This window comes from Actinoallomurus rhizosphaericola, from assembly GCF_024055675.1.
Taxonomy (GTDB): Bacteria; Actinomycetota; Actinomycetes; order Streptosporangiales; family Streptosporangiaceae; genus Actinoallomurus; species Actinoallomurus soli.
Genome location: NZ_JAMXMW010000014.1, coordinates 115,344 through 172,222, shown reverse-complemented (window position 1 = coordinate 172,222; position 56,879 = coordinate 115,344). Strand labels below are relative to the sequence as shown.

Here is a 56,879-nt window from a genome sequence, read left to right as displayed (position 1 = left end):
CGGGAGTACGGCGTGGACGACCGGTTCGTCACGGCCGTTCCCGGGCTGCCCACCCCGCTGGCCTTCTGTGAGATCTTCCCGCCGGACGACTTCCCGCTGTACTTCTACCGGTATCCCAAGGCCCCGGACCTGCAGATCGAGGCCGACGAGCTGGACCTGCCGTCGATCCGCGCGGCCCGGATGTTCTGGGCCACCGTCACGGGCCTGTGCGACGAGCCGAGCCGTACGGCGACCCTCGCCGCGCTGGCGGCCCGGTCCCGGCGGCGGGACACCGTGCTCGACCTGGACTACCGGCCGATGTTCTGGCCGTCGCCGGAGGAGGCGGGCGGCCGGATCCGCGAGGCCCTGGAGCACGTCACCGTCGCGGTCGGCAACGTCGAGGAGTGCGCGGTCGCCGTGGGCGAGCGGGAGCCGTACGCGGCGGCCGAGGCGCTGCTGGCCCGCGGCGTGCGCCTGGCGATCGTCAAGCGCGGGCCGAAGGGCGTGCTGGCGGCGACCCGTTCCGCGTCCGGGGGCGTGGACGCGGTCGAGGTGCCACCGGTGGAGGTCGAGGTCGTCAACGGCCTCGGCGCCGGGGACGCGTTCGGCGGGGCGCTGTGCCACGGCCTGCTCGCCGGCTGGGACGTCGAGCGGACCGTGCGGTTCGCGAACGCCGCGGGCGCGATCGTCGCCTCCCGCCTCGCCTGCTCGCCCGCGATGCCGGCCACCGCCGAGGTCGAGGAGCTCGTGGCGGCGGCGCGGGGAGGCGGCGAGTGATCACTGAGGCGTTCGCCGAACGGGTCGCGGCACTGACCGAGATCCGGGCCTCGCGGCCCCTGGCGGTCGCCGAGGCGGCGGCGCGGCGCGTACGGCGCGGGACGCTCCTCGGCCCGAACGGCCGCCTGATGATCGTGGCCGCCGACCACCCGGCGCGCGGGTCCCTCGGGGCGGGCGACCGGCCGCTGGCCATGGCGGACCGACCGGACCTGCTCGAACGCCTCTGCCTCGCGCTCAGCCGGCCCGGCGTCGACGGCGTGCTCGCCGCCCCCGACGTCATCGAGGACCTGCTGCTGCTCGGCGCGCTCGACGAGAAGATCGTGCTCGGCTCGATGAACCGCGGCGGCCTGGCCGGGTCGGCGTTCGAGATCGACGACCGGTTCACCGCGTACGACGCGCGCGCCATCGCCGCCCGGCGCCTCGACGGCGGCAAGATGCTGCTGCGCATCGATGAGACCGATCCCGCGACCGCCCGCACGCTGGAGTCCTGCGCGCGAGCCGTCTCGGAGCTGGCCGGCGGCGGCCTGATGGCGCTGGTCGAGCCGTTCGTCTCCCGCCGGGTCGACGGCCGGGTGCGCAACGTCCTGACGCCCGAGGCCATGACCCGGGCGATCGCGATCGCCTCGGGGCTCGGGACGACCTCCGCGTACACCTGGCTCAAGGTCCCGGTCGTCGAGGACATGGAGCGCGTGCTGGCCGCCTCGACGCTGCCCGCGCTGCTGCTCGGCGGTGAGGTGCCCGACGACCCCGGCGCCGCGCTGGCCCGCTGGGAGCGCGCCCTGCGGCTGCCGACCGTGAAGGGCCTGGTCGCCGGCCGCAGCCTGCTGTATCCGGCCGGCGACGACGTCGCCGGCGCCGTCGACGCCGCGGTGGAGGTTCTCCGATGAAGCACTACCTGCCCGCGGGCGGTACGGGCTCCGGGCCGTACGCCTTGGAGGTCACCCCGGAGGCCGCCGGCTGGACCTACTCCGCGCTGCGCGTCCTGGAACTCGACGGCGCGCACACCTTCGAGACCGGTCCGTACGAGACGCTCGTGCTGCCGCTGTCCGGGTCCTGCCGCGTCTCCTGCGACGGCGAGACGTTCGAGCTGCGCGGGCGGCGGAGCGTCTTCACCCGGGTCACCGACTTCGCCTACGCGCCCCGCGACGCCACGGTGACGGTGACCGGGCGCGGCCGGTTCGCGCTGCCCGCCGCACGGTGCGAGAACCGCCTCACCGCGCGGTACGGCCCGGCCGAGGACGTTCCGGTCGAACTGCGCGGGGCGGGGCAGGCGTCGCGGCAGGTGAACAACTTCTGCACGCCGGAGGCGTTCGAGGCCGACCGGCTGATCGCGTGCGAGGTGCTCACGCCCGGCGGCAACTGGTCGTCCTACCCGCCGCACAAGCACGACGAGGACCGCCCCGGCGAGAGCGTGCTGGAGGAGATCTACTACTTCGAGGTGCGTGCCGCCGCCGGGAGGTCGGCCGGGGTGGGTTGGTCGGGTGAGACGCAGTCGGCCGGGGTGGGTTGGTCGGGTGAGACGCAGTCGGCCGGGGCGGGTTGGTCGGGGGAGACTCGGCCCGATGCGATGGCGTACCAGCGGGTGTACGGGACCGCCGACCGGCCGATCGACGTGCTGGAAGAGGTGCGGACCGGCGACACGGTGCTGATCCCGCACGGCTGGCACGGCCCGTCGATGGCGGTGCCCGGTTACGACCTGTACTACCTGAACGTGATGGCCGGGCCCTCGCCGGAGCGCGCGTGGCGGATCTGTGACGACCCCGCCCATGCCTGGGTGCGCGGCACGTGGGAGGGCCAGGAGATCGACCCCCGGCTTCCCCTCACCTCGACCACCGAGGAGGCGACATGAGGCTCACCGTCGGACAGGCGGTCGTCCGGTTCCTGGCGGCCCAGTGGTCGGAGCGGGACGGGCGGGAGCAGCGGTTCTTCGCGGGCTGCTTCGGGATCTTCGGGCACGGCAACGTCGCGGGCCTCGGGCAGGCACTTCTGGAGGTGCACCGTACGGGCGAGGCGGACCTGCCGTACCACATGGCGCGCAACGAGCAGGCGATGGTGCACGCCGCCGTCGGCTACGCCCGCCTGCGCGACCGGCTCGCCACGTTCGCGTGCACGTCCTCGATCGGGCCCGGTGCGACCAACATGGTGACCGGCGCGGCGCTCGCCACCATCAACCGGATCCCGGTGCTGCTGCTGCCCGGTGACGTCTTCGCCACCCGGGTCGCCGACCCGGTGCTGCAGCAGCTGGAGGACCCCGGGTCCGCCGACGTGTCGGTCAACGACGCGTTCCGGCCGGTGTCGCGGTACTGGGACCGGATCGATCGCCCCGAGCAGCTCCCGTCCGCGCTGCTCGCCGCGATGCGCGTGCTCACCGACCCGGCCGAGACCGGCGCGGTCACCCTCGCGCTGCCGCAGGACGTGCAGGCCGAGGCGTACGACTGGCCGGAGGAGCTGTTCGCGCGGCGGGTGTGGCACGTGCCCCGGCCGGTTCCCGAGCCCGCGCAGCTGGCGCGGGCGGTCGCGCTGCTGCGCGGGGCGGAGCGGCCGCTGGTCGTCGCGGGCGGCGGCGTGACCTACTCCGACGCCGCCGACGACCTGCTCGCCTTCGCCGACGCGACCGGCGTCCCGGTCGCCGAGACCCACGCGGGCAAGGGCTCGCTGCCGTGGGACCACCCCTGCGCGGTCGGCGGCGTCGGCGCCACCGGCACGGCCGCCGCGAACGCCCTCGCCCGCGAGGCCGACGTGGTCCTCGGCGTCGGCACCCGCTACAGCGACTTCACCACCGCGTCCCGTACCGTCTTCGCCCACCCCGACGTGCGCTTCGTCAACCTGAACGTCGCGTCGTTCGACGCCGCGAAGCACTCCGCCGTCCCCCTGGTCGCCGACGCGCGGGCGGGGCTGCGGGCGCTCACCGAGGCCCTGGCGGGTCACCGCGTCGACGAGGCGTACGCCGGCCGTGTGCGGCGGCTCGCCGAGGACTGGGGGCGGGTCGTCGACCGGGCCTACCACCTCGGGCACGGGCCGCTGCCCGCGCAGACCGAGATCCTCGGCGTCGTCAACGAGGTCGCCGGCCCGCGCGACGTCGTCGTGAACGCCGCCGGCAGCATGCCCGGCGACCTGCACAAGCTCTGGCGGGCCCGGGACCCGCGGCAGTACCACGTCGAGTACGGCTACTCCTGCATGGGCTATGAGATCGCCGGCGGGCTGGGGATCAAGATGGCCGCCCCCGACCGGGAGGTCTACGTCCTCGTCGGGGACGGGTCCTACCTCATGATGGCCCAGGAGATCGTGACGGCGGTCGCCGAGGGGATCAAGCTCACGATCGTGCTCGTCCAGAACCACGGCTTCGCCTCGATCGGCGGGCTGTCGGAGTCGCTGGGGTCCCAGCGGTTCGGCACCAGCTACCGCTACCGGAACCCCGCGACCGGCCTGCTCGACGGCGACCTCCTCCCCGTCGACCTCGCGGCGAACGCCGCGAGCCTCGGCGCTCACGTGCTGCGCGCGACGACCGTCGCGGAGTTCCGCGCCGCGCTCGAACGCGCGCGGGAGGCGAAGGTCACGACCGTCGTCCACGTCGAGACCGACCCGCTGGCGCCCGCGCCGTCCTCGGACGCCTGGTGGGACGTTCCGGTGGCCGAGGTCTCCGCGCTCGACAGCACCCGCAAGGCCCGTGCCGAGTACGAGGCCGCCAAGGCCGCGCAACGCCCCCACCTCGGCCCGACACAGTGAGGACGGAAAGACACGATGCTTCGAACAGGTAGGCGTGCCGGCATCCTCCTGGCCGCCCTGGCCCTCGCCGTGACCGCGTGCAGCAGTCACGGCGGCAAGAAGGCCCAGGAGTCGGCCGCCGACACGGGCGCCGGCAAGGCGAACACCCCCCGGATGAAGATCGCCATGGTCACGCACCAGGCGCCCGGCGACACGTTCTGGGACATCGTCCGCAAGGGGGCCGAGGCCGCCGCCGCCAAGGACAACGTGCAGCTCGTCTACTCCAACGACCCGGACGGCGACAAGCAGGCCACCCTCGTGCAGAACGCCATCGACAGCAAGGTCGACGGCATCGCGGTCACCCTCTCGCACCCGGACGCGATGGCGGGCACCGTCAAGAAGGCCTCCGGCGGCGGGATCCCGGTCGTCGTCCTGAACGCCGGTGTGGACGACTGGCAGAAGGTCGGCGCGCTGGAGTTCTTCGGCTCCGACGAGAGCCTCGCGGGGGAGAGCGCCGGCAAGCGGCTGAGCGCCGAAGGGGCCAAGCACGTGCTGTGCGTCCTGCACGAACAGGGCTCGGTCTCGCTGGAGGCGCGCTGCGGCGGCCTGGCCAAGACGTTCTCCGGAAAGACCGACAAGGTGTACGTCCAGGGGACGAACATGCCGTCCGTGCGGTCCACCATCGCGGCCAAGCTCAAGCAGGACAAGAGCATCGACCGGGTCGTCGCGCTCGGGGCGCCGTTCGCGCTGACCGCGCTGCAGTCGGTCAAGGACGCGGGCAGCCCGGCCAAGGTCGCGGCGTTCGACATGAACCCGGCCATGGTCAAGGCGGTCCAGGACGGCACGGTGGAGTGGGCCGTCGACCAGCAGCCGTACCTGCAGGGCTACCTCGCGGTCGACTCGCTGTGGCTGTACAAGACCAACGGCAACGTCCTCGGCGGCGGCAGGGCGACGCCGACCGGCCCGTACTTCGTCGACAAGACGAACGTGGCCGCGGTCGCGAAGTACGCCTCGCGCGGCACCCGCTAGCGATGGCCCCGGAGGTCTCGATGAGCCAGGCGGTGGACGCGGGCGCCGCGCCCGCCGCGGCGGACGAGCGGTTCGCCCGGCGGTCCGCGCTCGCCAGGCTGCTGGCGCGGCCCGAGGCCGGCTCGCTGGCCGGCGCGGTCGTCATCTACGTGTTCTTCTTCGCCGTCGCCCCGCCGTTCCGCGGGCTCGACGCCCTGGCGACGATCCTGTACGCCAGCTCGACCATCGGCATCCCGGCGGTGGCGGTGGCGCTGCTGATGATCGGCGGTGAGTTCGACCTGTCGGCGGGCGTGGCCGTGACGAGCTCGGCGCTGGTCGCGTCGATGCTGAGCTTCCAGCTCACGCTGAACCTGTGGGTCGGGATCGCGGTCGGCCTGCTGCTGGCCCTGGGCGTGGGGGCACTGAACGGCTACCTCGTCATGCGGACCGGGATCCCGAGCTTCCTCGTGACGCTGGCGACGTTCCTCATGCTGCAGGGCCTGAACCTGGCCATCACCAAGGTGATCACCGGCAACGTCGCCAGCCCCGACATCGCCGACATGGACGGCTTCGGAACGGCACGGAAGGTCTTCGCCGCCGAGTGGGACCTCGGCGGCCTGTCCCTGCGGATCAGCGTGGTGTGGTGGCTGCTGTTCACCGCGGTCGCCACGTGGGTGCTGCTGCGGACGCGCGTCGGCAACTGGATCTTCGCGGTCGGGGGAGCGCAGGCGAGCGCGCGGGCGGTCGGCGTGCCGGTCCGGCGCGTGAAGATCGGCCTGTTCATGACCGTCGGGTTCCTCGCCTGGTTCACCGGCATGAACCTGCTGTTCTCCTTCACCACCGTCCAGTCCGGCGAGGGCGTCGGCAACGAGTTCCTGTACATCATCGCGGCGGTCATCGGCGGCTGCCTGCTCACCGGCGGGTACGGCTCGGCCATCGGCGCCGCGACCGGGGCGTTCATCTTCGGGATGACCACCCAGGGCATCGTGTACGCGGGCTGGAACGCCGACTGGTTCAAGTTCTTCCTCGGCGCGATGCTGCTCCTCGCCACCCTCCTCAACCTCTGGGTCCGCCGGCGAACGGAGGCCGCCCGATGAGCGAAGTGACCACGCGGGCGCCGCTCGTACGCCTCACCGGCTGTGAGAAGCGGTACGGGACCATCGTCGCGCTGACCGGCGTGTCGCTGGAGGTGGGGGCGGGCGAGGTGACCTGCGTGCTCGGCGACAACGGCGCGGGCAAGTCCACCCTCATCAAGATCATCTCTGGGATGCACCAGGCCGACGCCGGCACGTACGAGGTCGAGGGCGAGCCCGTACGCTTCGGGTCCCCGCGCGAGGCCCTCGAACGCGGCATCGCGACGGTGTACCAGGACCTCGCCGTCGTCCCGCTCATGCCGGTCTGGCGCAACTTCTTCCTCGGCTCGGAGGTCCGCAAGGGCGCCGGGCCGCTCAGCCGGCTCGACATCCGGTTCATGCGGGACACGACGCGCACCGAACTGCGCAACATGGGCATCGACCTGCGCGACGTCGACCAGCCGATCGGCACCCTGTCCGGCGGCGAACGCCAGTGCGTCGCCATCGCCCGCGCCGTCTACTTCGGCGCGAAGGTGCTCATCCTCGACGAGCCCACCGCCGCGCTCGGCGTCAAGCAGGCCGGCGTCGTGCTGCGCTACATCATGCGGGCCAGGGAACGGGGCCTCGGCGTCGTGTTCATCACCCACAACCCGCACCACGCGTACCCGGTCGGCGACCGGTTCCTGCTGCTCAACCGGGGGCGCCCGCTCGGCACCTACGCCAAGGGCGAGATCACCCGCGAGCGGCTCACGACCCTGATGGCCGGCGGCGAGGAGCTCGAACAGCTCAGCCACGAGCTCGAAGGGACGGCCGCCGCCGACGCCGGCCTCGGCCGCGTCGCGGAGGAGCTCGGACAGGACGTCACCGGGCCGCCGGGCGGGGCCGCCCCGCCCGAGCAGGGCTCCTGAACGCGGGGGAGGAACGTTGGAGGAACGCGTGCTCGGCGTCGGGGTCATCGGCGCCGGGTGGATGGGGCACGTCCACGCCCGCGCGTACGCCCGGCTGCCCCACCACTATCCGGAGCTGCGGATCCGGACGCGCCTGGTGGCGGTGGCGGACTCCGTCCCGGCGCAGGCGGAGGACTTCGCCGCCCGTTACGCCCCGGACCGCGTGTACGCCGACTGGGCGGCCCTGCTCGCGGACCCCGAGGTCGAGGCGGTCAGCATCACCGTGCCGAACACCCTGCACCGGGACGTCGCGGTGGCCGCGGCCCGGGCGGGCAGGCACCTGTGGATCGAGAAGCCGGTGGGCCTGACCGCCGACGACGCCCGGGCGGTGGCCGAGGCCGTGGCCGGGGCGGGCGTCCAGGCGACCGTGGGGTTCAACTACCGCAACCTCCCCGCCGTCGCCCGCGCCCGGCGCCTGATCGCCGACGGCGCCATCGGCACGCCGACCCACGCCCGCGTCCACTTCCTCACCGACTACGCCGCGCATCCCGCCGGCGCGCTCAGCTGGCGGTTCCTGCGGGCGCAGGGCGGCTCCGGGGTGCTCGGGGACCTGGGCTCGCACGGGGTCGACCTCGTACGCTTCCTCCTCGGCGACCTCGAACGGGTCGTCGCCGACACGGCCGTCTTCGTGCTCCGCCGGCCCCTCACGGCGCCCGGCGGCAGCCACTACGCGGTGGTGGACACGCCGGACGGGCCGACGGGCGCGGTCGAGAACGAGGACTACGTCTGCGCCCTGCTGCGGACGCGCGGCGGGGTCCGCGTCACCTTCGAGGCGGGGCGCACCGAGGTCGGGTCGCAGAACGCCTACGGATTCGCCGTGCAGGGGAGCGAGGGACTGGTCGCCTGGGACTTCCGGCGCGCCGGGGAGCTGACGGTCTCCGCGGGCGGGGACTACCTGAACCAGCCCGCGCAGACCGTGTTCCCCGGCCCCGGGGACGGCGAGTACGCGCGGTTCCAGCCCGGACCCGGCATCGTGATGGGCTACGACGACACCAAGGTCATAGAGGCCGCCGCCTTCCTCCGAGGCGTCGAGGAGGGCGTGCCGCACGGGCCGACCCCGGAGGACGCCGTACGCGGCGCCGAGGCCCTGGAGGCCATGGCCCGCTCCGCCGCCACCGGGGCCTGGATCGACCTGTGACGACCCGCCATCGTCAGGCGTGGTCGGCGCAGCACGGGGTGGGGTCGGCGACCTCGAAGGGGACCAGCACGTCCCCGCCGCCGGGCATGGCGGCCAGGGTCAGGCGACCGGACCGCCACTCGGGCCGTACGTGCCCGCGCGCGTCGAACCGGTCCGCCGGGCCGGGCGGGCCGCCGCCGAGCACGACGACCTCGTCGATGGCCGACGCGGCCAGCACCTCTCCGACGTTGAGCGACCCGGTGACGCGTTCGGCGCCGGGGAAGAACACCGCGCGCCCGGCGGAACGCCCGGCGTGCTCACGGGCGGCCTGCGCGGCGGCCTCGGCCAGGTCCGCCGGACCCCAGCGGCGCTCCTCGCACGCGGCTCCGAGCCCGGCCAGGACCTCTTCGGGGACGGCCGACACGGTGAGGGAGACCGCGACGTGCGGCCGCCCCAGCCGGACCAGATGGGTGCAGCCGATGGCGCCGGCCGGGCGGCCGAACTCCTCGAACAGACGATGAAGGAGGTGTTCGGCCGCCGCGAGGGTGGGCGAGCCGTCGCTGGCGCCCACGATGAACGGAGCGGTCATCGCCGGGGGAGCACCCACATCGGGTTCGTGTAGAACCACAGGTCCTTCCACGGGTCGGCGTCGCCGAGCGCGTCGATCGCCGGGCCGTGCGGGTCGACCGCGGCGCCGCGCAGGCCGACCGCGCTCCGGTTCCCGTCGGTGCCGCGCAGCCGCAGGTAGACCGGCTTGTCCACGGCGCCCAGCGCGTACGTGAACGTCACCGAGCCCGAGTTCTTGCCGACCTCGTAGGACTTGACGACCTTCGTGTTCGGCGCGACGAAGGCGTCCCTGTCCGACGCCGGGCCGGTCACGTCGCCCTGGATGACGTCGACCCGCGCGAGGGTCGGCGTGAACTGCGCCCAGTTCGGGTGCCCGGCCAGGTCGACGGTCACCGTCAGCTCGACCCGGCTGCCGTTCCGGATGTGCAGCACACCGCCGAGCGGGACGCCTCGCTGCCCGCTCCCCGCGACACGGACCCGTACGTCCAGGCCACTGATCAGCCCGCCGTGGTCGACCCAGACACGGCCCTCCCGCAGCGCCTGCATGACCGCCGCGTACGAGAAGGACGTGGCGCCCACGTGCGTGCGGCTGTAGAAGCCCGGCCAGAAGTCGGTCTGGCCGAGGTTGAGGCCGCCGCCGTACACCGGGTCCTCGTAGTGGCCGTTCGTGTTGAAGTCGCTGTTCGGCCCGCGCGTGGCCGTGTCGGCGTAGACGGTGTGGGAGTCGGAGTTCGCCGTGATCCACCACGGCTTGCCCTCGGCGAGCAGGCTGTCCCACAGCCCGCCGACGGTCGCGGTCATCCAGTCGAAGCCGCCGTAGGTCCGGTAGCTCTCCAGCGGGTAGCCGGCGAAGGAGTCCGCGCTCGGGCTGTTGTCGTACAGGCCGCGCGCCGAGCCGGGCCCGTTCGGCTTGGGGATGCCGCCGGCCTGGTGACCGGGGGCGCCCTCCATGCCCACGGCGATCTGCGGCTGCGCGTCCCGCCAGCCGCGGATCTCGTGCGGCGAGTCGATGCCCTTGCGGGCCGGGTGGTTGGCCAGGAACAGCGCGTCCCCGATCTTGCGGCGGCGTACGGCGTCGGCCAGGAAGTTCACCCCTGCGATCGCGAGCGCCTCGTTGGCGGACGTGCCGGCGGTCGCGTTCTTGACGACGCCGTCGAAGGAGTTCTCGAACTCCTTGAGCACGGCGACCTCGTTCTTGCCCGGGTGGACGAACACCGTGCCGTGCTCGGCGGCCGGGATGTTCCACTCCAGCCCCTGGAAGACCAGGGTGTCCTTGATCTGCGACCGGGCCGCGACGATGTCGGGGTTGACCTTCTCCACCCCGATCTTCGCGTGCTGGACGCTGCCGTGGTCGGTGATGACCATCCAGTCCAGCCCGAAGGCGTTCGCGTGCCGGACGTGGTCGATCACCCGGTACATGCCGTCGGAGCTGTACCGGGTGTGGATGTGGTGGTCGCCGGCGAGCCAGAGGTAGCCGCCGCGCGGCTGGTGCGACGACGACGCGACCTGGGTCGCGCTCGCGGGCGTGGCCGCGGCGGCGGCCGAGGAGCCCAGGACGGTCGTGGCGGCCGCGCCGGCGCCCAGGACGCCCGCGCCGCGCAGGAGCTTGCGCCGGGAGACCTCCGACGGCGAGAGCTCCTTGTCCGGGATCGAGGTGTCCAGCAGCGGCGGAAGCTCGCCCGGCTCGCCATCGTGGTGATCGTGATGGTGGTGGTGACCGTGGCCCATGTCAGTCCCTCGCGTCCCGCCGACCTCGGTGATCGGCTACGCGACGCACCCTGACGTGGGCCGATGAACGGTTACGGAACGCGGAGCATCCGCTTTGCCATCCTTTTACCACTGAACGGTGATCCTGATCTCCCTTTCTCACGACCTGACGAGGAGCCGATGTCCGTCAGTCGCCGTGCCGTCCTGGCAGGCGCGGTCGCCGCCGCGCTCGCCGGATGCACACGTTCACCGGCCGGTGGCCCCGCGAGCCCCGGCACGCCCCGCCGCGCGTCCGGGGACGGCACGCCGCACCCGCTGCCGCGCACCACCACGGCGACGCCGCCCGCGGTGACCCGCGCGGAGATCGTGGCCCGGTACGGCCACCGCAAGCCGCACGTCTGGAGCCTGGAGACGCCTGGGATCATCCGCGCGCTGCCCACCACCGACCGCGTGCTCGCGCTGACCTTCGACGCCTGCGGCGGGCCGGGCGGCGCCGGCTACGACCGGCGCCTCATCGACTTCCTCCGCAAGCGGGAGGTGCCGGCGACGCTCTTCCTGAACTCGCGCTGGATCGACGCCAACCGGGCGGTCTTCCGCGAGCTGGCCCGCGAGCCGCTGTTCGAGATCGCCAACCACGGCACCCGCCACCGCCCGCTCTCGGTCACCGGGCGCTCCGCCTACGGCATCGCCGGTACGCGCAACGCCGGCGAGGTGTACGACGAGGTCGCCGGGAACCACGCCAAGCTCACGCGGTCCCTGGGCGCCCCGCCGCGCTTCTTCCGGCCGGGAACGGCCTACTGCGACGACGTCGCGGTCCGTATCGTCACCGACCTGGGGGAACGCGTCGTGGGCTTCACCGTCAACGGGGACGGCGGTGCGACCTTCAGCCCCGAAGAGGTCCGCCGCACCGTCACCGCGGCCCGCGCCGGCTCCATCGTCATCTGCCACATGAACCACCCGGAACACGGCACGGCCCAGGGGATCATCGCCGCCGTACCGCACCTCCTGGCCTCGGGACACCGCTTCGTGCGCCTCTCCGACCAGCTGCACTGACCACCGGAGACCCCGGCGCGGCCACCGGCGAGATCGCCCGCCGCTTCCCACGATGCGCGAAGAGGTCGCCGTCTGCGCTAGAGTTGTTCCGCTCGCTCGCGGCGGGCACCGGGACGTGGCCTAGCTTGGTAAGGCGTCTGACTGGGGGTCAGAAGATCGTGGGTTCAAATCCCGCCGTCCCGACACAGTGCGGCTAGTTCAGCCGCAGGTCAGGGCCCTGGATCACTTCGGTGAGACGGGGCCCTGATGTCGTTCCGGGGCCGTTCGTGGAGCGCCATGGGAAGTGGAACGCGCCTGCGGCGGAACAGGCGGCGGCCCGGTGAGCCACAAGGTCCGCAACAAGGGGCACCGTAACGATCAAGAGCGCGACTCGGGCGCGTTATCCGGTACATGCGGCCAATTAGGCGATCCCCTCGGCAGGACTACTGAGACGCCCTTGAGTACCCGGCGTTGGGGTTATCCCTTATGAGGCTGAGCTGCCGGGCTTTGTTGACCGCCTGGAGACGGTCGTTGCAGCCGAGCTTGCGGTAAAGGTGTTCGAGGTGTTTGCTGACCGTGCGCACGCCGATCCTGCGCAGAGTGGCGATCTGCCGCGCGGTCAGTCCCTGCGCGAGCAGCGTTAGTACGTCCAGTTCCCGGGGGGTCAGTCCGGCCTGCTCGCGCGCTTGCTCACGGTCGATGATCGGTGCCGAGTAAACCCTGTTGAGCACGGCGAGCACGGGCACCAGGGAGCGGGCAAGCGCCACATGGTCCTCAGTGAAGTCGATATTGGACCGGTTGAGGTACCACCCGGTTCCGCGGGTGGTGGTACGCGGCGGGAGGCTCACCGCTAGTTGGTGATGAAGTCCCAGCGGCCGGTAGTGCTCGCAGTAGGCGAGGTTGGACCGCCATTCCCGCTCGGACACCAGGTCGCTGACCCGGTAGGGCTCGAATGAGGTCGGATGCCGGCGGTAGTGCCGGACGGTGGGGCATTCCGGCATGACCTGGGCGAACACCTCCTTCTCCAGCTCATCTGCGGGAGGGTCGGTCCAGATCTCCGCCGACCGGGCTGTGAGATCGATGTCCGTCCAGCCGACCCTGTCGCACCCGATCGCCTCGTGCAGGCTCGCGCAAGCCGCGGCTAGGTAGGTCGCGCGATCCGGCAGGTCACTGAGCTGGTAGCTCAGTTCTAACGCGGTGAGTTGTCGCCGCATCTAGTTCTCCCCGTCGAGTCAATACGCATTCTTCCCCATACTACCGACCTGTGCTGGCTTCTTACGGTCGAGAGGACCACCAGGAGATTGGTGGCGAACCACCCCCGAAGATCGCCGACTGAGGGGGTCGAGTGACGGATGCGAAGGAGATCGAAGTGAGAAGTCACGCCCAGCGTTCGGAGTCGGTGGACCGCTCTTCCGGAAAAAGGCGCCGAATCGCTCTCGGTAGTGCGGTTGGTGCCACCCTCATGACCGCGATGACCTTCGCCGCCACGCCGAGTCCCGCCTCCGCCTCCATCACGCCTTTCGGATGCGGGGCGACCTACGCGAAGCTCTACAACGGCAGCCAGGTCGTCTGGCAGAATCACTGCAGCAGCACCGGAAACCAATACTCGGTCCCGAACTTGTGGGCGACGAAGCTCGTCGCCAATGGATGGTCTGGCGCCGTGTACGGCACCGACAACCGAATCTTCTATTTTTGTTATTTCCAAACCATCACGGTGAACGACTACGTCCGCCAGGTCTTCCTCAACCCGACGAAACCGGCTCGCTGCGGCTGAGCCGTGAAGGCCCCCGGCTAGGCGCTTGGGTTCGGGGGCGCAAGGCCCGGCCTCGCCGAAGGCCTTCCGTCCCGGAACGGCGGAACGAACGAACAGCAGGGCCCCGTCCTCGTCCGGACGGGGCCCTGCTGTCGCGCTGGTCAGAGGGCCGATCGAAGGTCCGCGTGGGACTGTCACATCAGGCCGCGTGGCGAGCGAAGGGCGTGGGCGGGGTCAGATCACCGCGACCAGGGCGCGCCTATGTTGGGTGGGCCGCACGCGGAGGGCCGGAGTCCGTCCATCAGGAGGTCCAGCAGGCGAGCCGCCATCGCTGCGTGCTCGGGCGAGCCGGCCACGGTGAAGATGCCGATGAGGGCGGCGGCGATGTCTTCGGCGGGGACGTCGGCGCGGAGTGTCGCGCTGGTCCGGCCGGCTTCGAGGATGTCGTCGATGGCTCCGAGCAGCTCGGTTCGGGTGTGGGCATGGGCGATCTCGCCTGATTCGACCATCGCGAGCATCGTGTCGAGCATCCCGTTCTTGGTCGCGATCCACTTCCCGAACAGGTCCATCCAGCGTCGTAGCGCCGCGGGCGGGTCGAGTTGGGCGAGTAGCTCACGGGCACCGGTGGTGAGCCGCGAGACCTGGTCGCGGTAGACGGCGTCGACCAGCGCCTCGCGGGTGGGGAAGTGCCGGTAGAGAGTGGCGATGCCGACCCCGGCTTCGTTGGCGATCGCGCGCATCGACGGCTCGGCCTCGGCCGAAGCGAACAACCGGGTCGCCACGGCCAGCAGCTGTTCGCGGTTGCGGGTCGCGTCCGCCCGGGGTCTACGGATCTCTGGGGCGGTCAAAACGGATCACGCTCCACTTATGCTAGGTTGGGCCACGTAAACGGAGCATAGTCCGTTTACCGTGCTTCACGAGCCGCTCCAGGAGACAGGTGAACATGAAGGAACCGAGCCTCAGCACGTCGGCGACCACGAGCCGGGCGGTCCAGTTCGAGTCGTTCGGCGGACCGGAGGCCCTCAGGGTCCGCGAGGTACCCGTGCCGCACGCTGGCCCGGGGCAGCTCCGCGTGCGGGTCACCGCGGCCGGCCTGAACCCGATGGACTGGTTCATGACCTCCGACGCGGAGACCGCCGCGCGATTCGGCCTGAGCCTGCCGTGCGGGTTCGGCACCGACTACGCCGGGGTGGTGGACGAGGTCGGTGACGGCGTGAGCGAGTTCGCGGTCGGTGACCGGGTGTTCGGCGGCGCCATGTCCCGCGCGGTCGCCGACTATGTCGTCGTGGACGAGGCGGGGGCCATCGCGGTGGGCGGCGACGCACACCGTACCCCTGACGGCGTCGACGACCGCACCGCCGCGACCCTCACCATCGCGGGCTGCACGGCGGCCGCGGCTCTGGCCGTGGTCGACCCGGGCCCGGGCGACACGGTGCTCATCGGCGGCGCGGGAGGCGGGGTGGGCGTGTTCGCCGTCCAGCTCGCGCTTCTCGCGGGCGCGCGAGTGATCGGGACGGGGTCGCCGACCTCGGCCGATGCCCTGCGAGCCCTGGGGGCCGAGCCGGTCGCCTATGGCGATGGTCTGGTCGACCGGGTCCGTGCGCTGGCTCCCGCCGGCGTCACCGCGGCCATGGACCTGCACGGGACGGACACGGCGCAGGCGGCACGCGAACTCGGCGTGCCTGACAAGCGCATCACCACGATCGCCGCCCAGATCGACGGGATCACGCCCGCGAACGGCGCCAACGCGGCCCCGGGCGCCATCGAGGAGATCGCCGGCCTGGTCGCGGCGGGTCGGCTCTGGGTGCCGATCGCGGCGAGCTTTCCGGTCGAGCAGATCCGCGCTGCGGTCGAGCTTCAGGCGGGGCGGCACGTGCATGGGAAGGTCGTCATCGACCTCTAGGAGAGGTCGGGAGCACGACAATCACTCGTGTCACGCAGCAGGTCGGTGGCTCCATGGGCACCGCGGTCCTCGCGGTCGTCCTTCAGCACACCGCGGCGAGCAGTCACAGCCTCACCGATGTCTCCGGCGGCTTTAGGAACGCATTCTGGTGGGCGATCGGCTTCACCGCGGCAGCCGTTCCGCTGTGCCTGCTCCTGCCCAGGCCCCGTCCGACGTCGGTGGATCCCACGGTCAAGGTCCCGGCCGAGACGACCGTCGAACTCTGACGCATGCTCGGCCCCGGTCGCCGTTCTGATCGGTGGCGCTCGACCCGGCCGGGTGCGTGGCGGTCTCCGGTCAGTCGTCGCGCAGGCGGGCGAGGCGGGTGCGGATGCCCGCGAAGTGGGCGACCATCGCCGCCTCGACGGCGTCCCGGTCCTCCGCGATCACCGCGGCGTAGATGTCGCGATGCTTGCGGGCGACGTACTCCGGAGTCTCGTCCGGGGTGCCGAGCTCGTCCCTGAGCTGGTGGAAGACCTGCCAGAACGCGCCGAGGAGCCGGCCGACCAGCGGGTTGCCCAACGGCCGGTGGAGCGCGTCGTGGAAGAGCCGGTCGGTCTCCGGTGAGACGGCGCCGACGAGCGCCTCGGCCTCCATCTGCTCGAGCGCCTCACGGGCGGGGGAGAGCAGGTCGGCGAGGTCCGCGCCGCCGTGCCGGTCGATCAGGCGCGCGGCCAGGCCGTTCTCCAGGAGCTCGCGAATCTCGATCAGGTGGGCGAGGTGGCTCTGCTCGTCCTGCGGCGTGATCCGGCTGTGAAAGGCCAGCTCGTCGACCAGGCCGTTCAGCGACATCTGGCCGACGAACATGCCGAAGCCGTGACGGATGTCGACGATGCCGACCGCTTGGAGGGCCTTTAGCGCCTCTCGTACCGAGTTGCGCCCGATGTCCAGTTCCCGCATAAGCTCGGTCTCTGTCGGCATCGGATCACCGGCGGTCAGCCCGCGCCGGACGATCAGTTCTTTGACCGCTTCCTGCACTTCGAGCGCCCGGCTCAGCCGACGGCCTCGGGCGGGGGCCGGCCTACCGGGCTCGGCGAGGGGGCGATCGTCGCGCAACGTCACGGACATCTCCTGGTCATCTGCTCTTGACGCCAAACGTAACCGACTTCTAGTCTCCGACGCTATCAGATGGACATGGGACGTCCCACGTCCTCTCTCGAATCTCGTGCCTGCCTGACAGCCCCCACCGGGAGACACCGTGAGCGCTCCTCGATCCGCCTTCAACCGCCGCGACTTCCTGCGCTACAGCGGGATAATGAGCGCTGCGGCCGCCCTCTCCACCACGATCTCCGCGTGCGGGGGCCCCGCCTCGACCGGCTCGGCCGGCTCCGGCGGCGACAAGGACCTCGTCACCGTGGTCATCGGCTACGGCAACGACCAGAGCTGGGACCCGACCATGAGCGCCTCGGCGTTCGCCATGGCCGGCAACAACCACATCTACGAGGGCCTGGTCGACACCGACCCGATCACCCGCGCGCCGTACCCGGCACTGGCCACGGCCCTCCCGGCGGACCCCTCGGCGACCACCTGGAAGTTCACGCTGCGACCCGGTGCCAAGTGGCACGACGGGCAGCCGGTCACCGTCGACGACGTGCTGTTCACCTTCGACCGCGTGCAGGACGGCTCCACCCTGGTGTCCTCCTTCTTCACCACCTGGCTGAAGGAGGTCCGCAAGGTCGATGAGACCTCGGTCGAGCTCGTCTTCACGTTCTCCTTCCCGGACGCGCTGCAGCGGCTGACGATCGCCAAGATCATGCCCAAGCACGTCTTCGGCCAGCCGGGCGGCTGGGACGCCGCCAAGAACGGCAAGGCCGTCGGCTCCGGCCCGTACAAGATGACCGCGCACCACCCGAAGTCCAACACCACCTTCGAGGCGTTCGCCGACTACAACGGCCCCCGCAAGCCGGCGATCAAGAAGATGAACTGGCTGTCGATCGTGGACGCCTCGGCCCGGGTCGCGAAGATCTCCGGAGGCGGCGCGGAGGCGCAGATCGCCGACAACGTGCCGTACGCCAACATCGACCAGCTCCGCAAGCAGGGGCTGACCGTCGAGGGCGGCAAGGGCATGAACCACATGTTCCTGATGTTCAACACCGCCCAGAAGCCGTTCGACGACGTGCGGGTGCGCCAGGCGCTGCTCTACGCCATCGACACCAAGAAGATGATCGACGTGGCGCTCAAGGGCCACGGCACGCCGGCCAGCAGCTTCCTCAACAAGGAGAACCCGGCGTACGCCCCGGCCAAGACGGTCTACGACTACAACCCGGACAAGGCCAAGTCGCTGCTCGCCGCCGCCGGCGTGAAGAACCTGTCGATCAACCTGATGGCGGTCAACGTCAGCTGGATCGCCGACTGCCTGCCGACCATCGCCAACTCCTGGAACGCCATCGGGGTCAAGACCTCGCTCGAGCCGCAGGACACCAGCGCGCTGTTCACCAAGATGGACCAGTCGCAGAACTACCAGGTCGTCGCGGCCGCCTCGAACCCCAACCAGTTCGGTCTCGACGCCGACCTGATCCTCCGCTACAACTACACGTCCGGCGGCACCTGGATGAAGTACACCAAGTGGGACAAGAGCTCAGACGCCAAGTCCCTGTTCGCGCTGATGGACCGGGCGACCCGGGAGCCGGACAAGACCAAGAAGCTCGAGCTGCTGCACCAGTACCTCGACGTCATCGCCGAGCAGGCCGTGCTCTACCCGGTCCTGCACACCGAGCTGATGACCGCGTGGAACCCCAAGAAGCTCACCGGCGTCCGGGCGCAGGCGTACCCCGGCGTCAACCTGCTGCAGGCCAAGCGCGTCTGACCGCCCGCCTCCGTCCCCCGATCCGAATCCTCAGGAGGCACCCGTGGCAGCGATCGCCAGAATGCTGGTGCGCCGCGTCCTCATCCTGATCCCCCTGTTGCTGGGCGTGGTCCTGTTCGTCTTCATCGTCATGCGGTTCTCCGACAACAAGCCGGAGTACGCCTACTTCCAGGGCGCCAACCCGACCGCGGAGCAGATCCACCAGTTTCAGGTGGAGAACGGCCTGCTCGACCCCCTGCCCGTGCGGTACGTGCGGTTCGTCGGCCGGCTGCTGCACGGCGACATGGGGACGAGCGCGCTCACCAAGGCGCCGGTGCGCAGCTCCATCGCCACCGCCCTGCCGCTGACCCTCCAGCTGACCCTGTTCGGCGTCGTCATCGCGATCGTGCTGTCGGTGCTGTTCGGCGTCATCGCGGCGATCTTCCGGGACCGCTGGCCGGATCAGGTCATCCGGCTCGTGTCGCTGATCGGGGTGGCCTCACCGGCCTTCTGGCTGGCGCTGCTGATGATCCAGTACCTGGCGGTCGACCGCGGCTGGTTCCCGACCGGCGGGTACATCAACCCGGCCGACTCGGTCAGCGGCTGGCTGCGGTCGCTGACGCTGCCGGCGCTCGCCCTGTCGCTGCCCATCGCTGCCTACCTCACCCGGATCATCCGCACGTCGATGGTCGAGGAGCTCGACAAGGACTATGTGCGGACCGCCATCGGCAGCGGCCTGCCGCCGGTCGTCGTGGTCGGTCGCAACGTGCTGCGCAACGCGCTGATCAACCCGCTGACCGTGCTCGGCCTGCGGGTCGGCTACCTGCTCGGCGGCGCGGTCGTCATTGAGACGATCTTCGCGCTGCCCGGCATGGGCCAGCTCATGATCACCGCGGTGCGCAACGGCGACCCGGCGGTCGTGCAGGGCGTCGTGATCACCATCGCGGTCGGCTTCGTGGTCGTCAACCTCCTGATCGACGTCCTGTACATGCTGGTCAACCCCCGACTGAGGAGCGCCGCCTGATGCGCAGTGGACTGGCGACGCGACTGTCGCGTGCGGGCATCGGCTTCCGGCGCCTCGGCCCGGCGTCCTGGGTCTCCCTGGGCGTCGTGGTCGTCATCATCCTCGCCGCGCTGCTCGCCCCGGTGCTCGCGCCGCACTCGCCGTACGTCCAGGAGGCCGCCGGCGGCGGCCCGAGCGCGTCCCACTGGATGGGCCTGGACAGCGCCAACCGCGACATCTTCTCGCGCCTTCTGTACGGCGCGCGCTGGTCGCTGGTGATCGGGCTCGGCGCGACCGCGATCGCCCTCGTCTGCGGGGCCGTCATCGGCGCCGTCGCCGCGACCTCGCGGAGGTCCGTCGACGAGGCGATCATGCGCACGCTCGACGTCATCATGGCCTTCCCCGGCATCGCGCTCGCCGCCGTGCTGGTGGCCGTCTTCGGCGGGAGCATCCCCGTCCTGGTCCTGGCCATCGCCTTCCTCTACATGCCGTCGGTGGCCCGCGTCGTCCGGGCGAACGTCCTGGCCCAGTACGGCGAGGACTACGTCGCGGCCGAGCGGGTCATCGGCGCCCGTGCCCCGCACATCCTGCTCCGGCACGTGGCCATCAACTGCGCCGCGCCGGTCCTGGTGTTCTGCACGGTGATGGTGGCCGACGCGATCGTGTTCGAGGCGTCCCTGTCGTTCGTCGGCGCGGGCGTGCGCCCGCCGGACCCCTCGTGGGGAAGCGTCATCGCCGACGGCCGGAACATGGTGCTCACCGGCGGATGGTGGGCGACCGTCTTTCCCGGCCTGCTCATCCTGATCACGGTGCTCGCCCTGAACGTCCTCGCCGAGGGCGTCTCCGACGCCTGGGCCGCGCCGGCCGCGCGCCAGGCGGAGACGACGCGGACCGGCACCACGCGGCGGGCCGCGCCCGGCCCGGTGATCGAGCTGAAGGGCCTCGCGGAGGCCGGCCGGCGCCTGGCCGAACGCGCCCGGCCGCTGCCGGACGGCGAGCCCATCATCCGGGTGAAGGATCTGAGGATCGGCTTCGAAGGCCGCCACGACGGCGTCGACATCGTGGACGGCATCTCCTTCGACGTACGGCCGGGGGAGGTGCTCGGCCTGGTCGGCGAGTCCGGCTGCGGCAAGTCCCTGACCGCACTGACGATCATGGGCCTGCAGCCGCGCGGCGCGCGGGTGCGCGGCGAGATCGTCTTCGACGGCCGCGACCTGCTGTCGATGTCCGCACGGGACCGGCGGCGGCTGCTCGGTCACGACATGGCGATGATCTACCAGGACGCGCTGTCGTCGCTGAACCCGGCGATGACCGTACGGACCCAGCTCAAACAGGTCGTCCGGCGCGGCGGCCGGCGCACGCCGGAGGAGTTGCTGGAACTCGTCGGCCTGGACCCCGCGCGCACGCTGTCGTCGTATCCGCACGAGCTGTCCGGCGGGCAGCGCCAGCGGGTGCTCATCGCGATGGCGCTGTCCCGCGACCCGAAACTGATCATCGCGGACGAGCCCACGACGGCGCTGGACGTGACCGTCCAGGCCCAGGTGATCGAGCTGCTGCTGCGGCTGCGCGAGGAGCTGGACTTCGCACTCATCCTCGTCTCCCACGACCTCGCGCTGGTCGCCGACGTCACCGACCGGGTGGTCGTGATGTACGGCGGGCAGATCGTCGAGAAGGGCGCGACACCGGCCGTCGTCGGCAACCCCGCCCACCACTACGCGCGCGGCCTGCTGGGCTCGGTGCTGTCGCTGGAGTCCGGCGCGGAGCGCCTCACCCAGATCCCGGGCGTCGTGCCCTCGCCGGCGGACTTCCCGGCCGGCTGCCGGTTCGCCGACCGGTGTCCCGCCGCCACCGAGGTCTGCCACGTGGAGACTCCACGCCTGGAGGGACGGGGCCGCCTGCACGTGGTGGCCTGTCACCACCCGGCGGCCGACGTCTCCGCCTCCCTGTCCGCCGCCGGCGCGGCCGCCGCGCCTGCCGACCCGCCGGAGGGGTCATGACTTCCGCGTCGATCGTCGAACTGACCGACGTCCACGTCGTTCACAAGGCGCGCTCCGGCGGCCTGTTCGGCCGCGACCGCGTGTACGCGCTGACCGGCGCGGACCTGACCGTCCACCCCGGCGAGACGATCGGCGTCGTCGGCGAGTCCGGGTGCGGGAAGTCGACCCTCGCCCGGGTGCTGGTCGGCCTGCAGCGGCCGACCGCCGGCACCGTCGCCTTCGACGGACGCGACGTCTGGTCCCTGTCCGGCGCCGCCCGCCGCGAGGCCATCGGGTCGAACATCGGCCTGGTCTTCCAGGACCCGTCCACGGCCCTGAACCGCCGCCTGACGGTCCGCCGGATCCTGCGCGACCCGCTCGACGTGCAGCGCGCCGGCACCCCGGACGAGCGTGAGGAACGCGTCCGCGAGCTCATCGACCTGGTCGGCCTGCCCGCGAGCGCCGCGGACCGGCTGCCGGCCCAGCTGTCCGGCGGACAGCGGCAGCGGGTAGCGATCGCCCGCGCGCTCGCGCTGCAGCCACGGCTGCTGGTCGCCGACGAGCCCACCAGCGCGCTCGACGTCTCGGTCCGCGCGCAGATCCTCAACCTGCTGCAGGACCTGAAGGAGAGGTTGGGCCTCGCCATGGTCTTCGTCTCCCACGACATCCAGACCGTACGGCGGATGAGCGACCGCGTCGTGACGATGTACCTCGGGCGGATCGTCGAGCAGGCGCCCGCCGGGGCGATGCCGGGCGCGGCCCGGCACCCGTACACGCGCGCCCTGTTCTCCGCCACGCCCGGACTGCTGTCCCCGATCGACCCGATTCCGCTGACCGGCCCGGTGCCATCGGCGACCCGGCCGCCCTCCGGCTGCCCCTTCCGTACGCGGTGCTGGAAGGCCGACGAGACCTGCGCCGCCGAGATGCCCGCGCCGGCGGAGAACGCCGGCGGCTTCTTCCGCTGCCATCACCCGGTCCTCGCCGGCGCGACCGACCGCGAACTCATCACCCAAGCACAGGAGCGTCCATGATCAACGCCGCACCGTTGTCCGGCGTCATTCCGCCCGTCTGCACCCCGCTGACCCCGGAGCGCGAGGTGGACACCGCATCGCTGACCCGGCTGGTGGACCACCTCCTCGACGGCGGCGTGCACGGGCTGTTCGTCCTCGGCTCGTCGTCGGAGGCGGCGTTCCTGCCCGACGGGCACCGCCGGACCGTGCTGGACACCGTGATCGGCCACGTCGCGGGGCAGGTGCCGGTGCTGGCGGGCGTGATCGACATGACCGCGCCCCGCGTGGCCGACCACGCGCGCGTGGCCGTCGAGGCCGGCGCCGACGCCCTGGTGGCGACCGCGCCCTTCTACGCGCGCACCCACCCGGTGGAGATCGCCACGCACTTCCGGACGATCGCCGCCGTGGCGGACGTCCCGGTGTACGCCTACGACCTTCCGGTGTCCGTTCACAGCAAGCTCACCGCGAACGTGCTACTGGAGCTTGCCGCCGAGGGCGTGCTCGCCGGGCTCAAGGACTCCAGCGGCGACGAGGCCGGGCTGCGTGAGGTCATCCTGGGCCGCCGCGACCGCGGCCTGGAGTCGTTCGCCGTGTTCACCGGCTCGGAGCTGACCGTCGACTCCGCGCTGTGGATGGGCGCCGACGGCGTCGTCCCCGGCCTGGGCAACGTCGACCCGCACGCCTACGTCCGCCTGTACGAGGCCGCGAGGCGGGGCGACTGGACCGCCGCGCGCGAGGAGCAGGAGCGGCTGTTCCGTCTCTTCGGGCTGGTGCACGTCGGCGGCCCGCACATGGGCCGCAGCTCCTCAGCGCTGGGGGCGTTCAAGGCAGCGCTGTTCCTGCGCGGCGTCATCGCCTCCCCGACGACCGCGCTGCCGCAGGTGCCGCTCGACGGCCCCGAGATCGACCAGGTCAAGACCTTCCTGTCCGAAGCCGCCCTCATCTGACCCGTACGGAGGCCAGCGTGGCTCACCTCAGGTTCCCCCGCCGTACCGCGGCCGTGGCGCTCCTCGCCACGGCGATCCCGCTCGCGTCCGTCGGCGCCGCGTCCGCCAAGCCGGCGCCGGAGTTCGACGAACAGGTGCTGTTCGCGCAGCACACCGACGGTTACTACTGCTTCCGCATCCCCGCGATCGTCCAGGCGCTGGACGGCACCCTGCTCGCCTTCGCCGAGGGCCGGGTCAACGGCTGCGGCGACAAAGGCGACATCGACCTGGTACTGAAGCGCTCCATGGACGGCGGCCGCACCTGGGGGCCGCTGCAGGTCGTCCTGCCCGGCAACGGGGACACCCGCGGCAACCCGGCCCCGGTCGTGGACCGGCGCACCGGCCGGATCGTCCTCATGACGACCTGGAACCCCGGGAACGACGACACCGTCCGGCACCCGTTCGTGCAGTACAGCGACGACGACGGCACCACCTGGTCCGCGGCGCGCGACCTCACGAGCGAGCTCGTGAAGCCGGAGTGGAACTCCTGGTACGCCACCGGGCCCGGCCACGCCCTCCAGCTCCAGCACGGGCCGCACAAGGGACGCCTCATCGTCGCCGCCAACCACGAGGGCGACGGCGGCGCGCTGAAGGGCGGCCCGCAGGGCGGTCACCTCAACTACAGCGACGACGGCGGCCTCACCTGGAAGATCGGCGCCGACGACACCCGCCGCACCAACGACGTCAGCCCCGGTGAGCTCAGCGCGACCGAGCTCCCCGACGGGAGGATCTACGTCAACGCACGCGACAACACCGGAACCGACCCCGGCAACCGGAACACCGCCACGAGCAGCGACGGCGGGCTGACCTTCGACCGCCCGTTCCGTACCCTGCCGAAGCTCACCGCGCCCAAGGTGCAGGGCTCGGTCCTGAGCGTCGGCAAGCGCGTCTACCTGTCCGTGCCCGACCACCCGGTGACCCGCGAGATCATGGCGGTTCGCGCCTCCGCCGACGACGGGCGGAACTTCCAGAAGGTCGGCAAGGTCATCTACTGGGGTCCGTCGGCCTACTCCGACCTCGCGAGCCTCGGCGGCGACCGGCTCGGCCTGCTGTACGAGGCGGGGCAGGCCGGCCCGTACGAGCAGATCCGGTTCGCGCGGTTCAACACCGCCTATCTCGCGACGCCCAACGGCACCCCGCCGGGTCTGCCGAAGCCGCCGCAGCCCGGCCCGACCACCCCGGACGGGTCCGGTCACCACAACGACGGCTACGTCCGCGGCGGTATGACCGCGGCCGGTGACTTCGACGGCGTCGACGACTTCGTCCAGGTCCCGTGGGACCGCTCGCTCGACCTCGGCGCCGGCGACTTCACCTGGTCGGCGCGGATCCGCTACGCCGACACCAGCGGTAATCGCACGATCCTGTGGGCGTACCGGGTCGGCAGCGGCGCACCGGAGATCTGGCTGCGGGCCGAGCCGGGGAGCAAGCGTATCCGCGGGTTCATCCAGACCGACCAGGGCAGCGTCGCCGTCGCCACGACGCAGGCGTACAACGACGGCCAGTGGCACGACGTCGTCCTGCGGCGCTCCGGAGGACGGTTGTCGCTCACCGTCGACGGCCAGGCGGCCTCGGTGGCGGCACCCACCGGATCGGTGACCGAGGGCAAGCAGTTCACCATCGACGGCATCGACGTCGGCCAGCGTCTCGACGGCGTCGACCGCTTCCATGGCTCCATCGCGGACGTACGGGTCTACTCCCGCGCGGTCCCCGATGGCGAGCTCGCGACCGCCCGCCGCGACCTGCGGCTGTGGCTCCCGCTCGACCGGATCGACCCGGAGGGTACGAAGAACCGATGAACCGGATCGCCGGTCTGCGGGACCGCGTGGGCATCGCCTACGGCGGCGACTACAACCCCGAGCAGTGGCCCGAAGAGGTCTGGGACGAGGACGTACGCCTGATGAGGGAGGCCGGCGTCTCCCTCGTCAGCGTCGGCATCTTCTCCTGGGCGTCGGTCGAGCCGCGGCCGGGGGAGTACGACTTCGGCTGGCTCGACCGGGTGCTGGACCGGCTGGCCGAGGGCGGCGTCGCGGCGTGCCTGGCCACCATGACGGCCTCGCCGCCGCCCTGGCTCACCACCCTTCACCCCGAGATGCTCACCGTACGGGCCGACGGATCGACGATCTCGCCGGGCGGGCGGCAGCACTACTGCCCGTCCAGCCCGGTCTACCGCGAGCACGCCGTACGACTGGCCGAGCAGGTCGCCACCCGCTACGCCGGCCACTCGGCGCTGGCCGTCTGGCACGTCAACAACGAGTACGGCAACGTCATCCCCTGCCACTGCGACGTGTCGGCGGTGGCCTTCCGGCGCTGGCTCGCCGACCGGTACGGCTCCGTCGACGAGCTCAACGACGCCTGGTCGACGAGGTTCTGGGCCCAGGGGTACGGCTCGTTCGACGAGGTGCTGCCGCCGCGCTCGCCCGCGCCGTTCACCAACCCCGCGCAGGAGCTGGACTACGCCCGGTTCACCTCGGACGAACTGCTCGCCTGCTACCGGGCCGAGAAGGAGGTACTGGACCGGATCACGCCGGACGTGCCGGTGACCACCAACTTCCCGCCGTCGCTGCGGCCGGTCGACCAGTGGACCTGGGCCCCGCACCTCGACGTCATCGCGTACGACGCCTATCCCGACCCCCTCGACCCCGACGCGACCGCCAAGATCGCCTTCTCCTACGACGTCATGCGGTCACTGCGCGACGGACAGCCGTGGCTGCTGATGGAACAGGCACCCGGCGCGGTCAACTGGCGGCCCCGCAACGCGCCGAAGCCGCGCGGCGCGATGCGGCTGTGGAGCTGGCAGGCCGTCGCGCACGGCGCCGACGCGGTCATGTTCTTCCAGTGGCGGCAGGCACGGGGCGGCGCGGAGAAGTTCCACTCGGCGATGGTCCCGCACGGCGGCCCGTCGACCCGGATCTTCGGTGAGGTGCGGGACCTGGGCCGGGAGCTCGCCGCCTCCCGCCCCCTCGCCGGCGCACGAGCGCCGCGGGCCGACGCCGCGATGGTGCTGGACTGGCCGAGCTGGTGGGCCCTCGAAGGCCCGGCCCACCCCAGCGCCGACGTGCGGTTCCTCGACGCCGCCTGGGCGTGCCACCGCCCGCTGTACGACGCCGGTGTCGCCTGCGACGTCGTACGCCCGGACACGTACCTGTCCGGGTACCGGCTCGTCGTCGTGCCCAACCTGTACCTGACCTCCGAGGCCGCCGCGCGGAACCTGGAGCGGTACGTCGAGGAGGGCGGCACGCTGGTCATGTCGTTCTTCTCCGGCATTGTGGACCCCTGCGACCGGGTCCACCTGGGCGGCTACCCGGCGCCGTTCCGGCGGATGCTCGGCCTGACCGTCGAGGAGTTCCACCCGCTCGCCGAGGACGCCTCCGTCGGGCTGCCGGGCGGCTCGGGGACCCTGTGGTCCGAGGAGGTCCGCCTGGAGGGCGCCGAGGCCGTCGAGCGCTTCACGACCGGCGTGCTCGCGGGCGAGCCGGCCGTCACCCGGCACCGCTTCGGCCGCGGCGACGCGTGGTACCTCGCCACCCGGCCCGATCCGGCGACCATGCGCCGCCTCTTCGACCGCGTCCGCGAGGAGGCCGGCGTCGCCCCCGTCCTGCCCGGCCTCCCCGACGGCGTCCAGGCCCGCGCCCGGGACACCGAGGACGGCCGCTGGTACGTCGTGCTGAATCACGGCACCGAGCCCGCCGACGTGCGCCTGCCCACCGCGATGCACGATGAGCTGTCCGGCGCAGGCCCGGCCACCTCGGTCCGGCTGGAACCCCGTGGAGTCGCCGTGCTACGCCCCGCCTGACCGCGTCACCGAGCGCGCCGTCCACTTCAGCGCCCTGGTGGCCAGGTGCACCGCCTGGCCGCCCAGGGCCGCCCCGACGACGACTCCGCCGATGAGGGCGACGATGCCGACGACCGGACGAAGGGGGCCGAACGACGCCGGCAGCAGCCAGATCAGGGACAGGCCGGCCATCCCGCAGAGCATCGACACCGCGAGCACGAAGACGACGATGAGGGCGGCGGCCAGGCCCGCGCCGCGAGGCGCGGTCCGCAACCGCCGGTAGCCCGGTGCCCGCCGCCACAGGCGGCCGCCGTCCCGGCTCTGCGGCCGGGGCAGTCCCGCCCGGCGGCAGAACGTGACCAGCGGCTCCCCGCGCCAGTCTCCCTTGGCGCGCAGGAGTATGCGGTCCGCACCGTCGAGGAGGACCAGGCCCTCGCTCGGTCCGCCGCGGTACCGCCGCCGTGAGTAGTGGCCCACGGCCTTCACCGACGACCGCGGGACGGTCACGCGCTGGTCGCCGAAGCCGTAACCGACGAACAGGTCACCTTCGACGCGAAGCCGCACGGGCGTCCTGTCAAGCAGGTCGCGCGTCGGCCTCTGGGGTCGCAACTCGACGGCACCATCCTCCGAGCCGTCACTTCTGCGCGGATGCGCCGCCTGATGACCCTTTCCGGCCCGACTCCTGCCCACCGCGGCATGCTACCCAGCCGAAACACGACCTCCGCCACGGCCTCGCCAGGTGCCCCCGGCGGCGACCTTGACGCCGCCATCGGCTGGTCGCCGCCGCTGTGGCCGTCCCGGTGCCCGGATCCGCCTGATTCGCCGGTCACCAACGGCGGCGATGCTCCGTGTCACTGTGGCGGGGGCGAGGAACAGGGTCAGGGGGTGGCCGGGGCGCTCTGGTCGGCGGGTGTGTTCAGCAGGGCGGTCGCGGAGCGGTGGATCTTGGTCAGCGCGCTCATGAGCTGTTCGCGCTCGGCCGGGGTGAGGTCGGCGGTGATCCTCTCCTCGATAAGGCGCCGTTCCCTCTCGATGGGTTCCTGGAGGGCGCGCCCGGCGTCGGTGAGCCAGAGCCGGACGAGGCGGTTGTCCCGGTCGTCGCGGCGGCGGGTGAGCAGACCGGCGGCGGCCATCCGGGTCGCCGCCTTGACGACGTTCGCCGTGGTGACGTTCAACGCGGCGGCGACCTCGCCGGGCGTGCGGCCGTCCTCCTGCCACAGCACCGCGAGCAGGTGATCCTGGCCGAGGTGCAGGCCATGACGCCGTACGGCGGCCTCGGCGACCGCCCGTACCGCCTTCGAGGTCCTGCCGTGCAGGTCCAGGAACTCGGGCATCGCGGGGCCTCCAGGGATCTCTCGGGGAACCCGGCGTCCGCCGGTAGGGCATGGGCCGGTTGACGACAGATCATTAACCGGTTAACGTTCCCCTCGATCATTAACCGGTAAACGACTTGAGGGGTCCTCATGATACTGGTCACCGGCGCGACCGGAAATGTCGGCCGTGAGCTCGTCCGCGAGCTGGACGCCGCCGGCGCCCGCTTCCGCATCCTGGTCCGCGACCCGGCCCGCGCCGCCGGCCTGCCCGAACGCGCCGAGCGCGTGGTCGCGGACCTGGGCGACCCGGCGACGCTGCCGCCCGCCTTCGCCGGCGTCGACCGACTGTTCCTGCTCACCCCCGGCATCGGCCTCGACCAGACCGTGCACGCCGTCGCCGCCGCCCGCGCGGCCGGGGTCGGCCACATCGTGCACCTGTCCTCCTTCAACGTCCTCGGCGACCCGATGCCCGCCATGGGCCGCTGGCACCACGAACGCGAACAGGCGATCCGCGCCTCCGGCATCCCCGCCACGTTCCTGCGACCCGGCGGCTTCATGACGAACGCCTTCGACTGGCTGCCCACCATCCGGGAGGGCGGTTACGTCCTCGACCCGGTCGGCCCCGGCCGGTACGCGCCGATCGACCCGGCCGACATCGCCGCCGTCGCCGCCCTGGCCCTGACCCGCGACGGCCATCGGGACCGGGAGTACGTCATCACCGGGGACGAGCTGTTCACCGTCGCCGAACAGGTCGAGGTCCTCGCCGCGGCGGCCGGCCGGGACATCGAGGTACGGGCGGTGGCGACTCCGCGGGAGGCCGTCGCCTCGCGCTTCCCTCATGGAGCGCCCCCGGCGCTGGCCGAGGCCATCATCGAGGGGTTCGCCCTGATGCGCGCCGACACCGCCGGCTTCCGTACCGACACCGTGGAGCGCCTGCTCGGCCGTAGGCCGCGCACCTTCGCCGACTGGTGCGCCCGCAACGCCGACGCCTTCCGGCAGGCCGCGACCTGACCGCGGCGAGGTCAGCTGGCGGCGGCTTCGGAGTCCGTACGGGGGCGGTGGCCGAGGCGCTGGGAGAGGACGGCCGCGCCCTTGCGGACCAGGGTGCTCCACTCCCCGCGCCGCCGATCGTCCCAGCGGATGCTCGGCACCGAGATGCTCATCCCGGCGACCATGCCGCCCGTGTGGTCGTAGACGGGGGCGGCGACGCAGAACACCGCCTCGTTCGACTCGCACTCGTCGTACGACAGGCCCTGTCGCCGGATGTCGTCGAGGTGCTCGCGCAACCGTACGGGCGAGGTGACGCTGTGGTCGGTCATGGCGGCCAGGTCGCGGCCGAGCGGATAGGCGGCGTCCAGGGCCTCGGCGGTCAGGCCGGCCAGCAGCATCTTGCCGACGCCCGTGCAGTGCGCCGGGAGGCGGCGGCCTACGGCGGAGACCATGCGGACGGGATGGGTGCTGTCGGCCTTGGCGATGTACACGACGTCGGTTCCGTCGAGGATCGCGACGTGGACCGTCTCGTCGCACTCGGTGGCGACGCGCTGGGCGGCCTCGCGGGCCTCGTGGGCGAGGTCGAGCTGGTCGGCGAAGACGCTGCCGAGCTGGAACAGCCGCATGCCCAGGCGGTAGCGCGTCGGCTGTCCGGGCATCGGGATGAGGTAGGCGCGCTCGGTCAGCGTGGTGACCAGCTCGTGGACCGTCGTCCGGGGGAGCCCGAGACGCTCGGTGATCTCCGGAGCGGACAGGGTCGGCCGGTCCAGGAAGAGCTCGAGGATGTCGAGGGCACGAGTCACCGCCGGCACCGCACGCCCCATCACGGCCGCCTTCCCGAACGCCGTACGAAATCCCGGACAGCCTAGAAAGCCTTGTCCTGCGGTGTCAACGACCGCCCTCGCCGCCGACTGTCGGACACAACGCGGCTGTCGGGAAATGCAGGATCCTTCATCGGGGCTTGGCCAGGAAGACGAGGCAGAGTGCACTCGAAGGTTGCAGGCGACCCTGCTGCCTCACGAACGCCCGGGTTTTCGCCGGCGGGCTCGCCCCGGCCACGCCCGGTGAGGTCGTCGACGCCGTCACCGGCCTGCTCGACGGTTTCGGCGAGGGGCCCGATGACGACACCGCTCTGCTCGCGGTCGGCGTCCCACGGCGATCGCGCGCGGACTGAGCGCGACTTCCGACAATCATCGCGAGAATGTCCGTTTTAGGACAGCGGGCGCTTTCGGTGGGCGAATTCCCGGAACGTTGGCCCTTGGCTGCGAAAAAGCTTTCATAAGGGTCGCGGAGGACATCTCTTGACAGGCGTCGCGGGGAAATTTAGCGTCTGCCCGCAGGCCTCGGACGACGTTCGAAATATCGAACAAGGAAGGAGCATTCGTGCCCCTCCGCCTCAAGAAGACCCGTGTTCTCGGTGCCGTCGCGCTGGCGGCGCTGGTGGCCGGCGCGCTCCCGGCGGTCAACGCCTCCGCGACGTCGAGCCCGACCATCTCCAAGGAACTGTTCGGCACGCTGTCGGACGGCACCAAGGTGTGGCGCTACACCCTCAGCGACAGCGCCATCCGCGTCAAGATCATCACTTACGGCGGCATCGTCCAGCAGCTCGACGCCCCGGACCGGCACGGCCACCGTGCCGACGTCGTGCTCGGCTTCCCCAAGCTGGAGGACTACGTCGCCAAGAACAACCCGGGCCCGTACTTCGGCGCGCTGATCGGCCGGTACGGCAACCGCATCGCCAAGGGCACCTTCACGCTCGACGGCACGACCTACCACCTGCCGCTCAACAACAACGGCAACTCCCTGCACGGCGGCCCGAAGGGCTTCGACACCAAGGTCTGGACCGCCACGGAGGTCAAGAGCAAGAACGCGGTCGGCGTGCGGCTGGAGTACACGAGCCCGGACGGGGACATGAACTACCCCGGCACCCTCAAGACCGCCGTGACCTACACGCTCAGCGGCAAGTCGCTGCGCCTGGACTACCACGCCACCACGGACAAGGCCACGATCGTCAACCTGACCAACCACTCCTACTTCAACCTCGCGGGCGAAGGGTCCGGCGGCATCTACGACCACCGGCTGCGCCTCAACGCCAGTCGCTACACCCCGGTCGACTCCACGCTCATCCCGACCGGGCAGCTCGCGCCGGTCGCCGGCACGCCGATGGACTTCACCAAGGCCACGCCGATCGGCGCACGCATCCGGGACGGGTTCCAGCAGCTCGCCTACGGGCAGGGCTACGACCACAACTGGGTGCTGAACGGCTCGGGCTTCAGGCTCGCCGCCGAGGTCGGCGAGCCGACCAGCGGCCGGGTGCTGAAGATCTACACCGACCAGCCCGGCATCCAGTTCTACTCGGGCAACTTCCTCGACGGCACGCTGTACGGCACGAGCGGCCGGCAGTACCGCCAGGGCGACGGGTTCGCGCTGGAGACCCAGCACTTCCCCGACTCGCCGAACCACCCGAACTTCCCGTCCACCGTGCTGCGCCCCGGGCAGACCTACAAGACCTCGACCGTCTGGTCCTTCTCCGCGCACTGACCCCGGCCCGACCTCACGTCGCCCAGAGCCGCCCGTACGCGGGCCTCTGGGCGACACCGCTTCTCAGCCGGAGTTCCCGGGCCGCGCCTCCGGCGCCGCCGGCCGGCCACCCCTCTCAGCGGACGCTCCAGAGGCGGATGATCGCGTCGTCACCGGCCGTCGCGAGGGTCCTGCCGTCGGGAGCGAAGGCGACCGCGTCGACGACGCCCGTCCGCGTCGGGAGGGTCGTGACGGGGCGCCGGGCCACGGCGTCCCACAGCAGTACGGTGTCGCCGCCGGCGCAGGCCAGGATCCGGCCGTCCGGGCTGAACGTCACGCCGTTGACGCGGCCGGGCAGGTCGGGCAGGGACACCAGGAGCCGGTGCGTGCCGACGTCCCACAGCCGCACGCGACCGTCGTAGCCGCCGGCCGCCAGGGTCCGGCCGTCCGGGCTGAACGCCATGCCCACGACCAGGGACGTCAGCCGGGCGACGGTGATGGGCCGGCTGGGCTCGGCGGTGTCCCACAGCCGGATCGCCCAGGTCCCCGCGGTGGCCAGGGTGGTCCCGCGCGGCGCGAAGGCGGCGGTGAACATGCTCTCGCCGTGGGCCGGCAGCGTGGCGACGGCGTGGTGGTCCCGGACGCTCCACAGGCGCACCGCGTCGCCCGCGCTCGCGAGGACCGCGCCGTCCGGGCTGAAGGCCAGGGCGCTGACGCCGTTGCCGTGCGTGTCCAGGGTCGCGATCCGCGCGCGCCCGTCACCGCTCCACAGCAGCACCTTGCCGTCGTACCCCGCGGTCGCCAGCGTCCGGCCGTCCGGGCTGAACGCCGCGGCGAACACGTCGTACGCGTGCCCGGTGAGGGTCGTCGTGAGCCGCCGGTCGGCGAGGTTCCAGAGCCGTACGGTGTGGTCCGCGCCTCCGGAGGCGAGGGTGCGCCCGTCCGGGCTGAAGGCCACGGTGTAGATCTCACTCGGACCCGCCGGAAGAGTGGCCAGGAGCCGTGGTGCGGTGGTCGCCGGGGTGCGCCGCGTCCGCCACGCGCCGTCGTGGGCACGGTCCGGGACGGTCAGGAGGGCGAGCGCGAGGGCGGCGACCGGAGCGGCGATGAGCATCAGGCGGTGCCGCCCGTGCCACGGCCGCGCGCCGGGCCCGGCGCGCTCTGGCCGGAGCGGTCCGGCGGGCGCGTCCGCCGGCCGCGCGCGGTCGCCTCGCGGCCCGGCCCGGTCGGCGACCGCCGCGAGGAGGGCGGTGGCCGCGTCCGCGTCGAGACGATCGCCGGCCTCCTTGCGGAGCAGCCCGTCCAGGACCGGACCCAGCGGGCCGGCGTGGGGCGCGGGAGCCGGGTCCTCGGTGATGATCGAGTGCAGCATGGCGTTCGGGTTGACGCCGTTGAAGGGCCGCCGCCCCTCGACGGCGTAGAACATCGTCGCGCCGAGGGACCACAGGTCGGAGGCGGCGACGGCGGGCTCGCCCCGGGCGCGTTCGGGCGCGAGGTAGGCGGGAGCGCCCATGACGACGTCGGACTGGGTGAGGGCCGGGTCGCCCTCGACGGTCGCGAGCCCGAAGTCCCCGAGTACGACGCGGCGGCCCGCCAGCAGGACGTTGCCGGGCTTGACGTCGCGGTGCAGCACCCCCGCCCGGTGCGCGGCGCGCAGGGCGTCGAGTAACTGCAGGCCGATGTCGGCGACGCGCTCCGGAGGGAGCGGCCCGTACGCGCGCACCAGTTCGCTCAGGGACCGTCCGTCGACGTACTCCATGATGATCCACGGATCGTCGCCGTCCTCGACGACGTCGTGGACGGTGACGACGCCGGGGTGGTCGAGGCGCGCCGCGGAGCGCGCCTCCTGGAGGGTCCGGCGGCGCTGTTCGGTGCGCTGCTCGACGGTGGAGTACGCGGGAAGGAACAGGCGTTTGGCGGCGACGTCGCGGTGCAGGCGTTCGTCGCGGGCACGCCACACGACCGCGAAACCGCCTCGGCCGATCTCCTCGACGAGACGGTACTGCCCGGCGATCAGCCGCCCTCGGCCCTCCGGCATGGCAGGACGATAACCGCCGGCCGGTCCCGTGAGATAGGGACCTTCGGGCCGTCGCCTTCGGATGGCCGCCCGCCGCCGCTGCGGGGACGACCTGGGGTCATCCGGGCTCATGGGCGAGGCTCGCGTACACGACCACGTCGCGCCGATAGTGCCCGGACACCGGGTCGAACGCGCCGCCGCAGGTGATGAGGCGCAGTTGCGGGTCGGGGGTCGCCCCGTAGACCTCCTCGGTCGGGAACGCCGTCTTGGGGAAGGACCGCACGCGGTCGACGGTGAACATCGCGACCCGGCCGGTCGCGTCGGTGACCAGGATCCGGCCGCCCGGCCGCAGCGTCGCCAGCCGGGTGAACACGGCCGGGCCCGTACGGGAGTCGACGTGTCCGGCGACCACGGCCGGCCCCGTGTCACCGGGGCGGACGCCGTCGCCGAACCATCCGGCGCGGGCGGGGTCGCGCGGCGGGAGGAGCCGCCCGTGCGGGTCCGTCGCGAGGCGCTCCAGCCCGGTCCGCACCCCGATCGCGGGGATCCGCAGCACCGCCGGATCGGCGTACGCAGCGGCCCGGCGCACAGGTCCCGCCTCGACCGACTCGCCCGCCCGGTGCACGGGCCGGGTCTCGGTCGGTTCGCCGGGCCGGTCGGCAGGGCGGGGCTCGGCCGGCGCGCTCGGCGGCGGGAGCAGCCGGGCGGACGCCGTCCACGGCGGCGGGGCGACTCGGCCGGCCAGCCCGCCGAGTCCCGTCTCGACGGGCCCGCGCGGCGTTCGGCGGGGCCCCGCGGCGTCCCGAAGGTCGAGCAGCCGGAGCCCGGATGCCCCGTCGAGGACGACGAGCGTGTGCACGGAACCCGCGCGCAGGGTCACCCGCGACCTCACCGGCGCGCCGGACCCGCCGGTGACGCGGACCGTCGTCACCCCCGCCCGCACCGACCGGTAGGCGCTGACGTCCGGGAACCGCAGGTCTCCCGCGACGGTGCTTGCGCCGACGGTGACGGTCACCGCCGGCCGCCGGAGCGACGCCTGGACCACGCGGAGCGCCACCCCGCCCGCCGGCGCGGTGCGCGTGTCCTCCAGGACCCTGAGCGTGAGCCCCTTGTACGGGCCGAGGCCCGCGACGGTGTAGGCGGTCCCCGCGTGCACGCGGACATGGGCGGACAGCACCGGCGGGCTCGTCGCGGCCGCGTCGGCGGGACGCATCGCGACCGTGTAGGCGCCGCCGCCGAGCCGCTGGTACGGCGAGAGCGCGCCGTAGCCGACGTGTTTGAGCACCAGGCGCGGCGTGCCGTGCCCCGCGGCGTACAGGTAGACGTCGACGGCGGGGGTGTCGGGGGACAGGTGCGCCAACCGGAGATAGCCGTCGCCCCGCGCGGCCCGGAGAGGATCGTCGCCCGGCGTGGCCTGGAGAGGACCGTCGCCCGGCGTGGCCTGGAGAGGACCGTCGCCCGGCGTGGCCTGGAGAGGACCGTCGCCCGGCGTGGCCTGGAGAGGACCGTCACCTGGCGTGGCCCGGAGACGGCCGTCGTCCGGTGTGGCCGGGGCGGGTGAGGCCCCCGGCAGTACGACGCCTAAGGCGGTGACGGTGACGAGGACGGACCGGCGGGCCCGGCGGGTCCGGGTGGTGGACCGTGCGGGGCGGGTCGTCATGACGGCCTCCTGACCTGCTCACGCCCGCGTGCCGCGCGGGCTGATCCGTTCGCGCCCGCGCGTCGCGGGCCGGTGGCGGTGCCGGAAACGGTGCCGATCGGGAGCACCCGGCCGATCTGCCGCTGCGTGAAGTCTTCCTCACGGAGCGCCGTCATGTCCGGTGATCCGGCCGATGCCCGGACCGGACCGGCGTTTTCAATCACGCCGCCTTCTTCGCGGCGCCGATGTTCCGCGGGAAACGCGTATGGCCCAGGGGGACTATTGCCACCCGCGCGGCACATGTGGTGCCATTTGAGCCCCCGGGATCTTGATGTTTCGAAAATGTTCATGGAGACGGCGAGGCCATCAATGCGTTCTCCCAAGCGTTCCGGCAGGTGGTCGCTGCGGACCAGGCTGCTGGTGCTGAGCCTCGTCCCGATCATCTGCCTGGCCGGGGTCTGGGGGTTCGCCGCGTTCCTCGCCTCCCGCGACGCGATCGGCAAGTACGAGGCGTCGACCGCCTACAAGAAGGTCACCATCCCGGGTGCGAAGCTCGAGGCCGCGCTGCAGCGGGAGCGCCTCGTGTCGGCCGTCCTGCTGGGCTCCAAGGGCCGGCGGGACCGGCAGGAGGTCACCGACGGCCGGGCCGCTGTGGACGCCGCGCAGGCGGAGTTCCGCAGGTCCGCGCTGTCGGGTGACGCCCAGCGCTCCGTCAACCCGACGACGCGCCAGCGGCTCGACGACCTGTGGCAGCAGCTCGACGGCCTTGCCGCCCTGCGCGGGCAGGTCGACGGCGGGTCCGTGGACGCCCTCCGCGTGATCGGGGACTACGGCACCCTGATCGAGTCGGTGATCCGCGTGTTCGGCACGATGATCGTCATCGACGACGCGGAGATCTACCAGCAGGGCACGGCGCTGGTCGAGTCCGCCATGGCGCGCGAGCTCGTGATGCGCGAGGACGCCCTGGTGACCTCGACGCTGGCGACCAAGGGCCATCGCCTCACCGCTCCGGCCTACGCCATGTTCGCGCAGAGCGCCTACAACGAGCGCTACCTGTTCGACTCGGCGCGCTCGAGGGCGAAGATCTCCCTGCGCGCTCCGTGGGAGAAGGTCGCCGGGTCGCCGGACTTCACCGCCTTCCGCACGATGGAGGACGCGATCATCGGGGTGCGTCCCGGCGCCCGGCTGCCGGCGCAGACCGTCTCCTGGCAGGCGACGATCGAGCCGCTGATGAGCGCGTGGTCGCAGGCGACCATCGACGCCGGCCGGGCGCTGACCGACGAGACGAAACCGATCAAGCAGAGGTCGATCTTCTTCCTCGCCCTCACGGCGGGCGTCGGGCTCGTCGCGCTGGCCCTGTCGATCATCGTCTCCATCCTGTTCGGCCGTACGCTCGCGCGGGAGATGGCCGCGCTCCAGCAGGCCGCCCTCGACCTCGCCCAGGTCCGCCTGCCGCAGCTGATCAAGCGGCTGCGTGCGGGGGAGGAGGTCGACGTCGACACCGAGAGCCCGCCGGTCGGGGGCGGTGGCAGCAAGGAGGTCGCCCGCGTCGCGGACGCCCTCGGCGCGCTGCAGCGCACCGCCGTCGAGGCCGCGGTCGGCGAGAACGAGCTGCGGAAGGGCATCAACAAGGTCTTCGTCAACCTCGCCTGGCGCAACCAGTCGCTGCTCCACCGCCAGCTCGCCATGCTCGAGGCGATGGAGAAGAAGGCCCGCGACCCTGACGTCCTCGACGACCTGTTCGCGCTCGACCACCTCACCACGCGCATGCGCCGGCACGCCGAGGGCGTGGCGATCCTGTCGGGCGCGTCGCCCGCCCGCGGCTGGCACAACCCGGTCGGCATCAAGGACATCCTGCGGGCGGCGATCGCCGAAGTGGAGGACTACACCCGCGTCGTGGTCGAGGCCGCCACTCCGGCGGCGCTCGACGGCGCCATCGTCGCGGACACGACGCACCTGCTCGCCGAGCTGATCGAGAACGCCACGGCGTTCTCCCCGCCCACCACGCAGGTGCAGGTCCGCGGTGAGCTCGTGGCCCACGGCTACGCGATCGAGGTCGAGGACCGCGGCATCGGCCTGGACGACGACGAGCTCGCCGAGGCCAACGAGCGGCTGGCGAACCCCCCGGAGTTCGACCTGCTGGACAGCGACCGGCTCGGCCTGTTCATCGTCGCCAGGCTCGCCGACCGGCACGGGATACGGGTCACGCTGGGCTCGTCGCCGTACGGCGGTGTACGGGCGGTCGTGCTCGTCCCGCCGGACCTGGTCGCGGGGGACCAGGGGTTCGAGTACGACGACGCGTGGTCGGAGCAGCCCGCCTTCGACCCGGCCTGGCGTGCCGTCGCCGAGGTCGAGGCGCCCGCCGCCCCGTCTCCGGCGCCCCCGGCCGCGCCGCTCGAGATCGCCGCCCCGGCGGGCGCGGGCGAGTGGGCGGAGGAGGCCCAGTGGTCGGATCAGGCGCAGTGGCCGGATCGGACGCAGTGGCCGGACGAGACCGAATGGCCGGACGACCGGACCGCGTGGCGCGCGCCGGACTGGGCCGGTTCCGGATGGGCCGGTGACGACGTCCAGACGCCGTACGAGGGTTGGACCGACCCCGACGCCCCCGAACTGCCGAGGCGCGTGCGCCAGGCGAACCTCGCCCCGCAGCTACGCAGAGAGCCGGCCGGGCCGGAACCGATGGCCGGTGACGCGACGACGACCCGTCCGCCGGAGGAGACCCGGTCGCTCATGGCATCGCTTCAACGGGGATGGCAGCGCGGCCGCCAGGCCCCGGACCTCGATGAGTAGCCGCGAAGGTGAGGGGCCGATGCTGGATACGACCGGTGAGCTGAACTGGTTGCTCGACGATCTCGTCGGACGTGTCGCCCGCGTGCGGCACGCGATGATCCTTACCGGCGACGGACTGCCGATGGGGACGTCGCGGGGCATGGACCCCGAGGAGGCCGAGCGGTTCGCCGCGCTGGCGGCCGGCCTGTACAGCCTGGCCCGGACCGTCAGCGAGCGCGTCAAGGGCGGAGGCATCCGCCAGACGGTGATCGAGCTGGAGAAGGCGTTCCTGTTCGTCGTCGCGGCGGGTGACGGCACCTGCCTGGCGGTCGTGAGCGAGGGCGACGCGAACATCGGCCTGATCGCCTACGAGATGGCGCGGCTCGTCAAGCGGGTCCGCCGCCATCTGGCCACGTCCGCCCGCTCGGCGGCCACGAGTCCGGACGGACCGCCGGGGGGAGCGTGATCCTCCGTGACCGCGTCCAAGCGCCGATGGTTCGACGACGCGGCCGGCCCGGTGGTCCGGCCGTACGCGGTGAGCCGTGGCCGGACCCGGTCGTACGGGGAGACGCTGGACCTGCTGGCGATCGTCGTCGGCAGGCCGCCGGCGCGGGCGGACCGGCGGTGGCTGGACCCGGAGCACCTGCGGCTCCTCGGCCTCTGCCGGCGGCCGATGACGGTCGCCGACCTCGCCGCCGACGTGGGGCTGCCGCTCGGCGTCGTCCGCGTTCTGCTGGGAGATCTTCGATACTGGGGCCTGATCAACGTGCGGCCTCCCGAGACGCGTTCGTACGCGCACGACGAACGGATACTCAGGACTGTGCTCAATGAGCTATACACACTTTGACTCCGGCGCCGCGGTGCAGGACTCGCCGACGGCGATCAAGATCCTCATCGCGGGCGGGTTCGGGGCGGGCAAGACCACGCTGGTCGGCACCGTCAGCGAGATCCGGCCGCTGCGCACCGAGGAGGCCCTCACCGGCGCGGGGGTCGGCGTCGACGACACGTCCGGCGTCGAGGCCAAGGAGACCACGACGGTGGCGATGGACTTCGGTCGCATCACCTTCCGCAACAACGTGGCGCTGTACCTCTTCGGGACTCCGGGGCAGCACCGGTTCTGGTTCATGTGGGACGAACTCGCGCGGGGAGCGGCCGGCGCGGTGATCGTCGCCGACACCCGGCGGCTGGGCGACAGCTTCGCGGCGATCGACTACTTCGAGCAGCGCGGCACGCCGTTCGTCGTGGCCGTCAACTGCTTCGACGGTGCTCCGCGGTACGACGTGCACCGGGTGCGCGCGGCCCTCGACGTCGACCCCGACGTGCCGATCATCCTGTGCGACGTGCGGCGCCGGGAGTCGGCCAAGCTGGTCCTCGTGTCCGTCGTCGAGCACGCGCTGCGGCTCGCCGGGCGGCGTATCCCCGCCGGCTGAGCGGGCGCGTCCAGGAGTGGCCATCGGTACAAGATCCGTAGCGGTCATGGAACGTTCCAGTGCATAATTCGGCCAACATGCTGGTAAAGCGGGAAATTGTTTGATCGATTTCCATGGCCGAGCTGGATTCGGTACTGTTCTACCGTTTTACGCCCCCGCATGCATGATCGCTTGCGCCCCCCGACAGCGACTCATGAAAGGACGCCACTGTGGGTACAGCGGTGCTTCCCCGTGTACTGCCGCTCCGTCTCATGATCGTCGCCATGAGCGCCTCCGCGGATGTGGGAATGTGAACATCTTTCTCTGGAGCCCCCTTCTCGTCCTCCTGTCCCTGACGCTGGCGGTGCGCGGGCGCCGCCGGTCCGCAGCGCCCGAGCCGGAGCCCGAGCCCGAGCTGAACGGTCATCCCGAGTCGATGACCGCGGTGCTGCCTCCCGAGGACGAGGAATATCTCGCCTGGCTGGCGGATCATTCCTGGCCGAACGACGATTATCTTGATCTGGAACGCCTCTGGCGCGCCGAACTCGAGCCGATCACCGTCGATCATGACGGGCCCGTATGCCCGGGCTGTGAGCGTCCCGGGGATGACGTCTGGCCGTGTCCGAATTGTGGCCTTTTGGTGCATTCGACGTGTGGTCACGGAATGCGCCGGCGGAAGATCTCCAAGCCCTACCGTACCCGGGACATGGACGCCGAGTCCGTCGTCGCCGAGTGGGTCTGCCGCCGGTGCGCGTCGGTCGTCGGGCTCGACGTCGACCGCGGCGACGAGGAGACCGGGCACGGCCTGCACCAGTGACCCGGCGCCCTCGGCGCCGGTGACCGGTCGCCCTCGATGATCGGGTGACCCGGCAGCCCCACGCCCGCGACCGGGCGGGTTCGCGTCGCGGGGCGTTGACTCGCCGGGTCGCCTCTGCTTACGGTCCTCATACCGACCAGTCGGTATGCTGGGCGGGGCACACGGACGGCCGCAGGGCCGTGTTCGCGAGGGGACGACGATGGACTTCGCATTCGACCAGACCACCATCGAGTACCGCGACCGGCTGCTCGACTTCATGGACTCCCACGTCCACCCCGCCGAGCCCGTGTACGCCGCGCAGGCCGCCGAGCTCGCCGGCACGTGGGCCACTCCGCCGATCATCGAGGACCTGAAGGCCGAGGCGCGCAAGCGCGGGCTGTGGAACCTCTTCCTCCCGCACGAGCCGTACGGCGCCGGCCTGAGCAACGTGCAGTACGCCCCGCTCGCCGAGATCATGGGCCGCTCGCCGAAGATCGCCCCGGTCGCCCTCAACTGCGCCGCGCCCGACACCGGCAACATGGAGATCCTCGCCCTGTTCGGCACGCCCGAGCAGAAGGAGCGGTGGCTGGAGCCGCTGCTGGACGGCGCGATCCGCTCGGCCTTCTGCATGACCGAGCCCGCCGTGGCCTCCTCCGACGCCACCAACATCGCGCTGCGCATCGAGCGCGACGGCGACTCGTACGTCCTGAACGGCCGCAAGTGGTGGACGTCCGGCGCGCTCAGCCCGGACTGCCAGATCTTCATCGTGATGGGCGTGACCGACCCGGACGCCCCGCCGTACCGCCGGCAGAGCATGGTGCTGGTGCCCAAGGACACGCCCGGCGTCACCGTCGAGCGCGGCCTGCACGTCTTCGGGTACGACGACGGCACGCACGGCGGCCACGCCGAGGTCTCCTTCGAGGACGTACGGGTGCCGGTGGGCAACATCCTCCTCGGAGAGGGCGAGGGCTTCCGCATCGCGCAGGAACGCCTCGGACCCGGGCGGATCCACCACTGCATGCGCGCCATCGGCATGGCCGAGCGTGCCCTGCGGCTGATGTGCGAGCGCGCCGTGTCGCGGGTCGCGTTCGGCGGCCCGATCGCCGACCAGGGCGTGGTCCAGGACTGGATCGCCGAGGCGCGGATCCGGATCGAGCAGGCCCGGCTGCTGGTCCTGAAGACCGCGTGGCTGATGGACACCGTCGGCAACAAGGGCGCCCGCGTGGAGATCTCGGCGATCAAGGCGCTGGTGCCGGAGATGGCGAACTGGGTGATCGACCGGGCGATCCAGGCGCACGGCGGCGCGGGCGTCTCGCAGGACTTCCCCCTCGCCGAGCTGTGGGCGGGCGTGCGGACGCTGCACCTGGCGGACGGCCCCGACGAGGTGCACAAGCGGTCGATCGCCCGCCGTGAGCTCGCCGCCTACCGGAGCAGCTGATGGCCGCGGCGGGCGAGCGCCCGCTGCCGGAGCGGTTGCTGGCGGTCGCCACCCGGCTGTTCGCCGAGAACGGCTACGAGGGCACCTCCGTCCAGGAGATCGTCCGGGCCGCCGGTGTCACCAAGGGCGCGATGTACCACTACTTCGCGGCCAAGGACGACCTCCTGTACGAGATCTACCACCGGCTGCTGGCCCTGCAGACCGAACGGCTGCTGCGGTTCGCGGGCGGCGCCGGCTCGGCGGAGGAGCGCCTGCGCGCCGCCGCCGTCGACGTGATCGAGACGAGCGTCGCGCACCTGGACGAGCTCACCGTCTTCTTCCGCTCGATGCACCTGCTGCCGGCCGAGAAGCAGAAGGCGGTACGGGCGGAGCGGCGCCGCTACCACGAGTGCTTCCGCGCGCTGGTGGAGGAGGGCCAGCACGAGGGGACCTTCCGGGCCGGCGTCCCGGCGGACCTGGCGGTCAACTTCTTCTTCGGCGCGGTCCACCAGCTCAGCACGTGGTGGCACCCTGACGGGCCGCTGGACGCCGGGGCGGTGGGCGAGTACTACGTCGGCCTCTTCCTCGACGGGCTGCGGGAGGACGGCGAGCCGATGAATCTTTCGCCGCCGCTGCGGTAGATGGAGGACATGGAGAAACTGTCATTGGAAGCCCGCGCCCGCGAGCAGTTGGACCGGGCCCTGAGCGACTCGGCCGGCCGCAGCGCCACCACGGTGTACGGGGGGCACGAGCACGTGCTCCGGCAGACGCTCATCGCGCTCAAGGCCGACACGACGATGGACGAGCACGTGGGCCCGGAAGAGGGCACCGTCCAGGTGCTGCAGGGCCGGGTCCGGCTCGTCGCGGGGGACGACGTCTGGGAGGGCCGGACCGGCGATCTGATCTTCGTGCCGAAGGCCCGGCACCGCGTCGAGGCGATCGAGAACTCGACGATCCTGCTCACCGCCGTCAAACTGCCGACGGCGCCGGAGAACCTCTGACCGGATCCGGGTGAGCCGGTGACCCGCATCGGCTCACCCGACATACGCGCGCCGGCTCACCTGGCGTACCGGCTCACCTGACCGCATCCGTACCGGCTCCGTCCCGGCGCACCTGGACTCAGCCGCGCCGGCTCAGCCGGACGTACCCGGCCTCTTGACCGTAACCGTTCACTTACCTGAGCATGGAGGTCGATCCGGAAGGCGGTGGCGTCATGACGACCCGGTCCGGCCCGGCCCCATCGGAGATCGGCCTCTCCTCGCTCGAGTTCTGGGCGTTGCCCGTCGAGGAGCGCGAGGCGGCCTTCGCCGAGCTCCGCGCGCGAGAGCGTCCGGCGTTCTTCCCCGAGGTGCCCGTCCCGTTCGTCCGGCCCGGGAAGGGCTTCTACGCGCTGGTCCGGCACGCGGACGTCAGCGAGGCCAGCCGGCACCCGGACATCTTCAGCAGCGAGCCGAGCGCGACCAGCATCCCGGACTTCCCCGCGTACATGGAGCGGTTCTTCGGCTCACTGATCAACATGGACGACCCCCGGCACGCCAAGATCCGCCGGGTCGTGTCCCGCGCGTTCACGCCGAAGATGCTGGCCAGGACCGAGGAGGACGTCCGGCGGCGCGCCGCGCGGATCGTCGACGAGCTGATCGAGACCGGTCCGGGCGACTTCGTCGCGAAGGTCGCCGTACGCCTGCCGGCCGAGGTCATCTGCGCCATGCTCGGCATCCCCGAGCGGGAGTACCCCCGGGTCGTCGAGCGCACGAACGTCATCCTGGGCAACACCGACCCGGAGTACACCGGGATCACTCCCGGGCGGCTCGGCCGCGCCGCCGCGGCCCGCGCCCTCTTCAAGATCATCTGGGCGGCCCGCGACCTGCACCGCCTCGCCGCCGGGCTCGGTCGGCAACGCGCCCAGAACCCGACCGGCGACCTGACGTCGGCGCTGGTCAGCGCGAACGTCGACGGGGAGCGCCTGACCGTCCGCGAGCTCGGATCGTTCTTCCTGCTGCTCGCCGTCGCGGGCAACGAGACGACGCGGACCGCCCTGAGCCACGCGCTCAAGCTGTTCACCGACTTCCCCGACCAGCGGGCGCTGCTGCTGGAGGACTTCGAGGGCCGGATCGGCGGAGCGGTCGAGGAGATCGTGCGCTACTCCACGCCCGTGATCTTCATGCGGCGCAACCTCACCCGCGACCACGAGATGAACGGCCACACCTACCGGGCCGGCGACAAGGTGCTGCTCTACTACAACTCCGCCAACCGCGACGAGACGGTCTTCGAGCGCCCGGACGTCTTCGACATCACCCGCGACCCGAATCCGCACGTCGGGTTCGGCGGCCCGGGCCCGCACTTCTGCCTCGGCGCGAACCTGGCCCGGCGGGAGATCACCGTGATGCTCCGGGAGCTGTTCACCCGCCTGCCGGACATCCGCGCCGCGGGCGAGCCGGACCGCCTGCTGTCCGGCTTCATCAACGGCTACAAGCGGTTGCCCTGCACCTTCACCGCCCGCTGACCGAGGTCAGAAGAGCAGGTCTTCTGCCTGCCTGCCGGACGGGTCCATGCTCAGCAGGTCCTGGTGGAGCCCGTCCATGTGCCGGCCGGGACGATCCCCGTCACCGGCCGTCTCGTGTACGGACCAGCCGGGGAGCGAGTCGTCGTCCACATCCGGGTTCGGGACGTCGAGGGCGTAGAGGACGGCGAAGGCCGCGTCCAGGGCCGCGCGCCGTGCCAGCGCGATGACGTCCGCGCGGTCCGCCCCTGAACCCAGCAGGCGGGCGGCGGCCGGGATGGCGTCGATCGCGCCGGGCCGCTCGAAGCCGTTGATCGCCTGCTCCCAGACCTGCCGCAGAAGCAGGAACCGGGCGAGCTGCGGAAGGTCCTCGGCGAGCTCCGAACGCGCCCAGTCCTCCGCGTCCTCCGCGCCGAGTCCGGCGAATCGCTCCCACAGCTCGAGAGCGCGCGTACGTTCGCCGGGGGACAGGTCGGCCAGCCATTCATCCCACGTCGGGTACGGAGAGGTCATAGGGGGCAGTATGACCGGACTTCGTCCCCGACGGCGCCACGGCGGCCGCGGCTCCGGCCGGCTCAGGGGAGGGCGACGAACCTGGCGAGGAACTCGCGGGCCGGGGAGGAGTCCAGGCGGTAGTCGTAGTTCGTCGTCTTGCAGGCGTCGTCGTCCCCGCTGATGGTCGTGGCCACCAGGAGGTCGGTGTTGCCGAGGAAGTTCGGGCCGCCGGAGTCGCCGTAGCAGGTGCCGCCGTCGCCGGAACCCGGGCGAAGCTTCAGCCACCGGTAGGTCAGCCCCTGGTAGGAGATCGACGTCCGGCTGCGGGTGTCGGTGTAGGTGAACTTCATCGTGCGCTTCGCCTTGGACGGGTTCAGTGACCCGTACCCGACCGGCGTGAACTTGGCGTCCTTCAGCGAGCCGTCGGCGCGCATCTGGGACAGCAGGCCCGCGGGCGGCAGGTGGGCGGGCTGGATGCCGGGGATCGGCGAGTCGAAGACCACGACGGCCATGTCGTACCGGTCGGCGTCGGCGTCATAGCGCTCGTCCGGCAGGTACCGGCCGGTGTAGACGGCGTCCCCCTGCGCGTAGTGGCTCGCGAAGGTCACCCGCGCGGTGCCCTTCTTGCCGTGGCGGCAGTGGGCGGCGGTGAGGAACACCGTCGGCGCGATGAGCGTCCCGGTGCAGTAGGACCAGGTGCCGTCGGGGTACGGCTTGTCGGCGATCAGGGCGCCGACCGACGGGTGGTCGTTCCCGTCCGGAGATCCATTGGTGATCGCGGAGGCGGGGGCGGCCAGACCAACGATCAAAAACGCAGAAAGAGCAACGGGGGCGGCAAAACGCATGAGGCAGACCTTAAAGGCACATACCGCCCTTAGTCCAAAGGATCAGGGAAAGATCTACCCACCGCCTCACCCCTGCGACCTGCGAGTATGCCGCCGCCCATTGATCGTAATGATCTGGTAGAAGCGATCCAGGAAACGCGATCACGCCCTCCGTTCCGGAGAATGCCGGAGCCGTTCCGGGCCCGCGGGCGCCGTGCTCAGGAAAGGCCGATTCGCCGCGCGGCCCGGTCCCAGGCGGCCTCGTCGCCGCGCGGCCGGTAGACCGTCAGGTCCTGTGTCCGGCGCACCAGCGCGCGCGGGTCGGTGGCGAGCCCGTGCGCGCGGGCCTGCGCCAGCGCGTTGCCGATCGCCGTCGCCTCCACGGGCCCGGCGACGACCGGCAGCCCGCAGGCGTCCGCGGTGAGCTGGCACAGCAGCGCGTTGCGCGCCCCGCCGCCGACGATGTGGACGACCTCCACCTGTTTGCCGGAGAGCCGGGCGGCGTCACGGAACGCGGCGCGGTGCCCGAGGGCGAGGCTCTCCAGGATGCAGCGGACGATCGCCGCGCGTCCCTCCGGCGCCCGCTGGCCGGTTCGCGCGCAGTACTCCGCGATCCGCGCGGGCATGTCGCCCGGCGGAATGAACGCCTGATCGCCCGGGTCGACGAGCGCGGCGAACGCCGGCGCGTCCGCGGCCGCGGCCAGCAGGTCGGGCAGCGACGCCTCGGCCCGCCAGGTCCGCAGCGACTCCTGCAGCAGCCATAGCCCCATGACGTTGCGCAGGTAGCGGATCGTGCCGCCGGCCCCGACCTCGTTGGTGAACCCGGCGACCCGGCTCTCCTCCGACAGCACCGGCGCGTCGAGCTCGACCCCGGCCAGCGACCAGGTGCCGCAGGACACGTAGCCGAAGCGGTCGTGCTCGGCGGGGACGGCCAGGACGGCGGAGGCGGTGTCGTGCGAGCCGACCGCGGTCACCGTGAGCGACTCCGCCAGCCCGGTCTCGGCCGCGACCTCCGGCCGCAGCGTCCCGATGACGTCGCCCGGCCGGCGCAGCGGCGGGAAGATCTCCCTCGGCAGCCCGAGGCGTTCGATGAGGGGGTACGCCCAGTCGCCCGCGCGCACGTCGTACAGCCCGGTCGTCGAGGCGTTCGTCATCTCCGCACCCGCCTCGCCCGTCAGCCAGTACGCCAGCAGGTCCGGGATCATCAGCAGCGTGCGGGCGGCGTCCGGCAACGGCTCCGACAGCAGCTGGTACACCGTGTTGAACGGCAGGAACTGCAGTCCGCCGACGTCGTAGAGCGTCTGCGCGCCCAGCTCGGCGACCACCTTGTCCATGACCCCGTCGGCGCGGGCGTCCCGGTAGTGGACGGGGTTGCCCAGGAGGGTTCCGGCGGAGTCGAGCAGCCCGTAGTCGACGGCCCAGGAGTCCACGCCGATCGACGTGACCCCGTCGGCGGCCCGCAGCCCGTCCAGGACGTTCCCGTACAGGCCGAGCACGTCCCAGTAGAGGGTGCCGGCGGCCCGTACGGGGCGGTTCGGGAAGCGGCGCGCCTCGCGGAGGGTCAGTTCGTCCTCGCCCACCCGGGCGACCATCACGCGCCCGCTGGAGGCGCCCAGGTCGACCGCGGCGAATGAACGGGGGGTCATGGGACCTCCTTCGTCGGTCTCATGACCAAGGTGCTGTGTTCACCGATGCCCTCACTTCGTTCGGTCATGGGACCTCCTTCGCCGGTCTCACGACCACGATGCCGTGCTTGCCGATTCCCTCACTTCGTTCGGTCATGGCTCCTCAGTCCGTGATCACGATGGTGAGCCGGCGCGGCCCGTGCACGCCCTCGACACGGGACAGCTCGATGTCGCTGGTGGCCGACGGCCCGGAGATGAACGTCAGCGGCCGGTCGGGGGAGAGCCGCTCGACGGCCTCGGGGACGTCGGCGGCGATCCGCGCGGACTGGACCACGACGACGTGGTGGTCCGGGACGAGCGTGAGCGCCCGGCGACCCTGGCCCGGGCCGTGGTCGAGGACGACGGTGCCGGTCTCGGCGATGGCGACCGCGCAGCCGGTGATCACGCCGTCGAGGGCGTCCAGGTCGGCGATCGACACCGGCGGGTCGTCCCGTACGACGTCGACCCCGGCCGTCCACGCCTCGGGCAGGCCGTCCGGGGCGACGTAGCGGCCGCGCAGCTCGCCGAGGACGCCGGGCAGGTCCGCGCTCGCGACCCGGCGGACCTCCGCACGGTAGTCGGCGGCCCGCTCCGCGAACAGCTCGACCACGTCGCCGTCGTGATGGCGGCGCAGGTACGGCCGGGGGATCGCGGCGTACGCGGCGGGGTCCGCCTCCGTGTCTCCGAGCCGCCGCAGGATCTCCTCACGTGCGTTCAAGAGCGCTTCTCCCACCACTCGCGGAAGGTCTCGGTCGCCGGGACGGGCGCGTCCCGGGTGTCGGTCCAGCGCGTGAGGGGACCCGGCAGCCGGCGGATGCCGCCCCGTCGGCCGAGCACGCGGCCGGCCGTGCCCGCCAGGCGCTGCCCGAAGGCGAGCCGGGCGGGGGAGCGCAGCGTCCAGGCGGCGAACCGCATGGCCGCCTTCTCGGCGCGGCCGTGCACGGCGCGGGACCGCAGGTGCACGAGCACCTCGGGAATGTCGATCGCGACCGGGCAGACCTCGTAGCAGGCGCCGCAGAGGGTCGAGGCGTACGGCAGCGAGTCGTCGACCGGCGAGCCGGAGCCGCGCAGCTGCGGGGACAGGATCGCGCCGATCGGCCCCGGGTACGGCGACCCGTACGCGTGCCCGCCCGCGCGCTGGTAGACGGGACAGACGTTGAGGCAGGCCGAGCAGCGGATGCAGCGCAGCGCCTGCCGGCCGACCTCGTCCTCGCGCGTCGCCGTGCGCCCGTTGTCGACCAGGACCAGGTGGAACGTCTGGCCCTCGGTGGCGCCCGACCAGACCGAGGTGTAGGGGTTCATCCGCTCGGCGGTCGACGAGCGCGGCAGCAGCTGGAGGAACACCTCCAGGTCCTGCCAGGAGGGCACGACCTTCTCGATGCCCATCACCGAGATCAGAGTCTCGGGGAGCGTCAGGCACATCCGGCCGTTGCCCTCGGACTCGACCACGACGAGGGATCCGGTCTCGGCGACCGCGAAGTTCACCCCGGACACGGCGACCTTCGCCTTCAGGAAGCGCTCGCGCAGGTGCCCGCGGGCGGCCTCGGCCAGCCGGGCCGGCTCGTCGGTCAGGTCGTCGGGCGCTCCGGGCATCTCCCGGCGGAAGATCTCCCGGATCTCCGCGCGGCCGCGGTGGATCGCCGGGACCAGGATGTGCGAGGGACGGTCGTTGCCGAGCTGGACGATGAGCTCGGCCAGGTCCGTCTCGTGCGCGCGGATGCCCTCGGCGGCGAGCGCCTCGTTCAGGCCGATCTCCTGGGTGGCCATCGACTTGACCTTCACGACGTCGGTCTCACCGGTGGCCTTGATGAGGTCGGCGACGACGCGGTTGGCCTCGGCGGCGTCCCGCGCCCAGTGCACGGTGCCGCCCCGCGCCGTCACCTGCTCCTCCAGGAGGCGCAGGTAGTGGCCGAGGTGCTCGATCGTGTGGTCCTTGATCCGCTTCGCCGTCTCGCGCAGCTCGGTCCAGTCGGCCAGCTCGCTCACGGCGGCGGCCCGCTTGGCGCGGATCGTGGTGGTGGCGTGCGTCAGGTTCCGGCGCAGCCGCGTGTCGCGCACGGCGTCGCGCGCGGCCTCCGGGAAGGCGGGCATCCCGACGTACGTCGGCATGCGCGCGGCCCCGGCCGCCCGCTGGTCAGTGGACATAGGGTGTTCGCCGATCCGCTCGTTCAGTCGGTGGCCGCGAGGATCTCGGCCAGGTGCAGAGTCCGTACGCCCGTGCGCAGCCGGGACAGCAGGCCGCCGATGTGGGCGAGGCAGGAGTTGTCGGCCGCGCAGACGACCTCGGCGCCGGTCTGCCGGACCCGGGCGACCTTGTCGGCGCCCATCGCGGCCGAGACGTCCGGGTTCTTCAGCGCGAACGTGCCGCCGAAGCCGCAGCATTCCGCCGCGTCGGGCAGCTCGACGAGGTCGATGCCGCGCACCGCGCGCAGCAGCCGCAACGGCCGGTCGCCCACGCCGAGGGCGCGCAGGGAGTGGCAGGTCGGGTGGTAGGTGACGCGGTGCGGGAAGTACGCGCCGACGTCCTCCACGCCGAGCACGTCGATGAGGAGTTCGGTCAGCTCGTAGACCCGCGACCCGGTCCACCTGGCCTCCTTGGCCAGGGCCTCGTCGCCGATCGTGCGGGCCACCCGCGGGTGGTTCTCCCTGATCATGCCCGCGCAGGACGCCGACGGGACGACGACCGCGTCGAACGATTGGAACGTTTTAACGAAATCCCTGACGAGCGGTCCGCACTCCCGGTCGTACCCGGTGTTGTAGTGCATCTGACCGCAGCAGGTCTGCGCGGTCGGAAAGACGACCTCGTGACCGAGGCGCTCCAGAAGAGTCACGACCGCCTTGCCGGTGCCCGGGTAGAGCGTGTCGTTAAAACAGGTGACGAACAGGGCGATGCGCATGTCAGCGGCTCGATTCGCGGATGACCAGCTCGGGGTGGAACATGATCTGCTGGTGGGCGTGGCCGCTCGGGTCGTCGCACTCTTCGAGGAGGAGCTCGGTGGCGATCTTGCCGAGCTGGTAGGTCGGCTGGCGGATCGAGCTCAGCGGCACCGCCGCCGCGGAGGAGAACTCGATGTCGTCGTAGCCGATGAGGGCGACGTCGTCCGGGACCCGGACCCCCGCCTGGGCCAGCGCCCGCAGCACGCCGAGCGCCAGCAGGTCGTTCGCACAGAAGATGGCGTCGGGAAGGCCGCCGGCCAGGAGCTTCTCGGCGGCGAGCGCGCCGCCGCCGGCGTTCATCTCCGGGACCACGATGTCCTCCAGCACACGGGCGGGCAGCCCCGCCGTGCGCAGGGCCCGGCGTGCGCCCTTGCGCCGCTCCGCGCACTGCCGGATCCCGAGCGGACCGGTGACGTACGCGAGGTGCTCGGCGCCCCGGTCGAGGAGATGGGTCACGGCGAGGTCCCCGCCGGCGACGTCGTCGACCGACACCGAGCACATGTCCCCGGCCGCGGAGTGGTCGACCAGGACGACGGCGATGCCGCGTTCGCGCAGGTCCTCCAGGTGCGACAGGTCCTCGTCGGCCGGCGTGATCAGGACGCCGCGGACCCGCTGCTCGGCCAGGACGCGCAAGTTGCGCGCCTCGCGGCCGGGGGACTCGCCGGAGTTGCAGAGGATCACCGCGTGGTCCCGGTCGCTGACGACGTCCTCGACGCCGCGCGCGACCTCGACGAAGAACGGGTTGCCCACGTCGAGCACCACCAGGCCGATGGCCCGGCTCTGCCCGGCCCGCAGCGTCGCGGCCGAGCCGTTGCGGACGAAGCCCAGCTCGCGGATCGCCTGCTGGACCCGGGCCCGCGTCGTCGCCGCGACGCGCTCCGGCCGGTTCAGGACGTTCGAGACCGTGCCCGGCGACACGCCCGCGCGCTGCGCGACGTCCTTGATGCCCACGGTGCTCACGCCTCGCTCGCCCTTCTCACTCGCTCCGCGGACGGCCTCGTGCCTCGGCCGGCCGCTCCGCTCGCTCGGCGGGTTCGCTCGATGTTCACGCCTCGCTCACCCTTCTCACTCGCTCCGCGGACGGCCTCGTGCCTCGGCCGGCCGCTCCGCTCGCTCGGCGGGTTCGCTCGGTGCTCACGCGTACCTCTTTCCAGCCTGTGATGGCGTTCACTGTGACGGCTGTATTAAAACGTGTCAACAGGTTCAGTGATGATCTTTGGCGCGATCCGGCAGTGATCTGGTCGTTATCTCGCCGATATCTGCGCAGGTCAGACTGCATGCGAGCCGTTGCTGGCCAGGTCCGGACGAAAATCGACTCTTGACGTGTCCGGGCTCACAGACCTAGCGTCCTCGGTCAATCACGTTAAAACGTTTTTATTCCGTTCACACGGAGGAAACATGAGCGAGTCGCCTCCGATCCTCGCCCTGAAGGACGTCTGCAAGGCGTTCGGCGCGGTGCGGGCTCTGCAGGACGTCTCCCTGGAGCTATGGGGCGGAGAGATCCACGCGCTCGCCGGCGAGAACGGGGCGGGCAAGTCCACCCTCGTGAAGACCCTGGCGGGCGTGCACCGCCCGGATGAGGGCCAGGTGCTGCTGGACGGCCGCCCCGTCGAGTTCCACGGTCCCGGCGACGCCCAGCAGGCCGGCGTCGCGGTGATCTACCAGGAGCCCACCCTGTTCCCCGACCTGTCGGTCGCGGAGAACATCTTCATGGGCCGCCAGCCGCGCTCGAAGTTCGGCCGCATCGACCGCCGCGTCCTGCGGGCCGAGACGGCGAAGCTGTTCGAACGGCTGGGCGTGGCCCTCGACCCCGACCGGCCCGCGCGCGGCCTGTCCATCGCGGACCAGCAGATCGTGGAGATCGCCAAGGCGATCTCGCGGGACGCTCGCGTCCTCATCATGGACGAGCCGACGGCGGCGCTGTCCGGCAACGAGGTCGCGCGCCTGTTCACCGTCGCCCGCACCCTGCAGGACCAGGGGTGCGCGCTGCTGTTCATCTCGCACCGGCTGGAGGAGATCTTCGACCTGTGCCAGCGGGTGACGACGCTGCGCGACGGCCGCTACATCTCCACCGAGCTCCTCGACGGCCTCACCGCCGACGACCTCGTCCAGCGGATGGTCGGCCGCGAGCTCGACACGCTGTACCCGAAGCAGGAGACAACGATCGGCGCGCCGGTGCTGAAGGTCTCCCGGCTGACCCGCGAGGGCGTCTTCACGGACGTGTCCTTCGAGGTGCGCTCCGGGGAGATCGTCGCGCTGGCCGGCCTGGTCGGCGCGGGACGCAGTGAGGTGGCCCGCGCGATCTTCGGCATCGACCGCTACGACGCCGGGTCGGTCGAGGTCGGCACGGTCAAACTGTCGGGCGGCAGCCCGACCACCGCGATGTCGGCCGGGCTCGCCCTGGTTCCCGAGGACCGGCGTCAGCAGGGTCTGGTGATGGAGGGCTCGATCGAGCGCAACATCGGCCTGACCCAGCTGCGCTCCCTGCGCCGCGGCCCGGTCATCTCCCGCAAGGTCGAGCGTGACCGCGCGGCGGACTGGGCCATCCGGCTGCAGTTGAAGTACGCCCGCCTCAGCGACGTCGTCGGCGTGCTGTCCGGCGGCAACCAGCAGAAGGTCGTCCTCGCCAAGTGGCTGTCCACCGAGCCGTCGGTGCTGATCATCGATGAGCCGACGCGCGGCATCGACGTGGGCACCAAGTCCGAGGTGCACCGGCTGCTGTCCGAGCTGGCGGGCCAGGGCCTCGCGGTCCTGATGATCTCCTCGGACCTGCCCGAGGTGCTCGGCATGGCCGACCGCGTGCTGGTCATGCACGAGGGCCGGCTCACCGCCGAGATCCCGCGTGACGAGGCGACCGAGGAGACCGTCATGGCCGCCGCGACCGGCCAGATCCGACAGGAGGAGGCCGCCTGATGGCAGCGATCACTGCCGACGCCGGTGGGCGCCGGCTCGTCGATATCGTCCTGCGCGCGCGGGAGCTGAGCATCCTCGCGGCGCTGATCGTCCTCGTGGCCGTGACGACGGCGGTGAACTCCTCGTTCCTGTCCACCCAGGGCGTCAAGGACATCTTCCTCAACGCGTCGATCCTGGCCCTGCTGGCCGTCGGCCAGACGATGGTCGTGGTCACCCGCAACATCGACCTGTCGGTCGGGTCGGTGGTCGGGCTGGTGGCCTTCGCCTCCGGCAAGTTCGTCGCCGGGCACGACCGCAACGTCCTGCTGGTGCTCGTCGTCGGGATGCTGATCGGCGCGGTCTGCGGCCTCGTCAACGGCGTCCTCGTCAGCTTCTTCAAGGTCCCGGCGCTGGTCGTGACGCTCGGCACGCTGTACGTCATCCAGGGCCTGGACTACTACTGGGCGCACGGCCAGCAGATCAACGCCGCCGACGTGCCCGCGTCACTGCTCGACCTCGGCAACGGCAGCGTGCTCGGCGTCCCCTACCTGCCCCTCATCACCGTGGTGGTGATGGTCGCGGTCGGCTACTACCTGCGGGCCTACCCGTCGGGCCGGGAGTTCTACGCCATCGGCTCGAACCCGGACGCCGCCCGGCTCGCCGGCATCGCGATCCGCAAGCGCGTCCTCACCGCCTACGTCGTCAGCGGCGTCCTCGCCGGCCTGGCCGGGGTGCTGTGGCTGGCCCGCTTCGGCACGGTCGTGGCCGACGCCGCGCACGGCTGGGAGCTGAAGGTCGTCTCCGCCGTCGTCGTCGGCGGCGTGGCGATCGTCGGCGGCCTCGGCAGTGTGTACGGCGCCGCGCTCGGCGCGCTCCTGCTGACCACCATCGGCAGCGTCCTGGTGGTGCTGAAGGTGAACTCCTTCTGGCAGGACGCCATCGCCGGCGCCCTGCTGCTCCTCGCGATCAGCGTGGACCGCCTGCTCGCCCTGCGCGTCACCCGCGCCCTGCGAAAGAGGAATGCCCGCCATGGCGCCTGAAGCCCCCGCGAAGGCCTCCGCCGTGCGACCGCGCGTCGAGGCTCCCCGCCCGCTGACCCGGTTCGTCCGCTGGGACGTCATCGTCACCGCCCTGCTCATCGTCGTGTTCCTCGGCGGTGCGTTCGGCACCTCGGACTTCGCCACGAGCGACAACCTGTCCTTCGCACTGGACGACCTGAGCGAGATCGCGCTGATCGCGCTGCCGATGACCCTGCTGGTCGTGGCCGCCGAAGTGGATCTGTCCGTCGCGTCGATCCTCGGCCTGTGCAGCGCGTTGTTCGGCGCGCTCTGGGACGCCGGCTGGGCGATCCAGATGATCATCCCGTTCATCCTGGTCGTCGGCGTCGTCGCCGGGCTGATCAACGGGCTGCTCGTCACCCGGCTCGGCCTGCCCTCGCTGGCCGTCACGATCGGCACCATGACCCTCTACCGAGGGCTCGCCTACGTCGTGCTGGGCACCAAGGCGGTCGCGGAGTTCCCGCAGAACTACGCCGACCTGGCCACCAAGACGGTGCCCGGCACCCCGATCCCGTACCCCTTCGCGCTGTTCATCCTGCTCGCCATCGTGACCGCGATCGTCCTGCACGCCACCGGGCTGGGCCGTTCGCTGTTCGCGATCGGCGCCCAGGAGGAGGCGGCGTTCTTCGCCGGGATCCGGGTCAAGCGCATCAAGCTCCTGCTGTTCGTGGTCTCCGGGCTCGTGTCGGCCTTCGCCGGCGCGGTCTACACGCTCCGGTACGGCAGCGCCCGTGCCGACAACGGCCTCGGCCTGGAGCTCGCCGTCATCGCGTCGGTGCTGCTCGGCGGCGTCGACTTCGACGGCGGCAAGGGCACGCTCGGCGGCGTGATCGCCGGCGTGCTGCTCATCGGCCTGCTCCGCAACCTGCTCATGCTCCGTGACGTCGCGACCGAGATCCAGTCGATCGTCACCGGCCTCCTCCTCATCGTCTCCGTGCTCACGCCGCGGATCGCGGCCCTGGTGCGGCAGGCGCGCCGACATCCCCGCGGCGCCACCCCGTCCGCCTCGTCCTGAAGCCCCGCGGCACCCCGTACTTCTCTCCCACCCCCAGCGAACGACGAAAAGGAAACACCCCCATGACCAAGCGCCCTCTGGCGGCCGTGGCCCTCGCCGCCGCCCTCGCCGTCGGCGCCGCCGCGTGCGGCGGGACGACGAAGAACTCCACCTCCGGCGACGCCGCCAAGGGCGCCGCGACCAGCGGCGCCAAGGCCAACCCGAACGCGCCCCTCAAGAAGGGCCTCAAGCTCGCCTTCCTGCCCAAGCAGGTCAACAACCCGTACGAGACGATCGTCGACAACGCGGGCATCGACGGGGCCAAGGAGTTCGGCGGCACCGCCAAGGAGGTGGGCCCGTCCGACGCGTCCGCGTCCTCGCAGATCTCCTACATCAACACGCTGATCCAGCAGCGGATGGACGCGATCCTCGTCGCGGCCAACGACCCGAACGCCGTCTGCGGCCCGCTCAAGCAGGCGATGTCCCGCAAGATCAAGGTCGTCGCGTACGACTCGGACGCCTCCAAGGACTGCCGCGACGTCTTCATCAACCAGGCCAGCTCCGAGGAGATCGGCCGCAGCGAGATCAAGGTCATGTCCGACCTGATCGGCGGCAAGGGCAAGATCGCGATCCTGTCGGCGACCGCGAACGCCACGAACCAGAACACCTGGATCGACTTCATGAAGGACGAGCTGAAGAAGCCGGAGTACTCCGGCATCCAGCTCGTCAAGGTCGCCTACGGTGACGACGACGACCAGAAGTCCTTCCAGCAGACGCAGGGTCTGCTGCAGGCGTACCCGGACCTGAAGGGCATCATCGCCCCGACCACGGTCGGCATCGCCGCCGCCGCCCGCTACATCGACGGCTCGAAGTACAAGGGCAAGGTCGCGGTCTCCGGCCTCGGCACGCCGAACCAGATGCGCAAGTTCGTCAAGGACGGCACGGTCGCCAAGTTCGAGCTGTGGGACCCCAAGAACCTCGGGTACCTCGCCTCGTACGCCGCCGCGGCCCTGGCCTCCGGCCAGATCACCGGCGCGCAGGGGGAGACCTTCAAGGCCGGCAAGCTCGGCGAGCGCACGATCGGCAAGGACGGCGAGGTCATCCTCGGCCCGCCGACCGTCTTCGACAAGTCCAACATCGACAACTACAACTTCTAGGCGATCGGTGGCGGGGCCGCCGACCGCGGCCCCGCCCCCTCGCGGGAGGAGCCCCTCGTGCAGCGCGTCTGCTTCCTGCTGAAGGTGAGGCAGGACCGGCTGGAGGAGTACCGCGAACGGCACCAGGCGGTGTGGCCGGACATGCTGACCGCCCTGCGCGCGGCCGGCTGGCGCAACTACAGCATCTTCTCGCGCGACGACGGCCTGCTCGTCGGTTACCTGGAGACCGACGACTTCGACGCGGCGCGCGCGGCCATGGAGAACACCGAGGTGAACACCCGCTGGCAGGCGGAGATGGCGCCGTTCTTCGAAGGCCTCGACGGGCGCCCCGACGAGGGCATGGTGCCGC

Annotated in this window: 53 protein-coding genes and 1 tRNA gene (2 of these 54 cut by a window edge); 37 read left to right on the top strand and 17 right to left on the bottom strand. The window is 71.8% G+C overall.

Annotation, left to right across the window (positions count from 1 at the left end; all coding sequences use genetic code 11):
• The 8 genes in view from iolC to NE234_RS28555 are tightly spaced (at most 20 nt apart) and all read left to right on the top strand, a layout consistent with a single transcriptional unit that may run on beyond the window.
• On the top strand, positions 1-756 hold the 3' portion of the coding sequence (iolC, locus tag NE234_RS28590) for a 5-dehydro-2-deoxygluconokinase (RefSeq protein WP_308206940.1). The gene continues 216 nt to the left of window position 1, outside the view; the window shows 756 of its 972 coding nt (coding positions 217-972); the start codon falls outside the window, past its left edge; it ends in the stop codon at positions 754-756.
• Positions 753-1,643, top strand: coding sequence for a Cgl0159 family (beta/alpha)8-fold protein (locus NE234_RS28585; protein WP_252783774.1), 891 nt, complete (start codon positions 753-755; stop codon positions 1,641-1,643). Before iolC ends, NE234_RS28585 begins: the two co-directional genes overlap by 4 nt.
• The gene (locus NE234_RS28580) at positions 1,640-2,605 is read left to right on the top strand and encodes a 5-deoxy-glucuronate isomerase (RefSeq protein WP_252783773.1); all 966 of its coding nucleotides are present in this window, start codon (positions 1,640-1,642) and stop codon (positions 2,603-2,605) included. Before NE234_RS28585 ends, NE234_RS28580 begins: the two co-directional genes overlap by 4 nt.
• The gene (gene iolD, locus NE234_RS28575; protein ID WP_252783772.1) at positions 2,602-4,482 is read left to right on the top strand and encodes a 3D-(3,5/4)-trihydroxycyclohexane-1,2-dione acylhydrolase (decyclizing); all 1,881 of its coding nucleotides are present in this window, start codon (positions 2,602-2,604) and stop codon (positions 4,480-4,482) included. The genes NE234_RS28580 and iolD overlap by 4 nt, the downstream gene beginning before the upstream one ends.
• Positions 4,483-4,497: 15 nt before the next feature.
• Positions 4,498-5,490 (top strand): sugar ABC transporter substrate-binding protein, encoded by a 993-nt coding sequence (locus tag NE234_RS28570; RefSeq protein ID WP_252783771.1) that lies wholly within the window; start codon positions 4,498-4,500, stop codon positions 5,488-5,490.
• 20 nt (positions 5,491-5,510) lie between these two features.
• The gene (locus NE234_RS28565; protein ID WP_252783770.1) at positions 5,511-6,566 is read left to right on the top strand and encodes an ABC transporter permease; all 1,056 of its coding nucleotides are present in this window, start codon (positions 5,511-5,513) and stop codon (positions 6,564-6,566) included.
• The gene (locus NE234_RS28560; protein ID WP_252783769.1) at positions 6,563-7,450 is read left to right on the top strand and encodes an ATP-binding cassette domain-containing protein; all 888 of its coding nucleotides are present in this window, start codon (positions 6,563-6,565) and stop codon (positions 7,448-7,450) included. The genes NE234_RS28565 and NE234_RS28560 overlap by 4 nt, the downstream gene beginning before the upstream one ends.
• Positions 7,451-7,466: 16 nt before the next feature.
• On the top strand, positions 7,467-8,627 hold the full coding sequence (locus NE234_RS28555) for a Gfo/Idh/MocA family protein (RefSeq protein WP_252783768.1): 1,161 nt from the start codon (positions 7,467-7,469) through the stop codon (positions 8,625-8,627).
• A 13-nt stretch (positions 8,628-8,640) separates the two neighbouring features.
• Here the strand turns inward: NE234_RS28555 and NE234_RS28550 are convergent, their stop codons facing one another.
• Together NE234_RS28550 and NE234_RS28545 are read right to left on the bottom strand one after the other, a co-directional pair.
• A complete protein-coding gene (locus tag NE234_RS28550) occupies positions 8,641-9,195 on the bottom strand; it encodes a hypothetical protein (protein WP_252783767.1) in 555 nt (184 codons plus the stop codon).
• Entirely contained in the window at positions 9,192-10,901 is a 1,710-nt protein-coding gene (locus NE234_RS28545) for a PHP domain-containing protein (protein ID WP_252783766.1), read from the bottom strand. The genes NE234_RS28550 and NE234_RS28545 overlap by 4 nt, the downstream gene beginning before the upstream one ends.
• A gap of 159 nt (positions 10,902-11,060) precedes the next feature.
• On the opposite strand from NE234_RS28545, the gene NE234_RS28540 reads away from it, so the two are divergent.
• Positions 11,061-11,933 carry a polysaccharide deacetylase family protein gene (locus NE234_RS28540; protein WP_252783765.1) on the top strand — a complete coding sequence of 291 codons (873 nt, stop codon included), beginning with the start codon at positions 11,061-11,063 and terminating at the stop codon, positions 11,931-11,933.
• A gap of 109 nt (positions 11,934-12,042) precedes the next feature.
• Positions 12,043-12,116, top strand: a tRNA-Pro gene (locus NE234_RS28535).
• 239 nt (positions 12,117-12,355) lie between these two features.
• On the opposite strand, the gene NE234_RS28530 is transcribed toward NE234_RS28535, so the two are convergent.
• The gene (locus NE234_RS28530) at positions 12,356-13,126 is read right to left on the bottom strand and encodes a response regulator transcription factor (RefSeq protein WP_252783764.1); all 771 of its coding nucleotides are present in this window, start codon (positions 13,124-13,126) and stop codon (positions 12,356-12,358) included.
• Positions 13,127-13,257: 131 nt separating this feature from the next.
• On the opposite strand from NE234_RS28530, the gene NE234_RS28525 reads away from it, so the two are divergent.
• Positions 13,258-13,686, top strand: a complete 429-nt coding sequence (locus NE234_RS28525; protein ID WP_252783763.1) for a hypothetical protein — start codon at positions 13,258-13,260, stop codon at positions 13,684-13,686.
• A 218-nt stretch (positions 13,687-13,904) separates the two neighbouring features.
• Here the strand turns inward: NE234_RS28525 and NE234_RS28520 are convergent, their stop codons facing one another.
• Entirely contained in the window at positions 13,905-14,513 is a 609-nt protein-coding gene (locus NE234_RS28520) for a TetR/AcrR family transcriptional regulator (protein WP_252783762.1), read from the bottom strand.
• Between the two features lie 95 nt (positions 14,514-14,608).
• On the opposite strand from NE234_RS28520, the gene NE234_RS28515 reads away from it, so the two are divergent.
• Together NE234_RS28515 and NE234_RS28510 are read left to right on the top strand one after the other, a co-directional pair.
• Positions 14,609-15,568 carry an NADP-dependent oxidoreductase gene (locus NE234_RS28515; protein WP_252783761.1) on the top strand — a complete coding sequence of 320 codons (960 nt, stop codon included), beginning with the start codon at positions 14,609-14,611 and terminating at the stop codon, positions 15,566-15,568.
• A 53-nt stretch (positions 15,569-15,621) separates the two neighbouring features.
• The gene (locus NE234_RS28510; protein ID WP_252783760.1) at positions 15,622-15,834 is read left to right on the top strand and encodes a hypothetical protein; all 213 of its coding nucleotides are present in this window, start codon (positions 15,622-15,624) and stop codon (positions 15,832-15,834) included.
• A 70-nt stretch (positions 15,835-15,904) separates the two neighbouring features.
• On the opposite strand, the gene NE234_RS28505 is transcribed toward NE234_RS28510, so the two are convergent.
• The gene (locus NE234_RS28505; RefSeq protein WP_252783759.1) at positions 15,905-16,669 is read right to left on the bottom strand and encodes a FadR/GntR family transcriptional regulator; all 765 of its coding nucleotides are present in this window, start codon (positions 16,667-16,669) and stop codon (positions 15,905-15,907) included.
• Positions 16,670-16,805: 136 nt separating this feature from the next.
• Between NE234_RS28505 and NE234_RS28500 the strand changes: the two genes are divergently transcribed.
• From NE234_RS28500 to NE234_RS28470, 7 genes are read left to right on the top strand one after another with little or no spacing between them, the layout of a single operon-like run.
• Positions 16,806-18,413, top strand: coding sequence for an ABC transporter substrate-binding protein (locus NE234_RS28500; protein WP_252783758.1), 1,608 nt, complete (start codon positions 16,806-16,808; stop codon positions 18,411-18,413).
• Positions 18,414-18,456: 43 nt separating this feature from the next.
• Positions 18,457-19,416 carry an ABC transporter permease gene (locus NE234_RS28495; protein WP_252783757.1) on the top strand — a complete coding sequence of 320 codons (960 nt, stop codon included), beginning with the start codon at positions 18,457-18,459 and terminating at the stop codon, positions 19,414-19,416.
• Entirely contained in the window at positions 19,416-21,392 is a 1,977-nt protein-coding gene (locus NE234_RS28490) for a dipeptide/oligopeptide/nickel ABC transporter permease/ATP-binding protein (RefSeq protein WP_252783756.1), read from the top strand. Before NE234_RS28495 ends, NE234_RS28490 begins: the two co-directional genes overlap by 1 nt.
• Positions 21,389-22,402: an oligopeptide/dipeptide ABC transporter ATP-binding protein gene (locus NE234_RS28485; protein WP_252783755.1), complete on the top strand. Its 1,014-nt coding sequence runs from the start codon at positions 21,389-21,391 to the stop codon at positions 22,400-22,402. Before NE234_RS28490 ends, NE234_RS28485 begins: the two co-directional genes overlap by 4 nt.
• Positions 22,399-23,328 carry a dihydrodipicolinate synthase family protein gene (locus NE234_RS28480; protein WP_252783754.1) on the top strand — a complete coding sequence of 310 codons (930 nt, stop codon included), beginning with the start codon at positions 22,399-22,401 and terminating at the stop codon, positions 23,326-23,328. Before NE234_RS28485 ends, NE234_RS28480 begins: the two co-directional genes overlap by 4 nt.
• Positions 23,329-23,345: 17 nt before the next feature.
• A complete protein-coding gene (locus NE234_RS28475; RefSeq protein WP_252783753.1) occupies positions 23,346-25,163 on the top strand; it encodes an exo-alpha-sialidase in 1,818 nt (605 codons plus the stop codon).
• Positions 25,160-27,160 carry a beta-galactosidase gene (locus tag NE234_RS28470; protein WP_252783752.1) on the top strand — a complete coding sequence of 667 codons (2,001 nt, stop codon included), beginning with the start codon at positions 25,160-25,162 and terminating at the stop codon, positions 27,158-27,160. Before NE234_RS28475 ends, NE234_RS28470 begins: the two co-directional genes overlap by 4 nt.
• On the opposite strand, the gene NE234_RS28465 is transcribed toward NE234_RS28470, so the two are convergent.
• Both NE234_RS28465 and NE234_RS28460 read right to left on the bottom strand, forming a co-directional pair.
• Positions 27,146-27,703 (bottom strand): hypothetical protein, encoded by a 558-nt coding sequence (locus tag NE234_RS28465; protein WP_252783751.1) that lies wholly within the window; start codon positions 27,701-27,703, stop codon positions 27,146-27,148. The genes NE234_RS28470 and NE234_RS28465 overlap by 15 nt on opposite strands.
• 314 nt (positions 27,704-28,017) lie before the next feature.
• Complete coding sequence (locus NE234_RS28460; protein WP_252783750.1) at positions 28,018-28,473, bottom strand: MarR family winged helix-turn-helix transcriptional regulator; 456 nt, start codon at positions 28,471-28,473, stop codon at positions 28,018-28,020.
• Positions 28,474-28,602: 129 nt separating this feature from the next.
• Here NE234_RS28460 and NE234_RS28455 point away from each other — a divergent pair, with 129 nt between their 5' ends.
• Entirely contained in the window at positions 28,603-29,463 is an 861-nt protein-coding gene (locus tag NE234_RS28455; RefSeq protein WP_252783749.1) for an NAD(P)H-binding protein, read from the top strand.
• Between the two features lie 11 nt (positions 29,464-29,474).
• Here the strand turns inward: NE234_RS28455 and NE234_RS28450 are convergent, their stop codons facing one another.
• Complete coding sequence (locus NE234_RS28450; RefSeq protein ID WP_252783748.1) at positions 29,475-30,266, bottom strand: IclR family transcriptional regulator; 792 nt, start codon at positions 30,264-30,266, stop codon at positions 29,475-29,477.
• A 137-nt stretch (positions 30,267-30,403) separates the two neighbouring features.
• Here NE234_RS28450 and NE234_RS28445 point away from each other — a divergent pair, with 137 nt between their 5' ends.
• Together NE234_RS28445 and NE234_RS28440 are read left to right on the top strand one after the other, a co-directional pair.
• Positions 30,404-30,616, top strand: a complete 213-nt coding sequence (locus NE234_RS28445; RefSeq protein WP_252783747.1) for a hypothetical protein — start codon at positions 30,404-30,406, stop codon at positions 30,614-30,616.
• A gap of 209 nt (positions 30,617-30,825) precedes the next feature.
• Positions 30,826-31,983 (top strand): aldose epimerase family protein, encoded by a 1,158-nt coding sequence (locus NE234_RS28440; protein ID WP_252783746.1) that lies wholly within the window; start codon positions 30,826-30,828, stop codon positions 31,981-31,983.
• A gap of 115 nt (positions 31,984-32,098) precedes the next feature.
• Here the strand turns inward: NE234_RS28440 and NE234_RS28435 are convergent, their stop codons facing one another.
• Together NE234_RS28435 and NE234_RS28430 are read right to left on the bottom strand one after the other, a co-directional pair.
• The gene (locus tag NE234_RS28435; RefSeq protein WP_252783745.1) at positions 32,099-34,000 is read right to left on the bottom strand and encodes a WD40 repeat domain-containing serine/threonine protein kinase; all 1,902 of its coding nucleotides are present in this window, start codon (positions 33,998-34,000) and stop codon (positions 32,099-32,101) included.
• Positions 34,001-34,097: 97 nt separating this feature from the next.
• Positions 34,098-35,639 carry a class F sortase gene (locus NE234_RS28430; protein WP_252783744.1) on the bottom strand — a complete coding sequence of 514 codons (1,542 nt, stop codon included), beginning with the start codon at positions 35,637-35,639 and terminating at the stop codon, positions 34,098-34,100.
• A gap of 348 nt (positions 35,640-35,987) precedes the next feature.
• Between NE234_RS28430 and NE234_RS28425 the strand changes: the two genes are divergently transcribed.
• From NE234_RS28425 to NE234_RS28385, 9 genes are all read left to right on the top strand, one after another.
• Positions 35,988-38,408, top strand: a complete 2,421-nt coding sequence (locus NE234_RS28425; RefSeq protein ID WP_252783743.1) for a sensor histidine kinase — start codon at positions 35,988-35,990, stop codon at positions 38,406-38,408.
• 19 nt (positions 38,409-38,427) lie between these two features.
• A complete protein-coding gene (locus NE234_RS28420) occupies positions 38,428-38,853 on the top strand; it encodes a roadblock/LC7 domain-containing protein (protein WP_252783742.1) in 426 nt (141 codons plus the stop codon).
• Positions 38,854-38,859: 6 nt separating this feature from the next.
• Positions 38,860-39,234, top strand: a complete 375-nt coding sequence (locus tag NE234_RS28415) for a DUF742 domain-containing protein (RefSeq protein WP_252783741.1) — start codon at positions 38,860-38,862, stop codon at positions 39,232-39,234.
• Positions 39,215-39,817, top strand: coding sequence for a GTP-binding protein (locus NE234_RS28410; RefSeq protein WP_252783740.1), 603 nt, complete (start codon positions 39,215-39,217; stop codon positions 39,815-39,817). Before NE234_RS28415 ends, NE234_RS28410 begins: the two co-directional genes overlap by 20 nt.
• A 289-nt stretch (positions 39,818-40,106) precedes the next feature.
• Positions 40,107-40,613: a hypothetical protein gene (locus NE234_RS28405; RefSeq protein ID WP_252783739.1), complete on the top strand. Its 507-nt coding sequence runs from the start codon at positions 40,107-40,109 to the stop codon at positions 40,611-40,613.
• 199 nt (positions 40,614-40,812) lie between these two features.
• Positions 40,813-42,030 carry an acyl-CoA dehydrogenase family protein gene (locus tag NE234_RS28400; RefSeq protein WP_252783738.1) on the top strand — a complete coding sequence of 406 codons (1,218 nt, stop codon included), beginning with the start codon at positions 40,813-40,815 and terminating at the stop codon, positions 42,028-42,030.
• Entirely contained in the window at positions 42,030-42,650 is a 621-nt protein-coding gene (locus tag NE234_RS28395; protein WP_252783737.1) for a TetR/AcrR family transcriptional regulator, read from the top strand. Before NE234_RS28400 ends, NE234_RS28395 begins: the two co-directional genes overlap by 1 nt.
• Before the next feature lie 9 nt (positions 42,651-42,659).
• On the top strand, positions 42,660-43,010 hold the full coding sequence (locus NE234_RS28390) for a cupin domain-containing protein (protein WP_252783736.1): 351 nt from the start codon (positions 42,660-42,662) through the stop codon (positions 43,008-43,010).
• 212 nt (positions 43,011-43,222) lie between these two features.
• Positions 43,223-44,512 carry a cytochrome P450 gene (locus tag NE234_RS28385; protein WP_252783735.1) on the top strand — a complete coding sequence of 430 codons (1,290 nt, stop codon included), beginning with the start codon at positions 43,223-43,225 and terminating at the stop codon, positions 44,510-44,512.
• Positions 44,513-44,518: 6 nt separating this feature from the next.
• On the opposite strand, the gene NE234_RS28380 is transcribed toward NE234_RS28385, so the two are convergent.
• From NE234_RS28380 to NE234_RS28350, 7 genes are all read right to left on the bottom strand, one after another.
• Positions 44,519-45,022, bottom strand: a complete 504-nt coding sequence (locus NE234_RS28380; RefSeq protein ID WP_252783734.1) for a hypothetical protein — start codon at positions 45,020-45,022, stop codon at positions 44,519-44,521.
• 62 nt (positions 45,023-45,084) lie between these two features.
• Positions 45,085-45,813, bottom strand: coding sequence for a trypsin-like serine protease (locus tag NE234_RS28375; RefSeq protein ID WP_252783733.1), 729 nt, complete (start codon positions 45,811-45,813; stop codon positions 45,085-45,087).
• A 233-nt stretch (positions 45,814-46,046) separates the two neighbouring features.
• Positions 46,047-47,474, bottom strand: coding sequence for a rhamnulokinase (locus tag NE234_RS28370; RefSeq protein WP_252783732.1), 1,428 nt, complete (start codon positions 47,472-47,474; stop codon positions 46,047-46,049).
• Between the two features lie 142 nt (positions 47,475-47,616).
• Positions 47,617-48,210, bottom strand: a complete 594-nt coding sequence (locus NE234_RS28365) for a LutC/YkgG family protein (protein ID WP_252783731.1) — start codon at positions 48,208-48,210, stop codon at positions 47,617-47,619.
• Positions 48,207-49,637, bottom strand: a complete 1,431-nt coding sequence (locus NE234_RS28360; RefSeq protein WP_252783730.1) for a lactate utilization protein B — start codon at positions 49,635-49,637, stop codon at positions 48,207-48,209. Before NE234_RS28360 ends, NE234_RS28365 begins: the two co-directional genes overlap by 4 nt.
• A 23-nt stretch (positions 49,638-49,660) precedes the next feature.
• Positions 49,661-50,389, bottom strand: a complete 729-nt coding sequence (locus NE234_RS28355; RefSeq protein ID WP_252783729.1) for a (Fe-S)-binding protein — start codon at positions 50,387-50,389, stop codon at positions 49,661-49,663.
• 1 nt (position 50,390) lies between these two features.
• Positions 50,391-51,389, bottom strand: coding sequence for a LacI family DNA-binding transcriptional regulator (locus tag NE234_RS28350; protein WP_252783728.1), 999 nt, complete (start codon positions 51,387-51,389; stop codon positions 50,391-50,393).
• Between the two features lie 438 nt (positions 51,390-51,827).
• Here NE234_RS28350 and NE234_RS28345 point away from each other — a divergent pair, with 438 nt between their 5' ends.
• The 5 genes from NE234_RS28345 to NE234_RS28325 all read left to right on the top strand — a co-directional run.
• Positions 51,828-53,342: a sugar ABC transporter ATP-binding protein gene (locus tag NE234_RS28345; RefSeq protein ID WP_252783727.1), complete on the top strand. Its 1,515-nt coding sequence runs from the start codon at positions 51,828-51,830 to the stop codon at positions 53,340-53,342.
• Positions 53,342-54,361 (top strand): ABC transporter permease, encoded by a 1,020-nt coding sequence (locus NE234_RS28340; protein ID WP_252783726.1) that lies wholly within the window; start codon positions 53,342-53,344, stop codon positions 54,359-54,361. The genes NE234_RS28345 and NE234_RS28340 overlap by 1 nt, the downstream gene beginning before the upstream one ends.
• Positions 54,351-55,394 (top strand): ABC transporter permease, encoded by a 1,044-nt coding sequence (locus tag NE234_RS28335; protein ID WP_252783725.1) that lies wholly within the window; start codon positions 54,351-54,353, stop codon positions 55,392-55,394. Before NE234_RS28340 ends, NE234_RS28335 begins: the two co-directional genes overlap by 11 nt.
• Before the next feature lie 62 nt (positions 55,395-55,456).
• Positions 55,457-56,530 carry a rhamnose ABC transporter substrate-binding protein gene (rhaS, locus tag NE234_RS28330; protein WP_252783724.1) on the top strand — a complete coding sequence of 358 codons (1,074 nt, stop codon included), beginning with the start codon at positions 55,457-55,459 and terminating at the stop codon, positions 56,528-56,530.
• 57 nt (positions 56,531-56,587) lie between these two features.
• Positions 56,588-56,879: the 5' portion of an L-rhamnose mutarotase gene (locus NE234_RS28325; RefSeq protein WP_252783723.1), read on the top strand. It continues 26 nt past the right edge of the window; only the first 292 of its 318 coding nucleotides appear in the window; its start codon is at positions 56,588-56,590; its stop codon lies off the right edge, out of view.

Coding starts and splice junctions, on each gene's coding strand:
- NE234_RS28380 (WP_252783734.1), bottom strand. CDS start 45,022: ATGACCTCTCCGTACCCGACGTGGGATGAATGGCTGGCCGACCTGTCC.
- NE234_RS28580 (WP_252783773.1), top strand. CDS start 1,640: ATGAAGCACTACCTGCCCGCGGGCGGTACGGGCTCCGGGCCGTACGCC.
- NE234_RS28490 (WP_252783756.1), top strand. CDS start 19,416: ATGCGCAGTGGACTGGCGACGCGACTGTCGCGTGCGGGCATCGGCTTC.
- NE234_RS28395 (WP_252783737.1), top strand. CDS start 42,030: ATGGCCGCGGCGGGCGAGCGCCCGCTGCCGGAGCGGTTGCTGGCGGTC.
- NE234_RS28460 (WP_252783750.1), bottom strand. CDS start 28,473: ATGCCCGAGTTCCTGGACCTGCACGGCAGGACCTCGAAGGCGGTACGG.
- NE234_RS28565 (WP_252783770.1), top strand. CDS start 5,511: ATGAGCCAGGCGGTGGACGCGGGCGCCGCGCCCGCCGCGGCGGACGAG.
- NE234_RS28370 (WP_252783732.1), bottom strand. CDS start 47,474: ATGACCCCCCGTTCATTCGCCGCGGTCGACCTGGGCGCCTCCAGCGGG.
- NE234_RS28400 (WP_252783738.1), top strand. CDS start 40,813: ATGGACTTCGCATTCGACCAGACCACCATCGAGTACCGCGACCGGCTG.
- NE234_RS28530 (WP_252783764.1), bottom strand. CDS start 13,126: ATGCGGCGACAACTCACCGCGTTAGAACTGAGCTACCAGCTCAGTGAC.
- NE234_RS28570 (WP_252783771.1), top strand. CDS start 4,498: ATGCTTCGAACAGGTAGGCGTGCCGGCATCCTCCTGGCCGCCCTGGCC.
- NE234_RS28480 (WP_252783754.1), top strand. CDS start 22,399: ATGATCAACGCCGCACCGTTGTCCGGCGTCATTCCGCCCGTCTGCACC.
- NE234_RS28485 (WP_252783755.1), top strand. CDS start 21,389: ATGACTTCCGCGTCGATCGTCGAACTGACCGACGTCCACGTCGTTCAC.
- NE234_RS28470 (WP_252783752.1), top strand. CDS start 25,160: ATGAACCGGATCGCCGGTCTGCGGGACCGCGTGGGCATCGCCTACGGC.
- NE234_RS28355 (WP_252783729.1), bottom strand. CDS start 50,389: ATGCGCATCGCCCTGTTCGTCACCTGTTTTAACGACACGCTCTACCCG.
- NE234_RS28420 (WP_252783742.1), top strand. CDS start 38,428: ATGCTGGATACGACCGGTGAGCTGAACTGGTTGCTCGACGATCTCGTC.
- NE234_RS28510 (WP_252783760.1), top strand. CDS start 15,622: ATGGGCACCGCGGTCCTCGCGGTCGTCCTTCAGCACACCGCGGCGAGC.
- NE234_RS28410 (WP_252783740.1), top strand. CDS start 39,215: ATGAGCTATACACACTTTGACTCCGGCGCCGCGGTGCAGGACTCGCCG.
- NE234_RS28340 (WP_252783726.1), top strand. CDS start 53,342: ATGGCAGCGATCACTGCCGACGCCGGTGGGCGCCGGCTCGTCGATATC.
- NE234_RS28455 (WP_252783749.1), top strand. CDS start 28,603: ATGATACTGGTCACCGGCGCGACCGGAAATGTCGGCCGTGAGCTCGTC.
- NE234_RS28360 (WP_252783730.1), bottom strand. CDS start 49,637: ATGTCCACTGACCAGCGGGCGGCCGGGGCCGCGCGCATGCCGACGTAC.
- NE234_RS28335 (WP_252783725.1), top strand. CDS start 54,351: ATGGCGCCTGAAGCCCCCGCGAAGGCCTCCGCCGTGCGACCGCGCGTC.
- NE234_RS28345 (WP_252783727.1), top strand. CDS start 51,828: ATGAGCGAGTCGCCTCCGATCCTCGCCCTGAAGGACGTCTGCAAGGCG.
- NE234_RS28425 (WP_252783743.1), top strand. CDS start 35,988: ATGCGTTCTCCCAAGCGTTCCGGCAGGTGGTCGCTGCGGACCAGGCTG.
- NE234_RS28430 (WP_252783744.1), bottom strand. CDS start 35,639: ATGACGACCCGCCCCGCACGGTCCACCACCCGGACCCGCCGGGCCCGC.
- NE234_RS28560 (WP_252783769.1), top strand. CDS start 6,563: ATGAGCGAAGTGACCACGCGGGCGCCGCTCGTACGCCTCACCGGCTGT.
- NE234_RS28450 (WP_252783748.1), bottom strand. CDS start 30,266: ATGGGGCGTGCGGTGCCGGCGGTGACTCGTGCCCTCGACATCCTCGAG.
- iolD (WP_252783772.1), top strand. CDS start 2,602: ATGAGGCTCACCGTCGGACAGGCGGTCGTCCGGTTCCTGGCGGCCCAG.
- rhaS (WP_252783724.1), top strand. CDS start 55,457: ATGACCAAGCGCCCTCTGGCGGCCGTGGCCCTCGCCGCCGCCCTCGCC.
- NE234_RS28390 (WP_252783736.1), top strand. CDS start 42,660: ATGGAGAAACTGTCATTGGAAGCCCGCGCCCGCGAGCAGTTGGACCGG.
- NE234_RS28545 (WP_252783766.1), bottom strand. CDS start 10,901: ATGGGCCACGGTCACCACCACCATCACGATCACCACGATGGCGAGCCG.
- NE234_RS28550 (WP_252783767.1), bottom strand. CDS start 9,195: ATGACCGCTCCGTTCATCGTGGGCGCCAGCGACGGCTCGCCCACCCTC.
- NE234_RS28515 (WP_252783761.1), top strand. CDS start 14,609: ATGAAGGAACCGAGCCTCAGCACGTCGGCGACCACGAGCCGGGCGGTC.
- NE234_RS28540 (WP_252783765.1), top strand. CDS start 11,061: ATGTCCGTCAGTCGCCGTGCCGTCCTGGCAGGCGCGGTCGCCGCCGCG.
- NE234_RS28385 (WP_252783735.1), top strand. CDS start 43,223: ATGACGACCCGGTCCGGCCCGGCCCCATCGGAGATCGGCCTCTCCTCG.
- NE234_RS28435 (WP_252783745.1), bottom strand. CDS start 34,000: ATGCCGGAGGGCCGAGGGCGGCTGATCGCCGGGCAGTACCGTCTCGTC.